The organism is Cedecea sp. B1(4) (assembly GCF_059414925.1).
Genome location: NZ_JCAHMZ010000012.1, coordinates 57,672 through 113,584 on the forward strand (window position 1 = coordinate 57,672; position 55,913 = coordinate 113,584).

General features: G+C 56.6%; 56 protein-coding genes (1 of these 56 only partly in view). 22 read left to right on the plus strand and 34 right to left on the minus strand.

Annotation, left to right across the window (positions count from 1 at the left end):
• Window positions 1–284 precede the first annotated feature (284 nt).
• Window positions 285–1,145, minus strand: coding sequence for a LysR substrate-binding domain-containing protein (locus tag ACR6JA_RS20475; RefSeq protein WP_213714895.1), 861 nt, complete (start codon window positions 1,143–1,145; stop codon window positions 285–287).
• Window positions 1,146–1,248: 103 nt separating this feature from the next.
• On the opposite strand from ACR6JA_RS20475, the gene ACR6JA_RS20480 reads away from it, so the two are divergent.
• The 4 genes from ACR6JA_RS20480 to modA all read left to right on the plus strand — a co-directional run bounded on the left by ACR6JA_RS20480 (window position 1,249) and on the right by modA (window position 3,805).
• A complete protein-coding gene (locus tag ACR6JA_RS20480; RefSeq protein ID WP_494494265.1) occupies window positions 1,249–1,581 on the plus strand; it encodes a carboxymuconolactone decarboxylase family protein in 333 nt (110 codons plus the stop codon).
• Entirely contained in the window at window positions 1,582–1,968 is a 387-nt protein-coding gene (locus ACR6JA_RS20485) for a tautomerase family protein (RefSeq protein ID WP_213714891.1), read from the plus strand. It abuts the gene before it with no gap.
• 80 nt (window positions 1,969–2,048) lie between these two features.
• On the plus strand, window positions 2,049–3,101 hold the full coding sequence (locus ACR6JA_RS20490) for an ABC transporter substrate-binding protein (protein ID WP_494494264.1): 1,053 nt from the start codon (window positions 2,049–2,051) through the stop codon (window positions 3,099–3,101).
• Window positions 3,101–3,805 (plus strand): molybdate ABC transporter substrate-binding protein, encoded by a 705-nt coding sequence (gene modA, locus ACR6JA_RS20495; protein WP_494494263.1) that lies wholly within the window; start codon window positions 3,101–3,103, stop codon window positions 3,803–3,805. The genes ACR6JA_RS20490 and modA overlap by 1 nt, the downstream gene beginning before the upstream one ends.
• Window positions 3,806–3,854: 49 nt before the next feature.
• Here the strand turns inward: modA and ACR6JA_RS20500 are convergent, their stop codons facing one another.
• Entirely contained in the window at window positions 3,855–4,136 is a 282-nt protein-coding gene (locus ACR6JA_RS20500) for a YjcB family protein (RefSeq protein ID WP_008455794.1), read from the minus strand.
• Window positions 4,137–4,578: 442 nt separating this feature from the next.
• Here ACR6JA_RS20500 and ACR6JA_RS20505 point away from each other — a divergent pair, with 442 nt between their 5' ends.
• The gene (locus ACR6JA_RS20505) at window positions 4,579–6,186 is read left to right on the plus strand and encodes a cyclic di-3',5'-guanosine monophosphate phosphodiesterase PdeC (RefSeq protein ID WP_213714963.1); all 1,608 of its coding nucleotides are present in this window, start codon (window positions 4,579–4,581) and stop codon (window positions 6,184–6,186) included.
• Here the strand turns inward: ACR6JA_RS20505 and ACR6JA_RS20510 are convergent.
• Both ACR6JA_RS20510 and soxS read right to left on the minus strand, forming a co-directional pair.
• Window positions 6,160–6,825, minus strand: coding sequence for an alpha/beta hydrolase family protein (locus ACR6JA_RS20510; RefSeq protein ID WP_008455789.1), 666 nt, complete (start codon window positions 6,823–6,825; stop codon window positions 6,160–6,162). The genes ACR6JA_RS20505 and ACR6JA_RS20510 overlap by 27 nt on opposite strands.
• A 20-nt stretch (window positions 6,826–6,845) precedes the next feature.
• Complete coding sequence (soxS, locus tag ACR6JA_RS20515) at window positions 6,846–7,169, minus strand: superoxide response transcriptional regulator SoxS (protein ID WP_008455787.1); 324 nt, start codon at window positions 7,167–7,169, stop codon at window positions 6,846–6,848.
• A gap of 80 nt (window positions 7,170–7,249) precedes the next feature.
• Here soxS and soxR point away from each other — a divergent pair, with 80 nt between their 5' ends.
• The 4 genes from soxR (at window position 7,250) to ACR6JA_RS20535 (ending at window position 12,343) form a co-directional block, all read left to right on the plus strand.
• Entirely contained in the window at window positions 7,250–7,705 is a 456-nt protein-coding gene (soxR, locus tag ACR6JA_RS20520) for a redox-sensitive transcriptional activator SoxR (RefSeq protein WP_039289371.1), read from the plus strand.
• Between the two features lie 478 nt (window positions 7,706–8,183).
• Complete coding sequence (locus ACR6JA_RS20525; protein WP_494494262.1) at window positions 8,184–8,852, plus strand: glutathione S-transferase family protein; 669 nt, start codon at window positions 8,184–8,186, stop codon at window positions 8,850–8,852.
• A gap of 345 nt (window positions 8,853–9,197) precedes the next feature.
• A complete protein-coding gene (ghxP, locus tag ACR6JA_RS20530; protein ID WP_039289375.1) occupies window positions 9,198–10,547 on the plus strand; it encodes a guanine/hypoxanthine transporter GhxP in 1,350 nt (449 codons plus the stop codon).
• 149 nt (window positions 10,548–10,696) lie between these two features.
• Window positions 10,697–12,343 (plus strand): Na+/H+ antiporter, encoded by a 1,647-nt coding sequence (locus ACR6JA_RS20535; protein WP_008455781.1) that lies wholly within the window; start codon window positions 10,697–10,699, stop codon window positions 12,341–12,343.
• A 5-nt stretch (window positions 12,344–12,348) separates the two neighbouring features.
• On the opposite strand, the gene ACR6JA_RS20540 is transcribed toward ACR6JA_RS20535, so the two are convergent.
• A complete protein-coding gene (locus tag ACR6JA_RS20540; protein WP_213714880.1) occupies window positions 12,349–13,248 on the minus strand; it encodes a LysR family transcriptional regulator in 900 nt (299 codons plus the stop codon).
• A 101-nt stretch (window positions 13,249–13,349) separates the two neighbouring features.
• On the opposite strand from ACR6JA_RS20540, the gene ACR6JA_RS20545 reads away from it, so the two are divergent.
• Both ACR6JA_RS20545 and ACR6JA_RS20550 read left to right on the plus strand, forming a co-directional pair.
• Window positions 13,350–13,775 (plus strand): CidA/LrgA family protein, encoded by a 426-nt coding sequence (locus tag ACR6JA_RS20545; RefSeq protein WP_213714879.1) that lies wholly within the window; start codon window positions 13,350–13,352, stop codon window positions 13,773–13,775.
• Window positions 13,768–14,457 carry an LrgB family protein gene (locus tag ACR6JA_RS20550; protein ID WP_008455777.1) on the plus strand — a complete coding sequence of 230 codons (690 nt, stop codon included), beginning with the start codon at window positions 13,768–13,770 and terminating at the stop codon, window positions 14,455–14,457. Before ACR6JA_RS20545 ends, ACR6JA_RS20550 begins: the two co-directional genes overlap by 8 nt.
• 39 nt (window positions 14,458–14,496) lie before the next feature.
• Here ACR6JA_RS20550 and actP read toward each other — a convergent pair whose 3' ends face one another.
• The 3 genes from actP to acs form a co-directional block, all read right to left on the minus strand.
• A complete protein-coding gene (actP, locus tag ACR6JA_RS20555) occupies window positions 14,497–16,146 on the minus strand; it encodes a cation/acetate symporter ActP (protein WP_213714877.1) in 1,650 nt (549 codons plus the stop codon).
• On the minus strand, window positions 16,143–16,457 hold the full coding sequence (locus ACR6JA_RS20560) for a DUF485 domain-containing protein (protein WP_213714875.1): 315 nt from the start codon (window positions 16,455–16,457) through the stop codon (window positions 16,143–16,145). Before ACR6JA_RS20560 ends, actP begins: the two co-directional genes overlap by 4 nt.
• Window positions 16,458–16,593: 136 nt before the next feature.
• A complete protein-coding gene (acs, locus tag ACR6JA_RS20565) occupies window positions 16,594–18,552 on the minus strand; it encodes an acetate--CoA ligase (protein ID WP_213714873.1) in 1,959 nt (652 codons plus the stop codon).
• Between the two features lie 425 nt (window positions 18,553–18,977).
• Here acs and gltP point away from each other — a divergent pair, with 425 nt between their 5' ends.
• Window positions 18,978–20,291 carry a glutamate/aspartate:proton symporter GltP gene (gene gltP, locus ACR6JA_RS20570; RefSeq protein ID WP_008455769.1) on the plus strand — a complete coding sequence of 438 codons (1,314 nt, stop codon included), beginning with the start codon at window positions 18,978–18,980 and terminating at the stop codon, window positions 20,289–20,291.
• Between the two features lie 37 nt (window positions 20,292–20,328).
• On the opposite strand, the gene fdhF is transcribed toward gltP, so the two are convergent.
• Window positions 20,329–22,476, minus strand: coding sequence for a formate dehydrogenase subunit alpha (gene fdhF / locus ACR6JA_RS20575; protein ID WP_494494279.1), 2,148 nt, complete (start codon window positions 22,474–22,476; stop codon window positions 20,329–20,331).
• A gap of 294 nt (window positions 22,477–22,770) precedes the next feature.
• On the opposite strand from fdhF, the gene ACR6JA_RS20580 reads away from it, so the two are divergent.
• Window positions 22,771–23,505, plus strand: a complete 735-nt coding sequence (locus ACR6JA_RS20580; protein ID WP_494494261.1) for a response regulator — start codon at window positions 22,771–22,773, stop codon at window positions 23,503–23,505.
• 3 nt (window positions 23,506–23,508) lie between these two features.
• Here the strand turns inward: ACR6JA_RS20580 and ACR6JA_RS20585 are convergent, their stop codons facing one another.
• Window positions 23,509–24,321, minus strand: a complete 813-nt coding sequence (locus ACR6JA_RS20585; protein WP_008455760.1) for an AraC family transcriptional regulator — start codon at window positions 24,319–24,321, stop codon at window positions 23,509–23,511.
• 99 nt (window positions 24,322–24,420) lie between these two features.
• On the opposite strand from ACR6JA_RS20585, the gene ACR6JA_RS20590 reads away from it, so the two are divergent.
• Complete coding sequence (locus ACR6JA_RS20590; protein ID WP_494494260.1) at window positions 24,421–25,530, plus strand: FAD-dependent oxidoreductase; 1,110 nt, start codon at window positions 24,421–24,423, stop codon at window positions 25,528–25,530.
• Here ACR6JA_RS20590 and ACR6JA_RS20595 read toward each other — a convergent pair.
• The 4 genes from ACR6JA_RS20595 to ACR6JA_RS20610 all read right to left on the minus strand — a co-directional run bounded on the left by ACR6JA_RS20595 (window position 25,527) and on the right by ACR6JA_RS20610 (window position 29,816).
• Window positions 25,527–26,210: a D-lyxose/D-mannose isomerase gene (locus ACR6JA_RS20595; protein WP_213714867.1), complete on the minus strand. Its 684-nt coding sequence runs from the start codon at window positions 26,208–26,210 to the stop codon at window positions 25,527–25,529. The genes ACR6JA_RS20590 and ACR6JA_RS20595 overlap by 4 nt on opposite strands.
• Window positions 26,211–26,327: 117 nt before the next feature.
• On the minus strand, window positions 26,328–27,272 hold the full coding sequence (locus tag ACR6JA_RS20600; RefSeq protein ID WP_008455755.1) for an ABC transporter substrate-binding protein: 945 nt from the start codon (window positions 27,270–27,272) through the stop codon (window positions 26,328–26,330).
• 35 nt (window positions 27,273–27,307) lie between these two features.
• A complete protein-coding gene (locus tag ACR6JA_RS20605) occupies window positions 27,308–28,300 on the minus strand; it encodes an ABC transporter permease subunit (RefSeq protein ID WP_008455753.1) in 993 nt (330 codons plus the stop codon).
• Entirely contained in the window at window positions 28,293–29,816 is a 1,524-nt protein-coding gene (locus ACR6JA_RS20610; protein WP_166877515.1) for a sugar ABC transporter ATP-binding protein, read from the minus strand. The genes ACR6JA_RS20605 and ACR6JA_RS20610 overlap by 8 nt, the downstream gene beginning before the upstream one ends.
• 328 nt (window positions 29,817–30,144) lie before the next feature.
• Between ACR6JA_RS20610 and ACR6JA_RS20615 the strand changes: the two genes are divergently transcribed.
• Window positions 30,145–32,727, plus strand: coding sequence for an ATP-binding protein (locus tag ACR6JA_RS20615; RefSeq protein WP_494494259.1), 2,583 nt, complete (start codon window positions 30,145–30,147; stop codon window positions 32,725–32,727).
• Here the strand turns inward: ACR6JA_RS20615 and alsK are convergent.
• The 6 genes from alsK to ACR6JA_RS20645 all read right to left on the minus strand — a co-directional run bounded on the left by alsK (window position 32,660) and on the right by ACR6JA_RS20645 (window position 38,968).
• Window positions 32,660–33,604: an allose kinase gene (gene alsK, locus ACR6JA_RS20620; RefSeq protein ID WP_494494258.1), complete on the minus strand. Its 945-nt coding sequence runs from the start codon at window positions 33,602–33,604 to the stop codon at window positions 32,660–32,662. The genes ACR6JA_RS20615 and alsK overlap by 68 nt on opposite strands.
• Window positions 33,588–34,283, minus strand: coding sequence for a D-allulose 6-phosphate 3-epimerase (gene alsE, locus ACR6JA_RS20625; protein ID WP_213714857.1), 696 nt, complete (start codon window positions 34,281–34,283; stop codon window positions 33,588–33,590). The genes alsK and alsE overlap by 17 nt, the downstream gene beginning before the upstream one ends.
• A gap of 61 nt (window positions 34,284–34,344) precedes the next feature.
• On the minus strand, window positions 34,345–35,325 hold the full coding sequence (alsC, locus tag ACR6JA_RS20630; RefSeq protein WP_038476559.1) for a D-allose ABC transporter permease: 981 nt from the start codon (window positions 35,323–35,325) through the stop codon (window positions 34,345–34,347).
• Entirely contained in the window at window positions 35,304–36,836 is a 1,533-nt protein-coding gene (gene alsA / locus ACR6JA_RS20635) for a D-allose ABC transporter ATP-binding protein AlsA (RefSeq protein WP_008455742.1), read from the minus strand. The genes alsC and alsA overlap by 22 nt, the downstream gene beginning before the upstream one ends.
• Window positions 36,837–37,086: 250 nt before the next feature.
• Entirely contained in the window at window positions 37,087–38,022 is a 936-nt protein-coding gene (alsB, locus tag ACR6JA_RS20640) for a D-allose transporter substrate-binding protein (RefSeq protein ID WP_494494257.1), read from the minus strand.
• 55 nt (window positions 38,023–38,077) lie between these two features.
• Complete coding sequence (locus ACR6JA_RS20645) at window positions 38,078–38,968, minus strand: MurR/RpiR family transcriptional regulator (protein ID WP_008455739.1); 891 nt, start codon at window positions 38,966–38,968, stop codon at window positions 38,078–38,080.
• Window positions 38,969–39,322: 354 nt separating this feature from the next.
• On the opposite strand from ACR6JA_RS20645, the gene rpiB reads away from it, so the two are divergent.
• Both rpiB and yjdP read left to right on the plus strand, forming a co-directional pair.
• Complete coding sequence (gene rpiB / locus ACR6JA_RS20650; protein ID WP_494494256.1) at window positions 39,323–39,772, plus strand: bifunctional allose-6-phosphate isomerase/ribose-5-phosphate isomerase RpiB; 450 nt, start codon at window positions 39,323–39,325, stop codon at window positions 39,770–39,772.
• Between the two features lie 68 nt (window positions 39,773–39,840).
• Window positions 39,841–40,161 (plus strand): DDRRRQL repeat protein YjdP, encoded by a 321-nt coding sequence (gene yjdP / locus ACR6JA_RS20655; RefSeq protein ID WP_008455735.1) that lies wholly within the window; start codon window positions 39,841–39,843, stop codon window positions 40,159–40,161.
• On the opposite strand, the gene phnP is transcribed toward yjdP, so the two are convergent.
• The 13 genes from phnP to ACR6JA_RS20720 form a co-directional block, all read right to left on the minus strand.
• Window positions 40,158–40,916, minus strand: a complete 759-nt coding sequence (phnP, locus tag ACR6JA_RS20660) for a phosphonate metabolism protein PhnP (RefSeq protein ID WP_494494255.1) — start codon at window positions 40,914–40,916, stop codon at window positions 40,158–40,160. The genes yjdP and phnP overlap by 4 nt on opposite strands.
• Window positions 40,894–41,361, minus strand: a complete 468-nt coding sequence (gene phnO / locus ACR6JA_RS20665; protein ID WP_494494254.1) for an aminoalkylphosphonate N-acetyltransferase — start codon at window positions 41,359–41,361, stop codon at window positions 40,894–40,896. The genes phnP and phnO overlap by 23 nt, the downstream gene beginning before the upstream one ends.
• A complete protein-coding gene (gene phnN, locus ACR6JA_RS20670; protein WP_237717570.1) occupies window positions 41,354–41,941 on the minus strand; it encodes a ribose 1,5-bisphosphokinase in 588 nt (195 codons plus the stop codon). The genes phnO and phnN overlap by 8 nt, the downstream gene beginning before the upstream one ends.
• Window positions 41,938–43,074 carry an alpha-D-ribose 1-methylphosphonate 5-triphosphate diphosphatase gene (gene phnM, locus ACR6JA_RS20675; protein WP_008455728.1) on the minus strand — a complete coding sequence of 379 codons (1,137 nt, stop codon included), beginning with the start codon at window positions 43,072–43,074 and terminating at the stop codon, window positions 41,938–41,940. The genes phnN and phnM overlap by 4 nt, the downstream gene beginning before the upstream one ends.
• On the minus strand, window positions 43,061–43,765 hold the full coding sequence (gene phnL, locus ACR6JA_RS20680) for a phosphonate C-P lyase system protein PhnL (RefSeq protein ID WP_494494253.1): 705 nt from the start codon (window positions 43,763–43,765) through the stop codon (window positions 43,061–43,063). Before phnL ends, phnM begins: the two co-directional genes overlap by 14 nt.
• Window positions 43,766–43,774: 9 nt before the next feature.
• Window positions 43,775–44,533 (minus strand): phosphonate C-P lyase system protein PhnK, encoded by a 759-nt coding sequence (gene phnK / locus ACR6JA_RS20685; RefSeq protein WP_008455724.1) that lies wholly within the window; start codon window positions 44,531–44,533, stop codon window positions 43,775–43,777.
• On the minus strand, window positions 44,530–45,375 hold the full coding sequence (locus ACR6JA_RS20690) for an alpha-D-ribose 1-methylphosphonate 5-phosphate C-P-lyase PhnJ (RefSeq protein WP_008455722.1): 846 nt from the start codon (window positions 45,373–45,375) through the stop codon (window positions 44,530–44,532). The genes phnK and ACR6JA_RS20690 overlap by 4 nt, the downstream gene beginning before the upstream one ends.
• Window positions 45,368–46,432, minus strand: a complete 1,065-nt coding sequence (locus ACR6JA_RS20695) for a carbon-phosphorus lyase complex subunit (RefSeq protein ID WP_213714841.1) — start codon at window positions 46,430–46,432, stop codon at window positions 45,368–45,370. Before ACR6JA_RS20695 ends, ACR6JA_RS20690 begins: the two co-directional genes overlap by 8 nt.
• Complete coding sequence (gene phnH / locus ACR6JA_RS20700; RefSeq protein WP_008455719.1) at window positions 46,432–47,016, minus strand: phosphonate C-P lyase system protein PhnH; 585 nt, start codon at window positions 47,014–47,016, stop codon at window positions 46,432–46,434. The genes ACR6JA_RS20695 and phnH overlap by 1 nt, the downstream gene beginning before the upstream one ends.
• Window positions 47,013–47,474, minus strand: a complete 462-nt coding sequence (gene phnG, locus ACR6JA_RS20705) for a phosphonate C-P lyase system protein PhnG (protein ID WP_494494252.1) — start codon at window positions 47,472–47,474, stop codon at window positions 47,013–47,015. Before phnG ends, phnH begins: the two co-directional genes overlap by 4 nt.
• Window positions 47,475–48,200: a phosphonate metabolism transcriptional regulator PhnF gene (phnF, locus tag ACR6JA_RS20710; protein ID WP_008455715.1), complete on the minus strand. Its 726-nt coding sequence runs from the start codon at window positions 48,198–48,200 to the stop codon at window positions 47,475–47,477.
• A 616-nt stretch (window positions 48,201–48,816) separates the two neighbouring features.
• Complete coding sequence (yjdN, locus tag ACR6JA_RS20715; RefSeq protein ID WP_008455712.1) at window positions 48,817–49,245, minus strand: VOC family metalloprotein YjdN; 429 nt, start codon at window positions 49,243–49,245, stop codon at window positions 48,817–48,819.
• Window positions 49,246–49,342: 97 nt separating this feature from the next.
• Entirely contained in the window at window positions 49,343–49,678 is a 336-nt protein-coding gene (locus ACR6JA_RS20720; RefSeq protein ID WP_008455710.1) for a zinc ribbon domain-containing protein YjdM, read from the minus strand.
• 409 nt (window positions 49,679–50,087) lie between these two features.
• Between ACR6JA_RS20720 and ACR6JA_RS20725 the strand changes: the two genes are divergently transcribed.
• The 3 genes from ACR6JA_RS20725 to ACR6JA_RS20735 all read left to right on the plus strand — a co-directional run bounded on the left by ACR6JA_RS20725 (window position 50,088) and on the right by ACR6JA_RS20735 (window position 54,099).
• A complete protein-coding gene (locus tag ACR6JA_RS20725; protein WP_008455708.1) occupies window positions 50,088–50,756 on the plus strand; it encodes a WYL domain-containing protein in 669 nt (222 codons plus the stop codon).
• 104 nt (window positions 50,757–50,860) lie between these two features.
• The gene (crfC, locus tag ACR6JA_RS20730) at window positions 50,861–53,224 is read left to right on the plus strand and encodes a clamp-binding protein CrfC (protein WP_494494251.1); all 2,364 of its coding nucleotides are present in this window, start codon (window positions 50,861–50,863) and stop codon (window positions 53,222–53,224) included.
• On the plus strand, window positions 53,224–54,099 hold the full coding sequence (locus ACR6JA_RS20735; RefSeq protein ID WP_494494250.1) for a diguanylate cyclase regulator RdcB family protein: 876 nt from the start codon (window positions 53,224–53,226) through the stop codon (window positions 54,097–54,099). Before crfC ends, ACR6JA_RS20735 begins: the two co-directional genes overlap by 1 nt.
• 14 nt (window positions 54,100–54,113) lie before the next feature.
• On the opposite strand, the gene ACR6JA_RS20740 is transcribed toward ACR6JA_RS20735, so the two are convergent.
• A complete protein-coding gene (locus ACR6JA_RS20740; protein WP_494494249.1) occupies window positions 54,114–54,473 on the minus strand; it encodes a winged helix-turn-helix transcriptional regulator in 360 nt (119 codons plus the stop codon).
• A 122-nt stretch (window positions 54,474–54,595) separates the two neighbouring features.
• Between ACR6JA_RS20740 and ACR6JA_RS20745 the strand changes: the two genes are divergently transcribed.
• Both ACR6JA_RS20745 and ACR6JA_RS20750 read left to right on the plus strand, forming a co-directional pair.
• Window positions 54,596–55,339: an SDR family oxidoreductase gene (locus tag ACR6JA_RS20745; RefSeq protein ID WP_494494248.1), complete on the plus strand. Its 744-nt coding sequence runs from the start codon at window positions 54,596–54,598 to the stop codon at window positions 55,337–55,339.
• 320 nt (window positions 55,340–55,659) lie between these two features.
• On the plus strand, window positions 55,660–55,913 hold the 5' portion of the coding sequence (locus ACR6JA_RS20750) for a PTS sugar transporter subunit IIB (protein ID WP_008455701.1). 61 nt of this gene lie beyond the right edge of the window; the window shows 254 of its 315 coding nt (coding positions 1–254); its start codon is at window positions 55,660–55,662; its stop codon lies beyond the right edge, outside the window.

The following is a 55,913-nucleotide window of genomic DNA, read 5'->3' on the forward strand; positions in this document are numbered from 1 at the left end:
ATGGCTTTTTACCCCCCCACTCAATCATTTATTTTTTTCAATTTTTTTAATTTAAAATCAATGAATTGAAGACTCTTTTGACGGGTATCCAGACATCCGATCTGTCAACTATTGGCAATGGCAGGAAAAAAAGCCCCCTGAAAGGCCTAATTTTGCGTATTAAAACGGTCTGGACAGACCAGGTTTTGCTGGATAGAAATAATTAACAACAAAAAATTACCCCGGGACATTGATTGGCAACTGGGGTTGCACTTTTTACCCGTAAACCTGGCGCTGGTTCAGCTTTAACGGCAAAAAACGCTCACCTGTTTTTCAATAATGTCTGCCAGGCAATCCCGAATCGGGTTAGGTTCAGATGAGGCTCTTGGTAGACAAATGCCTAATGAAGGGAGAGCGGGAAGCGTCTGGATCATCGGGAGATCGGCAGGTTTTCCTACCTGCGTTCTTGGCGTCACGCCTAATCCGGCTCGCGCCGCTGCCCAAAGGCCGTTCAGACTGCTGCTGGTAAAGGCTATCCGCCAGGGGATCCCTGCACAATCCAGTGCCTCAATGGCGTGAAGGCGTAAAATACAGGGAGCATCAAAAACCACTAAAGGTAGCGGCTGCCCATTGGCGAGGCATGCCTCTACCTGCTCGGGGATGCCCATCCAGTGCAGAGGAATTTTACCGATCTCATTCTCTGCGCAGGCCGATGGCGTTTGCCAGAGTAAAGCCAAATCCAGCTGCGAATGGTTGAGGGCGGACTCCAGCTCTGCGTTTCGTGCGATGCGTGCCTCAAGAATGACGGCAGGGTGGGCGCGACTAAATGACCCAAGAACGTCGGTTAACAAGCCCTCGCCAAAATCCTCCTGAAACCCTACCCGTAAGAGCCCACTCAGCTGTGTGTCTCCCACCGCAGCCATTGCGGCATCATTCAGCTCCAGCAGGCGTTTCGCATAACTCAACACAATTTCGCCCGTTGGCGTCAGCGTCAGGCCCCGGCCTGATTTTTTGACGACCGGCGTTCCGACCTGATCTTCCAGTTTCTTCAACTGGGCGCTGACCGCTGAGGTTGATCGCCCCAGCCGGTCCGCTGCCCGGGCAAAGCTGCCGAGCGCCATGCCGGTCACAAAGGTGCGGAGAACGTCGAGATCTAAATTCGTCATAATTATTGTCCTGAAAATCAGGATTATTGGTCAAAAAATATCTGATTTTTAGAATGATACTCAATGAGTATGCTCAGGTTGTCAACAACAGCCGGGAGGCTTCATGGGCGAAACATCACACGACATTCAACGGGTTTTGAGCCGGTCGCCAAAACTTGCCAGTATGAGCAACGACTTGTTATTTATGGATATCTGGGAAAGACTGGAACTGAATAAACGCGATCGCAGCCTGATCACCGTGGCGGCGCTGCTGGCATTGTACCGGCTTGAACAGTTGCCTATTCATCTCGAGTTAGCTCGCAAAAATGGCGTCAGCGATGAGGAGTTAAGCGAGCTGATTACCCATCTGGCTTTTTATGCGGGCTGGCCTGCCGCCCACAGCGCGCTAAAAGTACTGGATAAGCTGATCGTCGGATGCCGTCGGGAGGAGCAATAAATGCCGGTACTTCATGTCACCTTATTGAAAGGAAAAACGGAGGCCAGGCTGGCGGCGGTTTCATCCAGCATACAGCGGGCGCTGGTGGAGGCATTTGATGTGCCGGAGGCGGATCTGTTTCAGGTTTTTCACGAGCAAGATAAATCAGCGTTGCGGTTTGATCGCCACTATATGGCGGGGCCGCGCAGCGATGACTGGCTTCTGATTGAGATAACGGCCGGTAAGCCACGAAGTACTGAGATGAAGCAGTGTTTTTACCGGGCCATCACCGAGCAACTTGCCGAGTCACCGGGTATTCAGCCCAACGACGTTATGGTCGTCATTCGCCATAACAATGCTGAGGACTGGTCGTTTGGTGGGGGCAAGGCGAGTTTGCTCCCGGAGTAAGATCTACCCCTTAAAATCGCTGGGCGCGGGGGAGCCATCGCTGTATATTTTTATACACAACGATCATAAGGACTCCCGCCGTGAACCGATTTACCCGCCGCCTGACGCTGGGCGCACTATTAGTACTTTCCCCGCTCGCCGCGCTGGCGAACCGCACGCTCACCGACCAGCTTGGCCGCCAGGTCACTATCCCCGACGAGGTTAACCGCGTGGTGGTGCTTCAGCACCAAACGCTCAATCTGTTGGTGCAAATGAACGCCACCGACAAAGTGGTTGGCATTCTGGCGAACTGGAAGCAGCAGCTTGGCAGCGGCTATGCGCGCCTGGCGCCGGAGCTTGAGCACAAAGCTCAACTGGGCGATTTAACCAGCGTGGACACCGAAAAGCTGGTGGCGCTGCACCCTCAGGTGGTGTTCGTCACCAACTATGCACCGCAGGAGATGATCGACAGCATTAGCAAACTCGGCATCCCGGTGGTCGCGATTTCGCTGCGTCACGACGCACCAGGCGAGCAGGGTAAGCTGAACCCGTCAATGCAGGATGAAGAGCCAGCCTATAATCTCGGGCTGAAAGAAGGCATCGAGCTGATTGGCGAAGTGGTTAATAAAGAGAAACAGGCCAAAGCGCTGGTCGACGCCACTTTTGCCGAGCGCAAGCTGGTCAGCGACCGCCTGAAAGACATCCCGGCAGACCAGCGGGTGCGGGCTTATATGGCCAATCCTGACCTGACCACCTACGGCTCCGGGAAATATACCGGCCTGATGATGGCCCACGCGGGCGCATTGAACGTGGCGGCGTCCACCGTGAAAGGCTTCAGGCAGGTGTCGATGGAGCAGGTGATCGCCTGGGATCCGCAGGTGATCTTCGTGCAGGATCGTTACCCTAAAGTGGTGGATGAGATCGTCAGCAAGCCCGAGTGGCAGCCGATCGACGCGGTGAAAAGCCATCAGGTCTGGCTGATGCCGGAATACGTCAAAGCCTGGGGCTACCCGATGCCGGAAGCGATGGCGATCGGCGAGCTGTGGATGGCGAAAAAACTGTATCCCGCCAGATTCAAAGACATCGACATGAAGAAAGTGGCCGACAGCTGGTATCAGCGTTTTTACCGCACCCACTATGAAGGCGTTGAGTAATGACGCTGCAAATTCTGGCGGCGGGAAGCCTGCGGCGGGTCTGGCAGCCGCTTATGGCCCAGTTTGAGCAGGAAACTAGCTTGCCGACAGAGACGCAATTTGGGCCAGCGGGCCTGCTAAGAGCCCGTATAGAAGCCGGTGAAAACTGTTCGCTGTTTGCGTCGGCAAACATGGCGCACCCGCACACGCTGCTGGAGCGGGGCAAAGCTCGGGTGGTTCAGCGGTTTGCCGGGAACGCCCTTTGCCTGACGGCGGCGGCGCACTGCGTTGAGGAGCAAAGTACTTGGCTAACGCTATTGAGCAATCCGGCCTTACGTATTGGCACCTCCACGCCGGGCAGCGATCCGTCCGGGGATTATACCTGGCAGTTCTTTGCCAGATTTGAAGCTGAATTTGGCATCGCCCTGCAGCCGCGAGCCTTAGCTCTGGTTGGCGGACCGGACACGCAGGCCGTGCCCGATGGCAGGCTTGCGGCGCAGTGGCTTATTGCCAGCGGCCAGGCCGATCTGATGATTGGTTACCGAAGCTATGCCGCAGCGCTGCAGGCCCATCGTGAACTGCGGGTGTTCGAGATCCCGGCGTCCTACAATATTCAGGCCGATTATGGGCTGGCGGTGTGCGATGAACGGGCGGAGCCGCTACGGGCGTTCCTGGTCTCGGACGCTGCGCGGCAAATACTGCGGGATTACGGCTTTGTCGTCTGAAAGTAAAAAACCGCCGATGAGGCGGTTTCTTTTCATGCTTCTCAGCCTGTTAAGGCATCATCGTCGGCCATTCGGGCGGCATTCGGGCGATGATCTCGACCAGCCCCGTTTTAAACGACGCCCAGATAATCGGGAAGTCGCCGAGCGTCAGGCCCAATAAACCCATGGCAAACCAGCAGGATGCGGCAATCCCCAGCCCGCTGCTGATTATGGCTAAAGCCCGGTAATCCGAGCGGCGAAACTGAATATTCAGGCTGCTTGCCAAAAACATCAAAACCGCACTAAGCAGCGGCCAGCGTATGAGCATCACGCCGGTGGTGATTGTTGCCATGGACCTTGTTCCTCAAAAAGCTGCAATTTATTTTTCTGTTGCACTGATAATGTGAAGTTTATCACTTTTGTGTGTTTAATCACCAGCGTTGTGATGGTTTTTTGCGCGGTTTTGAGGCCGGGTCGGCGGGGTTTTTTAGGAAAACCTGGACGTGGAGGGCGTGAACATTTTGTTTATCTGACGTTTACCACAATTTCGTTTAAATAATCATTCCCTGCTGCTTTAACCCCAGAAAAACTCATATTAACGCGATGGGTTAAATCTTAAGCTAAACAGCATCCCGGTTCCTCTTATCTCTTTGTTGCGCAAATTAATGTCCGCAGAGTTAACGGCTGAAGGCTATTGCTAAAGCAGGCTTTATGATGCAACGTAATCGGCGGTCATCAGGTTGTTCTAATAAAGTATAAAAACAGGCGCATAAAAGCAGAGACGTGTGAGCATCATGGTGAAACGGATTTATCTTAAGGCGTTGCGTACCTCAGGTTTTGTCCTGATCGTTTGCCTGCCGATAATGCTGGCAATTTATTTTGCCCATGTTCGCGCCACCAGTGACACCCAGCAGCACCTGCACTCTTTTGGTAAACTGGTGATGGAAAAAACGGAAATCGTCATCAGCCATGTTAATGAGGCGCGCAGCGAGGCGGAACGTTTCTCCGGGGAAATATGCAGTCCCCGGCATATGGCAAATATGCTGGATATTGTGCGCGGTAAACTTTTTGTCGCCGATTTAATTTACGTCAGCGGCGATAAGCTGCTGTGCTCGACCAGCTATAAGCCGTTAAAAGCGCTGCCAGCGCCGCTCCCTTCTTATACCCGTAAACCGGACGTCGCGATTTATTATTATCTGGATACGCCGTTTTATGCCGGGCATAAAATGACCTACATGCAGCGCGGGCATTATATGGCGGTGATTAACCCGCTCACCTGGTCAGAAGTTTTGTCCGAAGATGACTCGCTGATTTATGGCGTCTATGACACCGTCACCCGCAGTTTTTTCTCTTTAAGTCCGGGGGCCGACAGCGACCTGCTGCACAGTTTTATTCTGCGTAAAGAGAAAGCGTTTACCGAAGATAACCGTTTTTACGCCGTCGACCAGTCGTCTAAAAGACCGATTGCAGTGATTGTTTCCACGTCAGAAACCTTGTTTAACCGCCAGTGGTATCACCAGCTGACGCTGACGCTTCCGTTAGGTGTTATTTGCAGCCTGCTGATATTAATTATGTGGTCCCGAACCCGTCAGCAATTAAATTCCCCACGGCGGATGCTTTTAAGAGCGCTGGCCAGAAAACAGCTCAAACTTCACTACCAGCCCATTATTGATATTCAAAATGGCTATTGCGTGGGGGCAGAAGCGCTGCTGCGGTGGGTGAATTTTAACGGACAAACCATCAGCCCCGGGACGTTTATTCCGCTGGCAGAATCTGAAGGCCTGATTCACAAAATATCGGACTATGTGGTTGATGCGGTATTTAAAGATTTTGGTGAATTTCTTGCCGACCATCCTGGCCTCTATATTTCGATTAATCTTTCAGCATCTGACTTTCATTCTTCACGCTTAATCACCGTACTTTCAGAACGGATTAAAACCTACAACATTCGTCCGGGGCAGATAAAAATCGAAGTGACCGAGCGAGGGTTTATTGACGTTGAAAAAACCAGGCCGTTTATCCAGGAGTTTCGCAACGCGGGCTTTAAAGTTGCCATTGATGACTTTGGCACTGGGTATTCGAATCTGCACAATCTGCAGTACCTGAACGTCGATATTTTAAAAATCGACAAAAGCTTTATTGATTCCCTCGCCAGCGAGCGGGCCAGCCACTTGCTGGTGGAACACATCATTGAAATTGCCCACAGCCTGAAGTTAACGACGATTGCCGAAGGGGTTGAAACCGAAGCGCAGGTGGCGTGGCTGGTGGATCACGGCGTGGAGTATTGCCAGGGCTGGTATTTTGCGAAGGCACTGCCTCCGCAAGAGTTTATCGCCTGGCTCTATACCCCAGGCGGGATCCCCGTACGCAAGGCCTCAGTGGCTCGCGAGCCACTGCTTTAAAGGAACAACCCATTCTGGGTTAGGGCGGAAAAATGCCCCGTGCTGCTGGCCGGTAGAGATTTTTATCTCTTTATAATGAGTAATCCCCGGACTGTGGTTCACAATCGTCTGGCAGGAACCCACTTCATCCGAGGCTTCATAAATGGAGAGCACGTTCCCGTACAGGCGATTGCGGGCGTCATCCTGAATGGAATGCGTACATCCCGCCAGAATGGCAACGTTGAGCGCCTTATTCTGCAGTTTGCTTGCCGCCAGAATGGTAATTTCGCCGCCGCGTGAGAAGCCGACAAGCGTAATATTCTTAGCCGGAACGCCTTTTGCAATCAGCGTGTTCACATCCTGCTTTAGCTTCTCGGCATACTGATCTGGCTGAGTATCTTTGGCTCTGTGATAAGCAATCAGGTTGTAGCCATCATCGCTGAGCTTCTCTTTCACCGCCGGGAAATCGTAAACGCCCCACTGCGGTTTATTTGGATTACTCGGCCGGTCAATATTTCCCTCTAACACTTTCCCGTGTGTGTAAAAAACGTATTTCTGTTTCGGATTAACGCTGTCAGGGAACGCGGTATAAATGGTTGCCGCCTGAGCGGCCATTGAGGCAAGCCCGATGGCCAAAATGGCAAAACTTAACTTTTTCACTCCAACTCCTGTTGGTTTTCTTAGGCCTGATGGCGGTAATCCGTTGGGGTGCGGTCAAACTCACGGCGGAACACGCGGGAGAAGGTTTGCTGCGAGACATACCCGTAGTCCATCGCGATATCAAAAATAGGGCGCTGGGTAGTGCGCAGCGCGGTGGCAGCCATCAACAGGCGGCGCTGGCGGATGTACTCACCCAGCGTCTGGTGCATGACGGTGCGGAACATTCGCTGCAAGTACCACTTTGAATAACCTGATTTTTTCGCCACCACGTCGATGTTCAGCGGCTGGTCAATATGTTCATCAATCCATTCAGTCAACGTATAAATGATGTCCTGGTGAGCCATGAGTCGTCCTCATTTCCGGGTTAGCTAGTTTCATTGCCAGGGAGTATAATTCCTCAAGTTAACTTGAGGTAAAGAGCATTATGGAAAAGAAATTGCCCCGAATAAAAACGCTGTTAACGCCCGGTGAAGTGGCGAAGCGCAGCGGCGTGGCCGTCTCCGCGCTTCACTTTTACGAAAGCAAAGGTTTGATTAAAAGTACGAGAAATGCAGGCAATCAGCGGCGTTATCAGCGTGATGTGTTGCGAACGGTGGCGATAATAAAAATTGCGCAGCGGATTGGCATTCCGTTGAGCACCGTCGGGGATGCGTTCGGCGTGCTGCCCGACGGCCATTCGATCAACAAAAACGACTGGAAGAAGCTGTCATCGCAATGGCGCGAGGAGCTGAACCACCGCATTGCCACGCTGACCGCGCTGCGTGACGAACTGAATGGCTGCATTGGCTGCGGCTGTTTATCCGGGGCTGAATGCCCGCTGCGTAACCCAGGCGATAAGCTGGGCGAGCAGGGCACCGGCGCCAGGCTGTTGGAAGATTGAAAATTATCTTTCAAACATAAAACTAAAGCGCCACAAGGGCGCTCAAGACGGCTAACAAAGAGGGAAAAAGCGTGGTTTTTCCCTCTTTGTTGTTATTAGCCGAAAATCAATGAATTGATTGTCCCGGTTTATTAATGGCGTCTTCAGTAGCGGCATTGCTTACTAGGGATCAACCGTTGCCACATAAAACTAAAGCGCCACAAGGGCGCTTTAGTTGTTTTCCGGTCTTTGTCTTTCGCTCTATCCCGTTCTGACAGGAGGGTTTCCCCCGACGTCGGCACCCCTCGATAACGCTTACACATAGCTACGTACACACTTCACTAACTTTGGAGGTTCCGGTCTGCACCGACAATTTAAGTGTAGGTCTGTCCCTTCACTTTGCAAGGTCAATTGTTCTTTTTTTGTTCATTTTTTTGACATGTGATTCGTGTAGGGCTTTCCTATAGTTATTCCATTTTGCTAAACAGAGGGTTACCTCATGCTCACGGTGCATCATCTCAATAACTCCCGTTCCCAGCGCGTGCTCTGGATGCTGGAAGAACTGGCGCAGCCCTATCAGATCGTGCGTTACCAGCGGGAACCCACCATGCTTGCCCCGGAAGCGCTAAAAAAAATCCATCCGCTGGGGAAATCCCCGGTGGTGGAAGATAACGGCCATATCCTGGCGGAATCAGGCGCTATTCTTGAGTACCTGCAGGAAACTTACGACAGCGAAAACCGCCTGAAGCCGCAGAACATTAACGACAAAATCCAGTATCGCTTTTGGCTGCATTACGCCGAAGGGTCGCTGATGCCGCTGCTGTTAATGAAGCTGGTGTTTGGTAGCCTCGGCAAAGCCCAGGTGCCCTGGCCGCTGCGCCCGCTGGGTAAAGCGCTGGGGCAGGGCGTGCAGAAAGCCTGGCTGAATAAGCAACTCACCACCCATGCCCGTTTTATCGAGGATCACCTGAGCCAGAACTTGTGGTTCGCCGGGGAGCAGTTTAGCGCGGCAGATATTCAGATGAGTTTCCCGGTGGCCGCGCTGCTGGCGAGAGGCGACGTCAACGACATGCCGCACACCCAGGCGTGGATGAAAAATGTGCAAATGCGCCCCGCCTGGCAGCGGGCGTTACATCAAGGCGGCCCTTTTGAAATCCCCGGGGCGTGATCGCCGCAAAAGTAAAGCGAGAGAAAACCAGCCTAACTTTTTTGCGTTTTTGTTGCGAAATTGCGCATTGACGATAACGTTTGCGCACCCTAAGGCGAATAATTCATCAGCTGAGCATATTTTCCGCGAAAATCGCAAAAGTTAAGTTGAAAATCCCGTCAGGAAGGCAGGATAATCGTTTGCCTTAATTCTGTAACACCGATTTGTCCGTGTGGAGTTAAACGATTGCTTTTTTGTGACACCCCTTTGTCACAATCGTAGCGCAGGGAGACAACGTTTAACTGGCAGCGGGTTGTCCACCACCCGGGCAAACGTCATTCTAAAAATCTCAGGGGATTTTTCACTATGTCTACACCTTCTCCGCGCGCCGGCGGTTCGCTCGACGCCTGGTTCAAAATTTCTGCACGCGGCAGCACCGTGCGTCAGGAAGTTGTCGCCGGTCTGACAACTTTCCTTGCTATGGTTTACTCGGTGATCGTTGTGCCGGGAATGCTCGGCAAAGCCGGGTTCCCACCGGCGGCGGTCTTTGTGGCTACCTGCCTGGTGGCGGGCGTGGGCTCCATCGTGATGGGCCTGTGGGCGAACCTGCCGCTGGCCATCGGCTGCGCTATCTCGCTGACCGCCTTCACCGCCTTTAGCCTGGTGCTCGGCCAGCACATCAGCGTGCCGGTCGCCCTTGGCGCGGTATTCCTGATGGGTGTTCTGTTCACCATTATCTCTGCCACCGGCATTCGTAGCTGGATTTTGCGCAATTTGCCGATGGGCGTGGCGCACGGCACCGGGATCGGTATCGGCCTGTTCCTGCTGCTGATTGCCGCGAACGGCGTCGGCCTGGTGATTAAAAACCCGCTGGACGGGCTGCCGGTTGCGCTGGGGCATTTCGCCAGCTTCCCGGTGATCATGTCGCTGATTGGCCTGGCGGTGATCATTGGTCTGGAAAAACTGAAGGTGCCGGGCGGCATTCTGCTGACCATTATCGGCGTGTCCATCGTCGGCCTGATCTTCGACCCGAACGTGCATTTCTCCGGCGTTTTCGCCATGCCGTCGCTGAGCGATGACAAAGGCAACTCGCTGATTGGCAGCCTGGATATCATGGGCGCGCTGAATCCGATCATTCTGCCGAGCGTGCTGGCGCTGGTGATGACAGCCGTGTTTGACGCCACCGGCACTATCCGCGCGGTAGCCGGTCAGGCAAACCTGCTGGACAAAGACGGCCAAATCATTGACGGCGGCAAAGCGCTGACTACCGACTCCCTGAGCAGCGTGTTCTCCGGCCTGGTGGGCGCAGCCCCGGCAGCGGTTTACATCGAATCTGCAGCGGGTACCGCGGCAGGCGGCAAAACCGGCCTGACAGCCATCACCGTTGGCGTACTGTTCCTGTTGATCCTGTTCCTGTCGCCGCTCTCTTACCTCGTACCGGCATATGCCACGGCGCCTGCGCTGATGTATGTTGGCCTGCTGATGCTGAGCAACGTCGCCAAAATTGACTTTGCGGACTTCGTGGATGCGATGGCCGGGCTGATTACCGCGGTATTCATCGTGCTGACCTGCAACATCGTGACCGGGATCATGATCGGCTTTGCTTCTCTGGTGATTGGCCGCGTAGTATCCGGTGAATGGCGCAAGCTGAACATCGGTACCGTCGTTATTGCCGTTGCGCTGGTGGCGTTCTACGCTGGCGGCTGGGCTATCTGATTTTCAATTCGTGCGGGTTGCGCTCTGTAACCCGCCGCTTTCACCCACTTCGGGCATTTCCGGTTCCAATGTGATGCAAAAAGTTGTTTTATTATAAAAACAACCGCTAAGAGTGACGCTTCAAATCACACATCACGTTCAGGGAAAACATGGAAATTTTCTTCACAATCTTGATTATGACCCTCGTGGTCTCCCTCTCTGGGGTGGTAACACGTATGTTGCCGTTTCAGATCCCACTGCCGTTAATGCAAATCGCCATCGGGGCGCTGCTTGCCTGGCCGCACTTTGGCTTACACGTTGAATTCGACCCTGAGCTGTTCCTGGTCCTGTTCATTCCGCCGCTGCTGTTTGCCGACGGCTGGAAAACGCCCACTCATGAATTTCTCCATCATGGCCGCGAAATTATTGGTCTGGCGCTGGTGCTGGTGCTGGTCACCGTGGTTGGCATCGGCTTCCTGATTTACTTCCTGGTGCCAGGCATTCCGCTGGTGCCTGCTTTTGCGCTGGCCGCCGTGCTGTCACCGACGGACGCCGTGGCGCTGTCCGGGATTGTCGGTGAAGGGCGGATTCCGAAGAAGATCATGGGGATATTGCAGGGCGAAGCGTTGATGAACGACGCCTCTGGCCTGGTCTCCCTGAAACTTGCGGTGGCGGTCGCCGTTGGGGCAATGGCCTTTAGCGTCGGTGGGGCTTCACTGGAGTTCTTCAAGGTTGCCATTGGCGGCTTACTGGCGGGGATTGCGGTCAGCTGGCTGTACGGCAAATCGCTGCGCCTGATGAGCCGCTGGAGCGGGGACGAACCCGCAACCCAAATCCTGCTGCTGCTTCTGCTGCCGTTCGCCTCTTACCTGATTGCGGAACATATCGGCGTTTCCGGCATTCTGGCGGCGGTGGCCGCAGGGATGACCATTACCCGTTCCGGCGTGCTGCGTAGCGCCCCGCTGACCATGCGCCTGCGCGCGAACAGCGTCTGGGCGATGCTGGAGTTTGTGTTCAACGGCATGGTCTTCCTGCTGCTGGGCCTGCAGCTGCCGGGTATTCTCGAAACATCAGTTGCGGCGGCTAATGCCGATCCGAATGTTGAGCTGTGGATGCTGTTCCTCGACGTGGCGATGATCTATTTCGCCCTGATTGCGGTGCGTTTCCTGTGGCTGTGGTCGATGAAGCGCCTCAGCCTGCGCTTTTTGAAAAAGCGCCCGCTGGAGTTTGGCTCTTTCACCACCCGCGAGCTGGGTATTGCCTCTTTTGCCGGCGTGCGCGGGGCCATCACCCTGGCCGGTGTGCTGTCTATTCCGCTGTTGCTGAACGACGGCACGCCTTTTCCGGCGCGCTATGAGCTGATTTTCCTCTCCGCAGGCGTGATCCTGTTCTCGCTGTTTGCAGGGGTCATCATGCTGCCGATTCTGCTGCGAAACGTTGAGGTTGGGGATAAATCTCTGTCGCGCAAAGAGGAGCGGCTGGCCCGGTCCGCCACGGCCGAAGTGGCGATTGTCGCTATCCAGAAAATGGAGGAGCGCCTGGCCGCGGACAGCGAAGAGAACATCGACGACCAGCTACTGAAAGAGGTGAGTTCGCGGGTTATCGGGAATTTACGCCGCCGCGCAGACGGGCGTAATGACGTAGAAAGCAGCGAGCTTGAAGAGAACCTTGAGCGCCGCTTCCGCCTGACGGCGCTGCGTTCAGAGCGCGCTGAGCTTTACCATCTGCGCGCCACCCAGCAAATCAGCAATGAGACCCTGCAAAAACTCCTGCACGATCTCGACCTGCTGGAAGCGCTGCTGATCGAAAAAGAGTAATCCCGCTAGTTCTGGCCGGTTTCCACTGCCGGCCAGAACTCTCTGCAGCAATCAATCCACGCCTGCGCGCTCTGCGAAATATACACCCCTTCACGCCAAATCATCCCTAACTGCCAGCTCAGGTTGCTGTTCAGCGGCAGCCACATCAGCGTGGTGTGGTCGAGCTTGCGGCAAATCGGCTCCGGCAGCACGGCAATCCCCACGCCGCCCTGTACCATCGCCGCCAGGAAATCCCACTGCCCGCTGCGCACCGCAATGCGCGGGGTAAAACCGTGGTCGGCAAACAGCTGCATCAGCTGGCGGCTAAGGGAGAAGTCTTCGTTGTAGATAAGCAGCGGGTGCTCGGCGAGCTCAGCCGGATCAACGCTGGTGCGGCCAATCCACGTGCCGGAGCGGGGCACCAGCACGCAGAGCGGATGGCGGAACAGCGGCATTACCGTCAGCGCGTCTTCATCTTCTACGGGGATGGCCGTTACCGCCAAATCCAGATCGCCGTTAAGCACCGCCTGCTGCACCGTCAGGCCGCCGAATTCGGAAATCTTGAACTCCACGCCGGGGTAGCGGTGCTGATACACGCCTATCGGGCCGGTCATCAGCGTACCAACCATCGGTGGGATGCCGAGGCGCAGCACGCCGTTGGTGAGCTGCTTGATGTCGCTCAGCTCGGCTTCGAGCTGGCGAAACTCGGCGAGGATGGCCAGCCCGCGCTGGAATACCACCTGGCCGGTGTCGGTCAGCAGCAGGCGGCGGCCATCGCGGATCAGCAGCGTGCAGTTCAGCTCATCCTCGAGGTTGCGCAGCATTTTGCTGATGGTGGGCTGCGTGACGAACATCTTCTCCGCCGCCCGGGTGAAGCTCTGCTGACGGACGACTTCAACGAAATAACGCAGCGTTCTGATGTCCATAACTATTCCTGTTAACTATACCTGCAATGATTTTAATTCATTTCAGTAGCGATGAACCGCTCTCTATAATCGGGGCTGGTATTTTTTCTGGAGCACCGATCATGGCATTGGCGTTAGGCCGTTTTACGCCTGCTGTAATGCATAGCCTGCGTGTCCCCGTGCAGGTTGCCCTGTACGCCGGACTTTTTGTTTTTGCCGAACAGTTGGTGACGTGGGGGCATCTGCCGTTGCCCGCGAACCTGGTGGGGATGTTGCTCCTGCTGACGCTGATTGTGTGCCGCATTGTGCCGCTGAAATGGGTCAGGGAAGGGTCGAAATGGCTGCTGGCCGAGATGCTGCTGTTTTTTGTCCCGGCGGTTGTGGCCGTGGTGAACTACTCGCAGCTGCTGATGGTGGAAGGCTGGCGTATTTTTGCCGTGATAGCGGTCAGCACCGTGCTGGTGCTCGGCAGCACGGCCTTTGTGGTGGAAAAAGTCTACCGCTTTGAACTGGCGCGCGAAGCTCGCAGGCAGTCCCGTAATGACTAACTTCCAGCTAAGCGTGCTGTGCCTTGTGGTCACGCTGGTTTTCTACTTCGCCAATAAACGCCTGTATCGCCGTTTTCGCAAACTGCCGCTGATGCCGCTGGTCTTTACGCCGGTGCTGCTGGTGGGGATGCTCGTCTTCGGCCATATCTCCTACAGCAACTACATGGGAGAGGCGCACTGGCTGCTGTGGCTGCTTGGGCCTGCCACCATCGCTTTTGCGGTGCCGGTGTATGACAACCTTCGGGTGATAAAACGCCACTGGATGTCGCTTTCTGCGGGCGTGCTGACGGCGATGGTGGTGGCGGTAACCAGCTCGATTTGGCTGGCCCGCTTATTTACCCTGCCGGACGGCATTCAGCGCAGCCTGGCCGTGCGCTCAATTACCACGCCTTTTGCCCTGGCGGCCGCTAAGCCCATCGGCGGTGAGCCTGAACTGGTGGCGCTGTTTGTGGTGATCACCGGCGTGTTCGGCATGGCGGTGGGGGACGTGCTGTTTCTGCGCCTGTCGATCAGGGAAGGGATAGCCAAAGGCGCGGGGTTCGGCGCGGCTTCTCACGGCGCGGGTACCGCTCGCTCTTATGAGCTGGGGCCGCAGGAAGGGGTGATTGCCAGCCTGGTGATGATGCTGTCCGGCGTGGTGACGGTTTTGGTCGCACCGCTGGTCAGTTGGCTGATGTTTTAACCTACCGGGGCAGAGATAGCCCCGGTAAGTACTTACTAACTAGTGAGCCCGCCCCTGATCGATGCCGATACCGGTTTGAGAGCGAATAAACTGCGCGCGGAACTTCTCCCGCTCCAGCTTACCTTCCGGCGTATTATCGGTAATCGAGAACAGCCAGATGCCGACAAACGCAATCAGAATAGAGAACAGCGCCGGGTACTCATACGGGAAGACCGCTTTTTCATGACCGAGGATCTGCACCCAAATAGTCGGGCCCAGAATCATCAGCACCACCGCCGTCAGCAGGCCGAGCCAGCCGCCAATCATTGCGCCGCGCGTGGTCAGCTTCGACCAGTACATCGACAGCAGGATAATCGGGAAGTTACAGCTCGCGGCAATGGAGAATGCCAGCCCCACCATGAAAGCAATGTTCTGTTTTTCAAACAGAATACCCAGCAGGATAGCCACTACGCCCAGCACCAGAACGGTGATTTTCGACACTTTCAGCTCATCGCGTTCGGACGCGCCTTTGCGGAAAACGTTGGCGTAAAGGTCGTGAGATACCGCCGAAGCGCCCGCCAGCGTTAATCCGGCCACAACCGCGAGGATGGTGGCGAAGGCAACCGCAGAGATAAAGCCGAGGAACAGGTTCCCGCCCACCGCGTCGGCAAGGTGAACCGCCGCCATATTGTTGCCGCCAATCAGCGCGCCCGCCGCGTCTTTAAACGCTGGGTTAGCACCTACTAACATAATGGCGCCAAAACCAATGATAAAGGTCAGAATGTAGAAGTAACCCATGAAGCCGGTGGCGTAAAACACGCTTTTACGCGCTTCGCGGGCGTCGCTCACGGTGAAGAAGCGCATCAGGATATGCGGCAGGCCAGCGGTGCCAAACATCAGGCCGAGGCCCAGAGACAGCGCAGAAATAGGGTCTTTCACCAACCCGCCAGGGCTCATGATCGCCGAACCTTTAGGGTGAACCGCCATCGCCTCATTGAACAGGTTGTTGAAGCTGAAGCCGACATGCTTCATGACCATAAACGCCATGAAACTTGCGCCGAACAGCAGCAGCACGGCCTTGATGATTTGCACCCAGGTCGTCGCCAGCATGCCGCCAAACAGCACGTACATCACCATCAGCACGCCCACCAGCACCACGGCGACGTGGTAGTTCAGGCCGAACAGCAGCTCGATGAGCTTCCCGGCGCCAACCATCTGGGCAATCAGATAAAGGGCGACCACCACCAGCGACCCGCAGGCCGACAGCGTGCGGATTGGCCCCTGCTTGAGGCGATACGACGCCACATCGGCAAAGGTATAGCGGCCCAGGTTACGCAGGCGCTCGGCAATCAGGAACAGGATAATCGGCCAGCCGACCAGGAAACCCAGGGAGTAAATCAGGCCGTCGTAGCCGGAGGTGTACACCAGCGCGGAAATCCCGAGGAACGAGGCCGCCGACATAAAGTCACCGGCAATCGCAAGGCCATTCTGGAAACCGGTAATGTTGCCACCCGCGGTGTAATAGTCGCTGCGGGAGCGAACGCGCTTGGACGCCCAGTAAGTAATATACAGCGTCAGAGCGACGAAAATCAGGAACATGATGATCGCCTGCCAGTTGGTTGGCTGGCGCTGCACGTCGCCGGTTATGGCATCGGCGGCAAAGGCACCGGCCGGCAGCAGAGCGGCAAAGACCGTAAGAAAACGCTTCATTTAACCCCCACTTCACGCAGCACTTCTTTATTCAGGCGGTCAAATTCGCCGTTAGCACGCCAGACATAAATCCCGGTGAGCAGGAAGGAAATAACGATCACGCCGATGCCGATAGGGATGCCCCGCGTGACGCTGGTGCCGTCATGCAGCGGGGTGCCAAGCCACGTGGGTGCGAAGGCAATCAGCAAAATAAAACCAACGTAAATCACTAACATAATCAGTGACAGAAGGGCGGCAAACCGTTGCCTTTTGGAAACCAACTCCCTGAAATGCGCACTGCTTTCTATCCGCTGATAAATGGTGTCATTCATCACAGAATCTCCAGAGGTTTTTGTAGGTTTTTTTATTCCCTCTCCCCTGTGGGGAGAGGGTTAGGGTGAGGGGAAAGGTACGGTCAAATGTCCTCACCCCGGCCCTCTCCCTGAACGGGAGAGGGGTAGAACAAGGTTACGAAGGTATGGATAAAGCCTGTTTTTCTTCCAGCAGTTTTTCTACTACGCCCGGGTCGGCGAGGGTGGAGGTATCGCCCAGGTTGCTGGTGTCGCCGGAGGCAATCTTGCGCAAAATACGGCGCATGATCTTGCCGGAGCGGGTTTTCGGCAGCGAATCGGTCCAGTGCAGCACGTCCGGCGTGGCAAGCGGGCCAATCTCTTTCCGCACCCAATTGCGCACCTCGGCGTACAGCTCCGGCGTCGGCTCTTCGCCGTGGTTCAGCGTCACGTAGGCATAAATCGCCTGGCCTTTAATGTTGTGTGGAATCCCCACCACCGCGGCTTCGGCAATCTTCGGATGCGACACCAGCGCCGATTCAATCTCGGCGGTACCCAGGCGATGGCCGGACACGTTCAGCACGTCATCCACGCGGCCGGTGATCCAGTAATAACCGTCTTCGTCACGGCGCGCGCCGTCGCCGCTGAAGTACATGTTTTTGAAAGTGGAGAAGTAGGTCTGCTCGAAGCGCTCGTGGTCCCCGAACAGCGTGCGTGCCTGGCCTGGCCAGGAATCGGTAATGGTCAGGTTGCCTTCGGTAGCACCCAACTGTGGATTGCCTTCGTTATCGACCAGCGCGGGCTGAACGCCAAAGAACGGCTGGGTCGCGGAGCCCGCTTTCAGCTCGGTCGCGCCCGGCAGCGGGGTGATCATAAAGCCACCGGTTTCCGTCTGCCACCAGGTGTCCATCACCGGGCATTTCTCATTGCCGATATGCTTCCAGTACCACTCCCAGGCTTCCGGGTTGATGGGCTCGCCCACGGAACCCAGAATACGCAGCGAAGAGCGGTCGGTGCCTTCGGTGGCTTTATCCCCTTCGGCCATCAGCGCGCGAATGGCGGTTGGCGCGGTGTAGAGAATATTCACCTTATGTTTGTCGACCACCTGCGCCATGCGGTTTGGCTTCGGCCAGTTAGGCACGCCCTCAAACATCAGCGTGATCGCGCCGCAGGCCAACGGGCCGTAAAGCAGGTAGCTGTGCCCGGTCACCCAGCCCACGTCGGCGGTACACCAGTAGACATCGCCCGGATGGTAGTCGAAGACATATTTAAAGGTGGTCGCGGCATACACCAGATAGCCGCCGGTAGTGTGCAGCACGCCTTTTGGCTTGCCGGTGGAGCCGGAGGTATAGAGGATGAACAGCGGATCTTCAGCGTGCATTTCCACCGGCTGGTGCTGGTCGCTGGCTTTCTCTGTCAGCTCGTGCCACCACAGGTCGCGGTTCTGGTGCCAGTCGATTTTGCCGCCGGTGCGCTTCAGGACGATAACGTGCTCAACGGTTTTCACATTTGGGTTTTTAAGCGCGTCATCTACGTTCTTTTTCAGTGGAATTGAGCGCCCGGCGCGCACGCCTTCATCGGCGGTGATCACCAGGCGAGAGCTGGAGTCGATGATGCGTCCGGCTACGGCTTCCGGCGAGAAACCGCCAAAGATCACGGAATGCACGGCGCCAATGCGCGCGCAGGCCAGCATGGCAACGGCGGCTTCCGGCACCATTGGCATATAAATCGCGACAACATCGCCTTTCTTAATGCCCAGTTCAACCAAAGTGTTGGCAAAACGGCAGACATCGCGATGCAGCTCGCGATAAGTGATGTTTTTGCTCTGGGTCGCGTCATCCCCTTCCCAGATAATGGCGGTTTGATCGCCCCGTTCTTTTAGGTGCCGGTCGAGGCAGTTTGCGGCTAAATTAAGCGTCCCGTCCTCATACCACTTGATAGAGATGTTTCCTGGCGCAAAAGAGGTGTTTTTCACCTTTTGGTACGGTTTGATCCAGTCGAGAATTTTCCCTTGTTCGCCCCAAAACGCATCCGGGTCCTGTATCGACTGTTGATACATGGCCTGGTACTGCTCCGGGTTTATCAGGCAACGGTCCGCAATGTTTGCGGGAATAGCGTGTTTGTGTACTTGGCTCATGGCTTTTTTTCTCCTTTAGGATGTTAATAATATGTCACACAAACGTTAATAGTAGGGGTATTGGCAGCTTTGTTTACTTTTTGGGCGGCAGATCACGCATTAAAATAATCGCGCAAAAATTGTTCAAACAGATGAATCATAAGAAATAATTACCTTTGGTACTTATTTCCAAAAACAAATAATGAAATTTTTCCATAACAATAAGTTATATTCATATTCCCCCGCAAAATCCTGTTTATCTATGCAATGTAAGTGCATAACCCTAAAAATGAAGGGTTGCGCAGCAGGCTATCGGGATGGTACTGATACGGTGCTTTAAAAAACCCCGCTTAACACCTGATGTTTGTCATACCCCCTTTCAGTTTGTGACCTTCTCCTGAGTCAACAGCATGGGAATGGCGTTTTTTTGAGGAACTGTCGTCGTTATGAAAAACTTTAAAATGAGCCTGGCCTGGCAAATCTTGCTGGCGCTGGTGCTGGGCATTATCCTGGGAAGTTTTCTGCATTATCAAAGTGATAGCCGTGAATGGCTGGTTGCTAACCTGTTGTCACCGGCGGGCGATATCTTTATCCACCTGATAAAAATGATCGTCGTGCCGATTGTGATCTCCACCCTGGTGGTTGGGATTGCGGGGGTCGGCGACGCCAAACAGCTTGGCCGCATCGGCGCTAAAACCATCATTTATTTCGAAGTGATCACGACGGTTGCCATCATTCTGGGCATTACGCTCGCGAATGTTTTCCAGCCGGGCCACGGCATAGATATGTCACAGCTTGCTACCGTGGATATTTCGAAATACCAGCACACGGCGCAGGACGTACAAAGCCATGCTCACGGCCTGATGGGTACTATTCTGTCGCTCGTGCCTACCAACATTGTGGCATCAATGGCGAAGGGCGAGATGCTGCCGATCATCTTCTTCTCGGTGCTGTTTGGCCTGGGGCTGTCGTCGCTGCCCGCGACTCACCGCGAGCCGCTGGTGACCGTCTTCCGCTCCATCTCTGAAACCATGTTCAAAGTGACGCACATGGTGATGCGCTATGCGCCGGTGGGCGTTTTCGCGCTGATCTCTGTGACCGTGGCTAACTTCGGTTTTGCATCGCTCTGGCCGCTGCTGAAGCTGGTGGTACTGGTGTACGTGGCGATTGCCTTCTTTGCGCTGGTGGTGCTGGGTGCGGTGGCACGCCTGTGCGGGCTGAAAATCACCATCCTGATGCGCATCCTGAAAGACGAACTGATTCTGGCGTTCTCTACCGCCAGCTCCGAGAGCGTGCTGCCGCGCATCATCGAGAAGATGGAAGCCTATGGTGCTCCGGCGTCGATCACCAGCTTCGTGGTGCCGACCGGCTACTCGTTTAACCTGGACGGTTCCACGCTTTATCAGAGCATTGCGGCGATCTTTATCGCTCAGCTGTACGGCATTGAGCTGTCACTGTGGCAGGAAATCATTCTGGTGCTGACGCTGATGGTGACCTCAAAGGGGATTGCCGGCGTGCCGGGCGTCTCTTTCGTGGTACTACTGGCCACGCTTGGCAGCGTCGGTATTCCGCTGGAAGGGCTGGCGTTTATTGCCGGGGTTGACCGTATTCTGGATATGGCGCGTACCGCGCTGAACGTGGTCGGCAACGCGCTGGCGGTGCTGGTTATCGCCAAGTGGGAGCATAAATTCGACCATAAAAAAGCCCAGGCCTATGAGCGTGAGCTTTTTGGGAAGTTTGACAGTAAGGCGAGCAGTTAATGAAAGCCCCTCACCCCTTTGGGGTGAGGGGGATGTCTCACCCCATCGCGCTTTCGCGCAGCCGGGCCTTCAGCTTGTTGTACTCATCAATCACATATTGCTCGGCAGCCTGCTGATCGGCGATCGGCTCGACGCGCACGGCGCAGTACTTGTACTCCGGCGTTTTGGTTATCGGGCTCAGGTTCTCCGTCACCAGTTCATTACAGGCACCAATCCACCACTGATAGGTCATGTACACTGCGCCTTTATTCGGACGCTCGCTGACCGCTGCCCGGGTAATAACCCGGCCTTTGCGCGAATTCACCCAAATCAGCGCTTCATCTTCAATGCCCAGCCGGGCGGCATCTTCGACGTGGATTTGAGCATAACCCGGTTCATCGGCCAGCGCGGCCAGTGCCGCACAGTTCCCGGTCATTGAACGGCAGGAGTAGTGGCCCACTTCACGCACCGTGGAAAGCACCATCGGGTACTCGTCGGTGACGCGATCGATAGGCGGTGCCCAGTCGCAGGTGAAGAACTGCCCCAGCCCGTTAGGGCGCTCGAACTTGCTCTCATACAGGTAAGAGGTGCCCTGATCCGCGTCAGATGTGTCTCGGCAAGGCCACTGGATATAGCCCAGCTCGCCCATCTTCTCGTAGGTTGCCCCGTGGAAGTCCGGACACAGGTGGCGCAGTTCGTCCCAGATTTCCTGGGTGTTGCTGTAGTGCATCGGGTAGCCCATGCGGGTGGCGATTTCGCTGATAATCTGCCAGTCCGTTTTGAGATCCCACTTGGGCTCAACCGCTTTAAAGAAGCGCTGGAAACCGCGGTCTGCGGCGGTGAAGACGCCTTCATGCTCGCCCCATGAGGTGGACGGTAAAATAACGTCGGCCTCGGCGGCGGTTTTAGTCATGAAGATGTCCTGCACAATCACCAGCTCAAGCCCGGCAAACGCTTTGCGCACGGCGGAAAGCTCGGCGTCGGTCTGGAGCGGATCTTCCCCCATAATATAGGCCGCGCGAACTTCCCCGTGCTCAACCCGGTGAGGCAGTTCGCTGATGCGGTAGCCGTTAGCTTCCGGCAGCGCATCAACGCCCCAGGCTGCAGCAAATTTGCTGCGGGTTTCCGCGTCACGAACATACTGGTTGCCGGGGAACATGTCCGGTAGCGCGCCCATATCGCAGGCACCCTGCACGTTGTTCTGGCCGCGAACTGGGTTCACGCCCACGTTAGGCTTGCCGAGGTTGCCGGTCATCAGCGCCAGGCTGGTGAGCGAGCGCACGGTTTCCACACCCTGGTAGAACTGGGTCACGCCCATGCCCCACAGGATGGTGGCTGTTTTGGCTTTGGCGTACATGCGCGCCGCCGCACGGATTTCCCCGGCGCTGACGCCAGTGATTTCCTCTACGGACTCCGGCGTGTAGCCTTCAACAATTTTGCGATACTCCTCGAAGCCCTCGGTGCGAGAAGCGACGAAAGCGTGATCGTAAAGATTCTCTTCAATAATGACGTGGCCAATCGCATTCAGCAGCGCGATGTTTGAGCCGTTGCGTAACCTTAAATGCATATCGGCAATGCGCGCGGTTTCAATTTTGCGCGGATCGACAACGATAATCTGAGCCCCTTTCTGCTTCGCCTTAATCACGCGATTAGCCACGATAGGGTGTGAATCCGCCGGATTGTACCCGAACACAAAGACTAAATCAGTATCCTCAATCTCGACGATAGAGTTACTCATCGCGCCATTACCGACCGACTGGTGCAGACCTGCAACCGATGGGCCGTGTCAGACACGTGCGCAGCAATCGACGTTATTGGTTCCAATAACGGCGCGCGCAAATTTTTGCATTACATAGTTGGTTTCGTTGCCTGTTCCGCGTGAAGAGCCGGTGGTTTGAATGGCGTTCGGGCCGTACTTGGCTTTGATCACGCTCAGGCGTGAGCTGACGTAATCCAGCGCTTCGTCCCAGGATACGGCTTCCAGCTTGCCGCCGCGCTCGCGGCGAATCATAGGGGTTTTCAAGCGCGGGGTAAGGATTTTGGTGTCGGTGATAAAATCCCAACCGTAATACCCCTTCAGGCACAGGTCGCCCTGGTTGGTTTTACCCTGTGCGCCTTCCGCCTTGACGATTTTGCCGTTATCCACCACCAGGTTTATCTTGCAACCCGAGGCGCAATAGGGGCAAACCGTGACGACTTTTTTCATCATGTTGCTCCAGTCAATGCTGTCATTTAAGTGCGGCGATAAAAGCAAACCGCCTTGCTCAGCCACTCAATGCATTATCTATGCCACATAGAATACGTGGGTAATGGCGCGGGGTTCTGGGGGATCTGACGGGAGCGCTGACGAGAGAAGCAGGATTTCGTCATAAATGATGTGTCGAACTGACGGCCATTTGTGACAGTGATAGAAAATTCTACATGGATCTGTGTTCTTTCTGCGGCGTGCAATCAACAATCGCTCACACTAAAAAGAACCTCTTCCCCTCCGGAGAAAATAATGAAACCTGCAATCCTGGTGGTGGATGACGACAAGGCCATTTGCGACGTGCTGCGCGACGTACTCAGTGAACACGTTTTTGACGTACTCGTATGCCATAGCGGTAATGAAGCGCTGCAGATTGTGGCGGCAGAGCCTTCTGTTGCGCTGATTTTGCTGGATATGATGCTGCCGGATACTAACGGCCTGCTGGTGCTCCAGCAGGTGCAGAAACTGCGTCCCGCTTTGCCGGTGGTGATGCTGACCGGCATGGGCAGCGAGTCCGACGTCGTTGTGGGCCTGGAAATGGGCGCCGATGACTACATCGCCAAACCGTTCAATGGGCGCGTGGTGGTGGCGCGGGTGAAAGCGGTGCTGAGGCGCAGCGGGGCGCTGGCCGTAGAAAGCAGCCCGGCCAAAACCAGCGGGCTGCAGTTTAACGGCTGGCGGCTGGACACCGACCGCTGCCAGTTGATGAATGCTCAGCAACAGCAGGTTGATCTCACTCAGGGCGAATATGGCCTGCTGCTTTCCCTGGTGCAGAACGCCAGGAAAGTGCTGTCGCGGGAAAAGCTGCTCGAGCTAACCCACAGCGAAAGTCTCGAAGTGTTTGACCGCACTATCGACGTATTAATCATGCGGCTACGTCGCAAAATTGAGGTCAACCCGCACCAGCCCACGCTGATTCGCACCATCCGTGGTGTGGGCTACGTTTTTGCCGCCGATATCACTCACGGCGAGAATAATGCGGTTTAGCGTCTAGTTCCCGGTCGAAAAGTAGCGGGCCGGTGAAGTGCCAAAGGCATTTTTGAACATATGGATAAAATTGCCCGGAGAGGCGTAGCCCAGTAATTCTGAAACCTCCGATACCGACATGCCTTGTGCCAGCTTATCCAGCCCGTGGGTCAGCCGGACCTGCCTCCGCCATTGGGCAAAATTTAGGCCGGTTTCTGCCACAAAAAGGCGACGCAGAGTGCGGGGCGAAAGCGCGCCGAATGCCGCCCAGGCTTCAAAAGTCCGCTCATCGCCGGGGTTAGCGAGCAGTGCAGAAGCCACTTTTTTCAGCCGATGATCTGTCGGCATTGGCAAATGCAGCGCCTCGTGCGGTGCGCGGCAAATCTCATCGTAAATAACGGCGGCCATACGCTGATGTTCCGGCTCGGGTTTTGCCTGCTTATCCCATTCGCAGGCGCGACGGGCGAGCGCGTGAAGCACCTCCGAAACGGCAATCACGCAGGGCTTTTCCGGCAACCCCGAGCAGCTTTCAGGCGTAATCAGCAGCGTCCAGCCTTTTACGGCTCCGCTGATGCTGACCTTGTGGATTACGCCCGGCGGCAGCCAGCTGGCGCGATGGGGAGGCAAAAACCAGGCTCCGTCAGCGGTGTGAACGTGCAGTAAACCAGACTCCACGCAAAAAACCTGGCCGCGCAGGTGCTGGTGCCAGGCCACTTCCCGCGTGCCGAGCAGATATTCACTTTCAGGGGCGACGCTGCCTTCAAGGGCAATCAGCGCCGGGCCGCTAAGCCATTCGCTGTAATCGGGGGCTGGTGGCTGAGGAGGATGTTTTATCATGGCCGGTTTTCACTATTTATCGTCCGTATAACGTTATCCTTGCGCGGTCGAGCCGTGCAACTCTTTTGTGGAACCAGAACAAACCACAGAGGAAACCTCATGAGTACTTCAGGCGTTGCAATTATTGGTGCGGGACTGGGCGGGCTGGCGCTGGCTCAGGGCCTGAAAAGCCATGGAATCAGCGCCACCGTTTACGAGGCAGGTCCGGTGCCCGGCAGCCGTCCCCAGGGCTACCGGATTAGAATCGACGCCCAAGGGCAGCAGGCACTTGCCAGGGTGTTGCCTCCTGCGCTTTATCAACTCTTTCGACAAACGGCCTCGGTAGCCAGTACGGAAGGACGTTTTTTGGATAGAACCGGACAACAGGCTAATGGCCGTCAGCCTGAAGACTGGCATCGGGCTGAACAAAACCCCGATCTTGCCCCAGATTTAAGCATTCATCGCCAGACCCTGCGGGAAATCCTGATGTGTGGCCTCGAGGGGGCTCTGCGCTACGGCCACGCCTTAGAGGGTTACCATCAGGAAAGTGAAGGTCTGGTAGGGCTAAGGTTTGCTCATACGGCTGACGCAAGCTGCCAGCTGCTGGTCGGCGCGGACGGCGTCAATTCACGGGTCAGGGCACAGCTTGCCCCTGATGCCGTGCCGGCGGATTCGGGCTATCTCTGCCTGTATGGCAAAAGCGCTTTAACGGCGGAGAAGGCGTTGTACGAAGGCACTAACGTGCTGTTTTGCGAAGGATTCAGCGCCATTATTGATGAAATGCGCTTTCGGCAGGATTTTACAGCGCTCGCGGCAAAGGCGGGTTTTAACGGCAGTCTCACGCAGACCGAAGATTATCTTTACTGGGCGCTGATCGGCCCCGGTTCACGGTTAGCTGTTCCCTTCGACAGCTTGTCTCTTCCCCCGATGCTGCAAAAGCTTATACAACGGACTTTGCCAGAACATATTGCGACGCTGCCGGTCCGCTACGGCAATTCGAATATTGTCTGGCAGCCCGGAAACGTCACCCTGCTGGGCGATGCCGTCCACGCCATGAGTCCGGCCGGTGGCATAGGGGCTAATACTGCGTTGAGAGATGCCGCCGATCTTGCCACCGCGCTTCACGGCAAGGGCCTGTCCGGTTTAGCTGAATATGAACGCCTGATGCTTGCCAGAGGCAAAGCGGCCGTGGCAGATTCCGCCGTGGCGGCCGCAAAGCTTTCCGGCTAGATAAACTGCCGGTACTCATGGCATAAAAGCAGATCCGGGGAGGTATCTTGGGTAAGGGTACTGAAGCGCTCAAGCGGTTTTAAAAAGCGATTGTCGTGGTCGTCATCGTTGACCATCGACACTTCGCCGACCAGCACGTCGCCGTAGCCCGGCTCACCCCAAAAGCTGTGGTACATCTCCGGCACCAGACTGATGCTTTCTCCCGGCGATAAACGCAGCTGGCTGCCCGCCGCGTGCGTCTGGCGGCAGCCGTCAATCACCACCGTGATGTCTGTTTCGTCAGGCTGTTCGAAGGGATCTGACTGCCACAGTTCGACAATCAAGTTCCCGCCGCCGCGGTTGATGATGTCTTCCTGTTTGCTCCAGTGAAAATGCATTGGCGTCATCTGGTTATCACGCACGTGCATGACTTTCTCTGCGTAGGATTTGGCGTAGGGTGCGCCTTCCGGCGAGCCATTGCGCAGGGTAAACAGCGTCAGGCCCATGGTCAGGAAGTCGCCGCCGCCGAAGTCGGTGATGTCCCACCCGAGTTTCAGATCGAATACCTCCTGCCAGCTGCGGGGGTTAACCTGCAGCCATTTTTGCGGCGAGAAGCTGGCGAACGGGGGCAGTTGCACCCCGTGGCGGGCAAAAAACTGCCGGGTTTCATTCAGGTACTGATTGACCTCGGAGCGTTTCATTTGGCCTTCCTTTGATGTGGACCCTTACCCTAACCCTCTCCCTGGAAGGGAGAGAGGACTAACGATTTTCGCCCTCTCCCCTTTGGGGAGAGGGCCGGGGTCGGGGTGAGGGGCAAATTACTTCACCGTCCACCCTTTGTAGCTGCCGATATTGCTCTTATCGATCATCGTCACCGGGATCAGCACCGGGCCTTTTGGCGCGGGTTTACCCTGCAAAATGTCATAGCCAATCTCAACCGCTTTCGCCGCCATCACCTGCGGATCCTGGGCCGGGGTTGCCACAAACAGCGAGCTGCCACCGCGCTTCAGGGCTTCTTCACCGTCCGGGCTGCCGTCCACGCCGACAATAAAGAACTCGTTACGTTGAGCCTGTTTTGCCGCCAGATCGGCCCCGATCGCCGTCGGATCGTTGATCGCAAACACGCCATCGATCTTCGGATTTGCCGCCAGCAGCGAGGTCATCACTTCCAGGCCACCTTCGCGGCTGCCCTTAGCATTCTGGTTAGACGAAAGGATCTTAATGTCCGGGTGTTTTTTGAATTCGGTTTCGCAGCCCTCAACTCGGTTCTGCACGGCGGAAACCGGCGGCCCGTTAATGATCACCACATTGCCTTTGTCTTTCAGGCGATCCGAAATGTATTTACAGGCCATTTGCCCGGCCTGAGTGTTATCGGAAGTGATCGTGGCATCGGCGCCGTCTGCCGCAACGTCCACCGCCACAACGACGATCCCGGCGTCTTTCGCGCGTTTTACCGCCGGGCCGATCCCTTTGGAATCCGCGGCGTTAAGAATGATCATGTCCACCTTCGCGGCAATGAAGTTATCGATCTGCGCCACCTGCTGGCCGAGATCGTAGCCGCTGGAGACCAGCGTCACTTTCACGTTATCACCGGCGAGCTTGCGGGCTTCCAGCTCGGCACCTTTGGTGATCTGCACGAAGAACGGGTTGGCGAGGTCGCCCACCGTCACGCCGATCGACTTTAACTCTTTCGCCTGGGCAAACGGCGCACCTGCGATCATTGCACCAGCCAGTAACGCAGTAACTATAGGTTTCAAACGCATGCTGTTTTCCTCACTCGTAGGGTAGGGTTTTGTTGTTATGCACTTTGATTATGACGGGTACGGTATTTGTCGATCAGCACCGCTATGATGATCACCGCCCCTTTGATCACCAATTGCCAGAAATAGGAGACGCCCATCAGCGTCATGCCGTTGTTGAGCGTGGCGATAATCAGCGCCCCCACCAGCGTGCCGGTGATGGTACCAATCCCACCCACGAAGCTGGTCCCGCCGAGGATAACGGCGGCAATCGCGTCCAGCTCGTAGCCCACGCCGAGGTTACCGTTGGCGCTGTAAAGCCGTGACGCACTCATGATGCCACCCAGGCCGGAAAGCAGCCCGCTCATGCCGTACACGAACAGCAGCACCATCCACACTTTGATGCCGGTCAGGCGTGCCGCCTGCATGTTGCCACCCACCGCGTAGATATGAACGCCCAGCGTGGTGCGGCGCAGAATGAACCAGCACACCGCAATCACCAGCAGGGCGATAACCACCAGCCACGGCACCGGGCCAAGATAGGCGTTGCCAATCCACTCGAAATTGATGTTGGAGTTAATCACCGTCGTGCCGTCGGCCAGCAGATACGCCGCGCCGCGCAGCGCGGTATAGGTGCCGAGCGTGACGATAAACGGCGGTAGCCCAGCCCAGGCAACCAACATGCCGTTAAACAGCCCCAGCCCGGTGCCCATCAACAGCGCCGCCGGAATCGACAGGCCTTCCCAGCCAGGCATCAGCGACACCACCATCGCCGTGACGGCGGTGGTGCCGAGGATAGATCCGACAGACAGGTCGATGCCGCCGGTCAGAATGATGAAGGTCATCCCTGCAGCCAGCACGATGTTGATGGACGACTGGCGAGCGATATTGAGCAGGTTAGATTCGGTGAAGAAGTTAGGGGCGACAAAGCCAAAGACGGCAATGATGAGCACCAGAATCGGCAAAATACCGACGGTTTGCATCAAATCGCCGAACAGGGCTTTTTTGAGCGAGGCGGATTTTGCCACCGGTTGCGTGCCTGAGTTAGTCATGGTGCACCTCTTTCTTATGGGCCTCGGTCACGCCGGTAGCCAGGGTCATAATATTTTCTTGTGTAATGTCGTGGCGCAGCAGCTCGCCGGCAATGCTGCCTTCGCGCATGACGTACACCCGGTCGCTCATGCCCACCACTTCGGGCAGCTCGCTGGAAATCATTAAAATGGCCACGCCTTGGCGGGCCAGCTGGTTCATGATGCGGTAAATTTCGCTTTTAGCCCCCACATCCACACCGCGCGTTGGCTCGTCGAGGATCAGGATGCGTGGACCAATGGCAACCCAGCGGGAAATCAGCAGTTTTTGCTGGTTGCCTCCGGAAAGACCCCCGGCACGAACCTGTGCGTGAGGGACGCGAATATTCAGCAGGCTGATGGCGTCGTCTGAAATGGTCTGGGCTTTTTTGCGGTCGAGCATGCCGAAGTGGGCGTCACGCTCAAGCGTGGCCATGGTGATGTTGTCCTGCGCGGCCAGCTCAAGGAACAGCCCCTGCTCTTTGCGGTTTTCGGTCAGGAAGCCAATGCCGTGCTGAATCGCCTCGCGGGGGGAATGCAGCGTCACAGGCTGGCCGTCGATCTCAATCGATCCGCCCGCGGGTTTGCGCACGCCGAAGATCAACTGCGCCAGCTCTGAACGTCCCGCGCCAACCAGCCCGGCCAGGCCGACTATTTCCCCGGAGCGAACGTGCAGGCTGACGGGCTGCACTTTGCCGTTGTCCGTCAGGTGATGAACATTCAGACGAGGGCTGCCCAGCGGGATATCACGCTCTTTGTTAAACAGGTCGCTAAGGGGCCGACCCACCATCATTTTCACCAGCTCGCTGGCGTTCAGGTTTTCGCGCGTCAGGCTGCCGACATACTGGCCGTCGCGCAGCACGCTGACCCGGTCAGACAGCTCATAAATCTCCGCCATGCGGTGGCTGATGTAGATAATCGCCATGCCTTCATCGCGCAGGCGGAAAATCAGCTCAAACAGGCGATGCGTTTCGCGAGAGGAGAGGGCGGCGGTGGGTTCATCCATCACCAGAATACGGCTGTTGCGCTGGAGCGCGCGGGCAATCTCAACCTGCTGCTGCTCGGCAATGGTGAGTTTCATCACGAGGTCGGTGGCTTTGAACTGCGCCCCGAGGCGGTCAATCACCGCCTGCGCCTGCTGTACCATCTCTTTGCGCTGCACGAGGCCGCCGCGCGCCAGTTCGCTGCCGAGGAAAATGTTTTCCGCCACGGTGAGATTTGGCGCGAGCTGCATCTCTTGGTAGATCAGCGTGATGCCCGCGTTGAGGGCATCTTTGGGGCCTTTGATGGCGTAGGGCTCACCGTCAATCAGCACTTCGCCGCTAGTGGCGATGTAAGCCCCGGCGAGGATCTTCATCAGGGTACTTTTGCCCGCGCCGTTCTCGCCCATTAGTGCATGGATTTCACCGGGAAAGACCGTTAAATCGACGCCTTTAAGCGCATAAAATTTGCCAAACGACTTGGCAATATTGCGCATTTCCAGAATGGGGACTCTGCTCATGGTGCGGCGCCTGTGGTGGTTATTTATGAGGCCAGTCAACCACGCGCCGGTAAATGCAAAATGTCAGCCGCCGTTCATATTTGTCATAGAGTTGAATAGTTAACCTGGATCACATTCCCGGTGTGGAAATATTTATCAAAATTCGTGCAATGCTTAACTGGAGTGAATGTGTGGCCCTCACCCCGGCCCTCTCCCTGAAAGGGAGAGGGGGAAAGGCGGGGCGCAATGCTTTGGCCTCAGTCCGTATTTGGGAATATGTTACCCCTTTTTCCCTTTCCCCTCTGGGGAGAGGGTCAGGGTGAGGGGAAAAAACAACCACGGAGCCCCTATGACCCAGCCTCGACCGTCCTTCTTCGCCAGCGCCCGTGGTCGCCTGCTGTTTTTCAACCTGCTGGTAGTGGCGGTCACGCTGATGGTCTGCGGCGTGGCGGTGCTCGGCTTTCAACACGCCAGCCGCCTCCAGGAACAGGTGCAGGGGCAAACGCTGCTCGACATGTCCGGCAGCATGGAGCTGGCGCGCGACACCTCCAACGTGGCGACGGCGGCGGTCAGGCTTTCTCAGGTCGTCGGCGCGCTGGAATATCAGAGCGAAGCGGAAAGCCTGAAACAGACCCAGCTTTCGCTGCAAAACTCGCTTTCTCATCTGGCTACCGCGCCGCTGGCCCGGCGTGAACCGCAGCTGGTCGGCCGGATTATCGCCCGCAGCAACGAGTTGGAAAGCAGCGTCACCAACATGCTGGTGATGGGGCACCGCCGCCACTTGCAGCGCAACCTGCTGCTAAGCGCCCTGTACCAGAACCAGAGCTATCTTGAGCACTTGCAGGAGGTTAACGCGCGCGAAGGGCTGAGCGTGCCGGATGCCGCGCTGCTGAAAGAGATGGATCGCCTGATGCTGGTGGCGATTCAGTCTTCCTCGCCGAGGCCGGCGGTACGACAGCTTAGCGAAGTGATGCAGCTTCTGCCCGAACGAGCGCCGTCGCCGCTGGCGGACAGTATTTTGCAGCAGTTCAGAAGCGGCCTACAGCAGCTGCCACCGCTTTCCGCCCAGCTTGAGGAGAGTGATCTGGGCATCGCCTGGCACATGTATCACATCAAAGCGCTGGTGGCTTTTCTGAATCAGGACATCAACCTGTACGTGCAAAAAGTCGGGGAAGAATCCCGGCAGCGCAGCCAGCAAAGTCACCGGGATTTGCAGTCCATTATCGCCTTTATCGGCCTGTTCGCCCTGCTGGCGCTGGTGATCACCGGCTTCGCCGGGCTGTATATCTACCGCAACCTGGGCTCTAACTTAACGGCCATTTCCCAGGCGATGACGCGGCTGGCGAAGGGCGAAAAAGAGGTCAGCGTGCCCGCGCAGCAGCGGCGCGATGAGCTGGGCGAGTTGGCCAGGGCGTTTAACGTCTTTGCCCGCAATACGGCGTCCCTGGAACACACTTCGCGCCTGCTGAAAGAGAAAAGTACCCTGCTGGAAACCACCTTCCACGCCATGCGCGATGGTTTTGCGCTGTTCGACAGCGACGGTTTCCTGGTTGTGTGGAACCAGCAGTACCCGCTGCTGCTGGGGCTGGATCCGCAGCGCCTGCAGCGCGGCCAGCATTACCTCGGGCTGCTCAAACAGGTCACGCCGCTTCAGGAACACATGCTCGGCAATCTCTCCCGAGCTTTACCAAAGCCGCAGGAACTGAGGCTGGCAGACGGGCGCACCATCGAGCTGCGCTTTAGCCCGGTGCCGGGGCGGGGCATGGTGAACGTGGTGCTGGAGCGCAGCGAGCGCAAGGCGCTTGAAGAGGCGCTGGTGCACAGTCAAAAAATGAAGGCGGTGGGGCAGCTCACCGGCGGCCTGGCGCACGACTTCAACAACCTGCTGGCGGTGATCATCGGCAGCCTGGAGCTGACCGCGACAGACTCACCGGATGCCGTGCGCATTCAGCGCGCGCTGAAGGCCGCCGAACGTGGCGCGCAGCTTACCCAGCGGCTGCTTGCCTTTTCCCGTAAGCAATCGCTGCACCCGCGTGCGGTGGCGATGAAAAGCCTGCTGGAAAACCTCGACCCGCTGATGCGCCACTCTTTGCCCGCCCACCTCACGCTTGCTGTTGAAGCCCAGCAGCCCGCCTGGCCCGCGTGGATTGACGTTAACCAACTGGAGAACGCGGTCATTAATCTGGTGATGAACGCCAGGGATGCGATGGAAGGCCGCAGCGGGGAAATTAAGATCCGCACCTGGAACCAGCGCGTGGTGCGTGGCGAAGGGCGCAAACAGGATATGGTGGTGATTGAAGTGGCCGACGCTGGCCATGGCATGACGGACGAAGTGAAAGCGCAGGTGTTTGAGCCGTTCTTTACCACCAAACAGACCGGGAGCGGCAGCGGGCTGGGGCTGTCGATGGTTTATGGCTTTGTGCGCCAGTCCGGCGGACGAGTGCAGATTGAAAGCGAGCCCGGCAAAGGGACTCGGGTCATACTGCAACTGCCTCGTGCGTCTGCGGAGGTGCAGCCGGAAGCCTTGCCGCTGGCCGGTGAACAGGCTGATATTGCCGACCAGCTTGTTCTGGTGCTCGAAGACGAGCCGGACGTGCGCCAGACGCTGTGCGAACAGCTGCACGAGCTGGGTTACCTGACGCTGGAAGCCAGCGACAGCCAGCAGGCGCTGGCGTTAATGGCTGAGGTACCGGACATCGGCCTCGTGATCAGCGACCTGATGCTGCCCGGCGAGCTAAGCGGCGCGGATGTGCTGCAGCAGGCTCGGCGCCACCATCCTCACCTGGATTTACTGCTGATCAGCGGGCAGGACCTTCGCCGCAGCGAACAGCACCTGCCCGACGTGGAGCTGCTGCGTAAGCCGTTTACCCGAGCGCAGCTTGCTGAGGCGCTACGTAAAGCGCGGGCAGGAAACAGGCGCGGGCAAGCGTAGCCGCACCCTGCGCGCCATTGAAGGCCGAGGAAGACGCGTCGATAAAGCGCACGGCATCATGCGGCAAAGGACGGCGCAGATAGCGCTTCGTCTGTGCCACCAGCGCCTCGCGCGGAAAATCGACCATGTCCATCACGCCGCCGCCGAGGATCACCGCATCCGGGTCGAACAGGTTGATGCTGGTGGCGATGGCGCGCGCCGCGTGGTCGAGCAGGGCAGCGACAAACGGTTCCTGGGCGGCAAAGGTAAACAGCTCGCCAATTTCATACGTTTTCGGGCATGCGTCGTACCAGCGTTTCAGGGCTATCCCCGAGCACACCGTCTCCAGACAGCCAGCATTGCCGCAGCCGCAGGTCAGGTGCATATCGCCCTGCGGAATATGGCCCAGTTCCCCGGCAACGCCGTGGGCGCCGGTCCAGGGGGCGCCGTTCAGCCAGACGGCAAAGCCCATGCCGGTGCCGAGATAAGCCCCCAGCACCTGCTGATGCTGCAGGCCGTTTTGCGCGACATCGAAAGAGAGCTGCAGGTTTACATCCCGAGAAAACTCGACCGGGCAGCCGAGAGCATCCTCCAGCTTACCTGCCAGCTCGTTCAGTTCCAGCGCGGAAAGCGGCAAATTTGGGGTGGAGATGATCGTCCGCTTGTCTTTGCCCACCAGCGCCGGGAACCCCATCACCATGCCGCGGCAGCGGGCGTGAAGACTGCCAAGCCGCTCGTTCAGCAGATGGGCGATCCCGCAGACCACGCCCCCTGCGATAATGTCTGCCGTGCGCTGTTTTTCACAATGCAGCACCGTGCCGGACTCGTCCTGCAAACACAGGCGGATATGGGTGGCGCCCATATCCACTCCGGCTACCACGTTAAGCGGTTTTGGCATGGGGCATAACCTCGTCTTTGGCCGCCAGGATCTGCTCGCTCATCACCTGCCAGGCCTCGTCGATGTCCCGGGCGTGGTTAAACAGCCCGGAAGTGCCGACGATAAACACATCTGCCCCGGCGGCCATGAGTCGTTCATAGGTTGCCGCGTTGCAGGAACCGTCAATTTCAATCTCGTAGCTCAGCCCTTCGCGCTCGCGCCAGGCTTTCAGCTCGGCCACTTTGTCCAGCATTTCCGGGATAAACGGCTGGCCGGCAAACCCTGGGTCAACGGTCATCACCGTCACCTTGTCTGCCTTATGAATGTAGTACTTCATCGCCTCAACCGGCGTTTCCGGGTTCAAAATCAGGCCAACTTTCATGCCGTGGCGGCGGATCTCTTCGATGAGGCGGAAGGCCTGGCCGTTAATGGTTTCCGGGTGCAGGGTGATAATGTCCGCCCCAGCCTCCGCCAGTGGGACGATGTAATCCTGCGGGCGGGTGACCATTAAGTGGCAGTCCAGCGGCTTACTGGCAAGCTTCCTGACCTGGCCGACGAAGAACGGGGACAGCGTCAGGTTCGGCACAAAGTGACCGTCCATAATGTCGATATGGAAGTAGTCCGCGTGCAGGTCGATAAACTCAATCTGTTCCTGGAATTTTGCCAGATCCATGCACATCAACGAGGGGGAAATTTTCATTACAAGCTCCTGTAAATCTATGGATTTCTGACAGCGGGTGCGGCCAACGCATCTGCCGTTCTTATTTACTGATTAACCGATCCAGGGCCACCGCGGCGATGATCAGCCCGCCCATCACCACCAGTTGGTAATAGGTTTGTACCTGGAGAATATTGAGCCCGTTGTTGATGGTGCCGATGATCAGGCCGCCAATCACCACCGAGAAAATCCGGCCCTTGCCGCCGAAGAAGCTGGTGCCGCCGATGATGGCACTGGCGATGGCGTAGGTTTCAAACCCCATGCCTGCCAGCGGCTCTGCCGCACCAAGACGCGCGGTTGAAACCACGCCCGCCAGCCCGGCGCAGATGCCGGAGATGATGAACACCACCAGCATGTGGAACTTCACGTCGATGCCGGAGTAGAACGCCGAGTTCTTATTGCCGCCGAGGGCGTAAATATTGCGGCCCAGCCGTGTGCGGGTGGTCAGGAACCACAGTATCCCGGCGACAATCAGCGAGAAGATCACCGGCACCGGAATGCCGAGCGGCGTGGCGGCGAAGAAATTCACGAAGTCGAACGAGAAGCCGTACACCGAGTTGGCATCAGAGATAACCAGCGTGATGCCGCGGAAGATGGCGTTGGTGCCGAGGGTGATGATGAACGGATGCAGCCCTGTCCAGTTGACCAGGCAGCCGTTAATCGCCCCCAGCAGCCCGCCGACAATCACGCCGCCAATCAGCGCCGCCAGGAACGGATCGACGCCCGCCAGCATCAGTTTGGCGGTGACCATGCCGGAAAGTGCCAGAATCGCACCCACCGACAGGTCGATCCCCGCTACCAGAATGGCGAAGAACTCCCCCATCCCGATAAGCACCGTCACCGAGCTTTGCACAAAGATGGCGCTGATGTTGCTGGCCGTCAGGAAGTACTCAGCGGAGAGCGTGCCGAAGATGGCGACGATAATCGCGAGAATGAAGAAGGTGCCGTATTTGTCCCAAAACTGGGCGAAATTGAACGGTTTTTTCTCGCTTTCTTCGCGTTTCATTCTTGTGGTAATGCCCATGCCATAATCTCCTCTTCGCTGATATCGTCGCGATTGGTCAGGATTTGCGTCAGTCGCCCTTCGCAGAACACGGCAATGCGGTCGCAGACGGCGATAATTTCGGGAAGCTCAGACGACACCATCAGGATGACTTTTCCGTCATCCGCCAGCTGGCGCATCACTTTGTAGATTTCGGCCTTCGCGCCGACGTCGATGCCGCGCGTAGGCTCATCGAAAATGATCACTTCCGGGTTGCAGCACAGCCACTTAGAAATCAGCACCTTCTGCTGGTTGCCGCCGGAAAGCTCGGTAATGTTCTGGTCGACGCTGTGACACTTCAGCGCCAGCAGTTGGCGCTGGGCTTCGGCGGTCTGGCGCTCTTCGGCTTCGTTAAACAGGCCCATCGCGCCTTTGTAACCGCCGCGCTTGAGGCTCTGACTGACGGCCATGTTCTGCGCGATGGAGAAGTTGGCGAAAAAGCCGTTATCGCGGCGGCTTTCGGTGATGTAGCCCATGCCTTTTTTCAGCGCGTCCATCGGTGAGCTCGGCGAGATGTTTTTTCCGTTAAGCAGAATCTCCCCGGATGAGCGCTTGTCCACGCCGAACAGGCAGTCCATTAGCTCGGTACGCCCGGAGCCGACGAGGCCGGAGAAGCCCAGGATCTCGCCCCGGTTGACGCTGAACGAAATATCTTTCACTTTTTTGCGATCGCGGCTGCTGACGTTTTTCACTTCAAACACCACGTCAGGCTCCACGTTCCCGGCGCTCTCTTTCATCGCGCTAAAGCGGTTTTGCAGCTCGCGGCCAACCATCAGGCGCACAATGTCATCGTTGGAGACGTCGCTGACCAGGCCGCTGCAGACGCTGCTGCCGTCTTTCATTACCGTGTAGCGGTCGCAGATGCGGCGGATTTCGGCGAGCTTATGGGAGATGTACACCATCGCCGTGCCTTCTTTCCGCAGCTGGTTCATGATGAGAAAAAGATAATCCACCTCTTTATTGGTTAAAGATGAGGTGGGCTCATCCATAATAATGACTTTGGCGTCCAGCATTAATGTTTTGGCAATTTCTAACATTTGCTTGTGGCTGATGGATAAATTACCCACCTTTTCATCGAGATCCACTTTTAAGCCGACACGTAAAAGCATCATCGCGGCGCGAATACGCATCTCTTTCCAGTCAACAATATTAATCCCGAAGACTTTTTTAGTGGTATGACGGCCAATATAAAGATTTTCTAAAACTGTTAATTCATCAATAACGCTGAGTTCTTGATAAATAATCCCAATGCCGAGCTGTGCCGCTAATTTATGATCAAGTTTTTCATAATTAACGTCATTAATCGTAATGGTGCCTTTGGTCGGTTCGTGAATACCCGACAGGACTTTCATCAGGGTTGATTTACCTGCACCGTTTTCCCCGAGCAGCGCGTGAATTTCGCCGGGAAATATTGTTAAATCAACCGATTTTAATGCGTGAACCGGACCAAAGGATTTGCCGATCCCCGCCATTGCAATGTATGGCGTGACCATGACGAGCCTCAATCATTTTTAGCGAAGGTTTCCCCTCACCCTAACCCTCTCCCCACAGGGGAGAGGGGACGGTACCGAGCTGATGTTGGTTTTCTCTCTCATCCCGAAAGGGAGAGGGAATAACTGCTGCCACTGCTTTTCTTTTAGTACTCTTTTCGCGTCTTTGCCCGCGGGAGATGGCTCCCCATTTTCTCCTTCTCCCCTTTGGTGAGAGGGGCGGGGTGAGGGGATAAAGCCACTCAAACCTTAACTATTTCGTCACCAGCACCGAATCCACCAGGCTAAACTGCGGGGCCTTATCCAGCGCAATCACCTTGCCGGTTTTCGCCGCATCTACCAGTAGTTTCAGGCCTGTCGCGCCGATATCCGCCGGGTTCTGCGCCACGGTGGCGGTCATCTGCCCGTCAGCCACCATCTTGCGGGCTTCCGGGATACCGTCGGTGCCAACCACCAGAATTTTCCCGGTCTTCCCAGCGTTGGCCACCGCCTGAGCGGCACCCATCGCCATGGTGTCGTTCGCGCAGTAGAAGGCTTTCAGATTCGGGTTACGCTGCAGCACGTTGGTGGCCACATCGAGTGCCTTGATGCGGTCCCAGTCGGCAGGTTGGCTGGCAACCAGTTTGATCTGGCTGGCTTTCTTAAAGGCATCGCTGGCGCCTACGCGGCGGGCTTCGCCGGAGGCGTTACCTGCTTTACCTTCGATGATGGCCACGTCGCCGCCTGCGGTGCCGAGCTTATCAATGATGAAGCCTGCGCCCTTCGCACCGACCGCCACGTTATCGGTAGTGACAAAGGCTTCGACGTTGCCGCCGGCTTTTTTCAGGTTATCCATATCGATTTTTTCATCGAGGTTGACCAGGTAAATGCCTTTTTTCCAGGCATTCGCGACCGGCACCACGAGGTTGACCGAGGAGAGCGGCGCAAAAGCGATGCCTTTGTATTTCTTATTGGTTAAATCTTCAAAAAGCTGTAATTGCGACTGGAAATCCCCTTCTGAAGGCGAAGCAAAAATATCTACGCTAACGCCCAGCGTTTTAGCTTCATCTTCAATACCTTTTTTCATATCCACCCAATAAGGGTTGGATAATGTTTTTAATACCACCGCATAATCGGCAGCCGCAAAAGCGCTGGTGGATAACATCAGGCCCATAGCAGCGCCGCTGAATATTTTCAGATATTTATTCATAATAATATTCTCAGTGTAGGGTACAGTCAGATCCCGCTGAGGCGGGATCTCTTTTTTACTTCAGCGCCCCTGGGGAAAAGAAATCCACAATTGCGCCGGTTTTTTGCATATTTAATGTTGCCTGTTCAATATTTTGCTGTGCGACTGAAACAAAAAATGCATCGAGTAACGTTAATTGTAATATACGCGCCGAGGCGTTACGGCCCAATAAAGGTGTCTCCGGCGCGGGCGAACAAATAATAAAGTCAGCCAGTCGGGCAATCGGCGAATGATAGCTATGAGTAATACAAATTATTTTTGCGCCGTTCTTTTTCGCCAGCTCCACCGCCGCTTTTAAATCACCGGTTCGCCCCGAATGGGACACCACCAGCACCACATCACCTTCTTTTAGCAGCGAGGCCGACATCATCATGATGTGGGCATCCTGGTAAGCCTGGCAGCGCACGCCGATGCGCAAAAACTTATGCTGAATGTCGTTACAAATGGCGTTTGAACCACCCACGCCGTACAAATCCCGCTGTTTTGCCTTCGCGAAGTAGCGCGCCGCGCGGTGGATCTCGTCCACGTTGACGATCGACTGCCCTTCCATAATGGTGCGCAGGGTGATGTTAAACACCTTGTTGACCACATCCTGCGGCGCTTCGTCGAAGGCAAGCTCGGTGGGCAGCACCTGCTCTGACTCGGAAAAGTAGGTGACCAGCGCGCTGCGCAGGTTACGGAAGCCGCTGAACCCCAGCAGCTTCGAGACTTTAACGATCATCGCTTCCGACACTGCAAGGGCTTCGGCAACGTCTTTAATGGCCGGGGCATCGCTCAGATTGCCGGGCTTCAACAACCAGTCGACGATGCGGCTTTCATTGTCCGTCATCCCCTCCTGCTTCATGCGCAGCCAGGGGGCAAGGCCGATGCCGAACGGCGGCTGTGAATCAATATCTGACTGACTCATCCTGTTCTCTCGTGTCCGTAGAGTGAAGACGTCACTATAACACCACAGCATGTGCAGAAAATATGCCGCATACTTCACAAAAATAATTAATTCATAAAGTTTTACTTTTTGTGAAGTAAGTTGAACGCGTTAATTAATTTATTTATATGAAATATAATGAATTAATTTAATTTTCCTCGTTAGTGGGAGTCGTTTTATAACGCCGGAGTGACAAGTTGATGCATTGTGTTGTGAAGAGAATCGGTGTAGAAATGGCCACGAACCCGGCAGTTTTGCCGATTAATTGGGCAGTGAACCGGTCTTAAATCACGAAAGCTGTCGGGTTCGTAAAGTAACGGCAACGGTGAGGATAAAATGAAAAAAATTGCATTTGGCTGTGACCACGTAGGCTTCCTGCTGAAGGCGGAGATTGTGACGCATCTTCAGGAGAAAGGGATTGAGGTGCTGGATAAGGGGACCTGGTCCGGTGAGCGCACCGATTATCCGCTCTACGCCAGCGCGGTGGCAGAAGCCGTGGTGAATGGCGAAGTCGAGGGCGGCATTTTAATTTGCGGCACCGGCGTGGGGATCTCGATCACCGCCAATAAATTTCCCGGTATCCGGGCGGTGGTCTGCAGCGAACCTTATTCCGCACTGCTTTCCCGCCAGCACAACAATACCAACGTGCTGGCTTTCGGCTCCCGCGTGGTGGGGCTGGATTTAGCTAAAATGATCGTCGATGCATGGCTAAGCGGGGAGTTTGAAGGCGGGCGGCATCAGGCGCGAGTCGAGGCCATTGGCGCGCTGGAATCGCCGAGAATTTGAGATTCCTCCGCTACTGCATATGAGGCCGCCTGATTACGCTGAGGCCAGTCCATCCTGGAGACTGACCGATGAAATCTTATGCCGCCGCGCTGCTGCTCGGCACGCTTTACCTGGCCTCGCCGTTCGCGCAGGCCGACGTGATTGATGACGCGATTGGCAATATCCAGCAGGCGTTTAGCGATGCCTACAAGCCGGGCAGCGACCGCGTTTATCATGATGACAGTGATGATTCGGCAGATCAGCGTCGGCTCAGCCGCCAGGACGAAGCCCGCTATCGCCAGCTGGAGGACAGACGCCGCAGCCTTGATGAACGGCAGAATCAGCTCGACCGCGAGCGCCAGCAGTTGGATGACGAAGAGGGCCGCCTGCAGGACGACGACGATCGCTAGTCCAGCACGATCTCCATGCCGTCAAAACCGGCTTCAAACCCTTCAGGCAATACGTTGTCCATCAGCCATGCATCAAACTGGTGGCTGATGTGGGTCAGCACGACTCGCGGGCTGCCAATCTGCTCGTTCAGCGCGATCACCGTGGTTAGGTCACAATGATTTTTGGGAGTGTCAGGCCGGGGTTCGCGGCTGCAATCTATCACCACTACTTCCGGGCGATTGGCGGCCAGAAACTTCAGGGTTTTGTCCGGCAGCCCCGCCGTATCGCTCAGCCAGGCCAGTCGGCTGTAGGCCGTTTCAAACAGATAGCCAAACGTCAGCTTTGAGTGCAGCAGCGGCAGCGGCGTGACGCGCAGCGCCTGCAGAGTGAAGGCGACAAACGGCTCGACGGTATGGCTAAAGTCCAGCAGGCCGGGGTGCTTGAACAGATCGTCGCAGCCTTGCTCATCCGGCGGACCGTAAACCGGGATTTTCTCGCCCATGCCCCAGCGCAACGGAAACAGCCCCTGGACATGATCCATATGGTAATGGGTGAGCAAAAACTGCTGAAAATCCCCCGGCTGCCAGCTGTCCATCAGGTCGGGTAGCCCCGCGTCTATCAGCGTAATCGCATCGTTATACTTGAGTACCGCGCTGCACGGGCGGCGGCGGTGGGCCGGATTGGTTCTGGCTCGTGAACAGGCGGCGCAGCGGCAGCCCCAGGCCGGGACAAGCTGCGCCCCGCCGGTGCCGCTAAGCGTTAGCGTGAGCGTCATCAGGTGTCTCCACCGGTTTGGTAAAGCGGATATGGGTGGCGCGGTAGCCTTCACGCTCGTAAAAACGATGGGCGTCTTTGCGGCTGGTGCTGGTCGAAAGCTCCGTCAGCTCCGCATCGGCTTTGCGTGCTTTTGCTTCTGCCCAGGCAAGCAGCTGTTTGCCTACGCCGTGACCGCGGGCTTCTTCCAGCACCACCAGCTCCTGGATTTCGCCGATGCGGCGGGCGTGATGCAGATGGTATTGCAGGTGCAGGCTGATCATCCCCACGGCTTTATTCCCCAGCCACGCCAGATGATAAAAGATATTCGGATCGCGCAGGTTCTCCGTGAAGCAGGCGTTAAAGCCGGGGCGGTCGGCCTGAGCCTGTTTCAGCTCGCAAATCATGCGGTAAACGGTGTCGCTGTCTTCGATAGCGGCGGCTTTCAATTTAACAACATCAGACATGGCGGGGCTCCTTGCGGTGAAGAGGGATAACGTTCGAGCGGTGCTGGGCTAACAGCCGCATAAACAATGCGGCAGACTGTAGCAGACTCCCGTCGTTGTTGAGTATCAGGCAATCGCCTCCCTCTGGCGAATAAAGCGCGGCCCGCTGCAGCCGCTGCTCGATTTGCTCTGCGTTTTCCCGCCCGCGCTGTTCCAGCCGCTGGCGCAGCACGTCCGACGAAACCTGCAGGCAGATGGGCACCAGCCCATCGCCATAGCGTTCCCGCGCCTGTTTCAGGTGCTGGCGCGAGCCGTTCACCACCACGTCAAATCCGGCTTCGAGCCATATATCCATTTCCACGCCGACGCCGTAGGAGTGCTCATGCGCCTGCCAGCTCAGGGCAAACAGCCCCAGCTGCTGGCGCTGCTCAAACTCGTTTGCGCTTAGCGCAATGTGGTTCTCGCAGCCTGCGTCGGCGGCGCGGGTAATGTACCGGTGCGCCACCAGCAGCCTGGCGTGCTCCTGCTGGCGCAGGGCGCTCAGCAGGCTGTCTTTGCCGGAGCCGGACGGGCCCATCAGCCAGATTAGTTTACTCATCAGAACACCCGAATTCCCTGGCGCCAGACGTGATCAACATGGATATGGTCGCCGTGCATGTGCGCCAGCACCAAATCCGCGCGTTTCCCTTCCGCCAGCGTTCCCCGGTCTGCCAGATTCAGCGCCCGTGCCGGGTTGCGAGTCACCAGGTGAATCGCCTGCGCCAGCGTGAAGCTGTTGCTGTCGTCGTGCGCCACGCGGAAGGCCGCATCCAGCAGGCTTGCCGGGTAGTAATCCGAGGAAAGGATATCCAGCAGCCCGGCCTGAGCAAGATGGCTGGCCGCCACGTTGCCGGAGTGAGAGCCGCCGCGCACGATGTTTGGCGCGCCCATCAGCACGCTCATACCGTGGCGACGAGAGGCTTCGGCGGCTTCTTCCGTGGTCGGGAATTCGGCGATCACGCTGCCGATTTCGTGGGACTCCACCACGTGGGCGGTCGTCGCATCGTCATGGCTGGCGAGGGCGATATTGCGGTCGCGGCAGCGGGCGGCAATGGCCTGGCGGTTTGGCTGTGACCAGCGGGCCGCCAGCGTCAGCTGTTCTTCTTCAAAGCGATCCATCTGCTCGTTGGTGAGATGGTATTTGCCCTGATAGTAGTCGCGGTATTTGGACAGCTCCGCGTACTGGCGCTGGCCCGGCGAATGGTCCATCAGTGAAACGAGGGAGACCAGTTCGCGATCAACCAGCTTGTCGAACAGCGGCAGCGTGGTGTGGTGCGGCAGTTCGCAGCGCAGATGCAGGCGATGTTCGGCGCGGTTGAGGCCACGCTTTTGCGTATCCTCCACGGCGTTGATCATTTTTTCGAGGTTTTCCAGGCGGTCGCCACCGTCGCGCACGTCGCCGATGGCAACGGCGTCCAGCACGGTGGTGATACCGCTCGCCACCATCAGCGCGTCGTGGCTGCTCATGGCGGAGTGCGCCGGCCAGTCAACCTTTGGCCGTGGGGTAAAGAATTTATCCAGGTTGTCGGTGTGCAGTTCAATCAGCCCCGGCAGCAGCCAGCCGCCGCCGCCGTCGTGTGCGCCCGGCAGCTGGCTTTGGGTCTCGGCAAAGTTGCGAATCACACCGTCGGCCACTTCCAGTGAGCCACTGACCACTTCTTCTTCCAGCACCAGGCGAACATTATTGATAATCATGTTGGGGCTCCATCGCGGACATCGTATGCAGGCGGTCGGCCACCTGCTCACGTACAGCTTCATCGTGGAAGATGCCGACAATGGCCGCTCCACGCGCTTTTGCTTCCTGAATCAAAGCCACCACGGCGGCGCTGTTTTTGGCGTCCAGCGAGGCGGTAGGCTCATCAAGCAGTAAAATGGGGTAATCAACAATAAAGCCGCGGGCGATGTTCACGCGCTGCTGCTCGCCGCCGGAGAAGGTCGACGGGGCCAGGTGCCACAGGCGCTCCGGTACATTGAGCCGGGTCAGCAGGCTGGCGGCTTTTGCCTCGCACTCTTCGCGCGACACGCCCAAATCCAGCAGCGGCTGCATGACGACTTCGAGCGCCGAAATACGCGGGATAACGCGCAGGAACTGGCTCACCCAGCCGATGGTCTGGCGGCGTACCGCCAGCACTTCGCGCGCCGGGGCCTGCACGATGTCGATCCATTCGTCGTTGTGCTTAACCCAGATGTGTCCTTCATCCGGCAAATAGTTGGCGTAGAGCGAGCGCAGCAGGGTGGATTTCCCGCTGCCGGAGTGGCCGTGCAGCACCACGCATTCACCGCCTTTGACTTCCAGCGAGGCGTTGGCCAGTACCGGCAGGCGAATGCCGTGCTGATGGTGCAGGACAAAGGTTTTGCTCAGGTTTTCAACCCGTATTCTGGTCATAGCGAGTACCTAATTCTGAAGGACGGAGGACACCAAAAGCTGGGTATACGGGTGATGCGGGTCGTCCAGCACGCGGTCGGTCAGCCCACTTTCCACCACTTTGCCCTGTTTCATCACCAGCAGGCGGTCGGCCAGCAGGCGAGCCACGCCCAGATCGTGGGTGACTATCACCACGGCCAGGTTCAGCTCCACTACCAAACCACGCAGCAGGTCGAGCAGGCGCGCCTGCACGGACACATCCAGCCCGCCGGTCGGTTCATCCATAAAGACCAGCTTCGGATGGGTGACCAGGTTGCGGGCGATCTGCAGGCGCTGCTGCATCCCGCCGGAAAACGTGGTCGGCAGGTCGTCGATACGGGCCGACGGAATCTCAACTTCTTCCAGCCAACGCTGGGCGGTGGCGCGAATGTCACCGTAGTGGCGCGCCCCGGTGGCCATCAGCCGTTCGCCGATGTTGCCCCCGGCGGAAACGTGGCGGCGCAGGCCGTCCATCGGATGCTGGTGAACCACGCCCCATTCAGTGCGCAGCAGGCGGCGGCGTTCGCCTTCCGACATGTCATACAGCGAACGGTCGAGGTAAATCACTTCCCCTTCCTGCGGCGCAAGGCGGGCGGAAATGGCTTTCAGCAGCGTCGTTTTGCCGGAGCCGGACTCGCCCACAATACCCAGCACTTCTCCGGGCCAGAGGTCAAACGACACGTCCATAAAGCCTTTGCCGGGCGCATAGAGGTGGGTGAGGTTATTCACCGAAAGTAACGGGCTGGTCATGACTGAGAGGCCTCACTGTTCTGGCGGCAGTAGTCGGTATCGGAGCAGACGAACATGCGGTTGCCCGCGTCGTCGAGCACCACTTCATCAAGGTAGCTGTGGCGTGACCCACAAATCGCGCACGGCTCTTCCCATTCCTGCACCTGGAAGGGATGGTCGTCGAAGTCGAGGCTCTCTACGCGGGTAAACGGCGGCACGGCGTAAATGCGTTTTTCGCGTCCGGCACCGAACAGCTGCAGCGCAGGGGACATGTGCATTTTCGGGTTATCGAATTTCGGGATCGGCGACGGGTCCATCACGTAGCGATCGTTCACCTTCACCGGGTAGGCGTAGGTGGTAGAGATATGGCCGAAGCGGGCGATATCTTCGTACAGTTTCACCTGCATCACGCCGTACTCTTCCAACGCGTGCATGGTGCGGGTTTCCGTTTCGCGTGGTTCGATAAAGCGCAGCGGTTCAGGGATCGGCACCTGATAAATCAGGATCTGATCTTCCACCAGCGGCGTTTCCGGGATGCGGTGGCGGGTCTGCACCAGCGTCGCGTCTTCGGTACGTTCGGTGGTGTTTACGCCGGTCACCCGCTTGAAGAAGTTGCGGATTGAGACGGCGTTGGTGGTGTCGTCCGCGCCCTGGTCAATCACTTTCAGCACGTCAGACTCGCCAATCAGGCTGGCGGTCAACTGAATGCCGCCGGTGCCCCAGCCGTAAGGCATTGGCATTTCGCGGCCGCCAAACGGCACCTGGTAACCTGGAATCGCCACCGCTTTTAGCATTGCGCGACGGATCATGCGTTTGGTTTGCTCGTCCAGATAGGCAAAGTTATAGCCGCTCAGGTTAGCCATTGGCTCGCTCCTTTATCAGGCGGTTAAGCAGCTCCAGTTCGGCCTGGAAATCCACGTAATGAGGCAGTTTGAGGTGGGACACAAAGCCTGCCGCTTCCACGTTATCCGCGTGGGATAACACGAACTCTTCGTCCTGCGCGGGGCCAGCGACGTTTTCGTCGTAGTCCGGGGCCTGTAGCGCACGGTCAACCAGCGCCATCGCCATGGTTTTGCGCTCGCTCATGCCAAACGCCAGGCCATAGCCGCGGGTGAAGTGCGGCGGTTCGTCTGCCGGGGCAACAAAGCCGTTCACCATTTCGCATTCGGTCATCAGCAGTTCGCCGATGTTCACCGCAAAACCTAGCTCTTCCGGTACAATTTCGATGTCTACGTAGCCGCTGCGGATCTCGGCGGCAAACGGGTGGTTGCGCCCGTAGCCGCGCTGGGTGGAATAGGCGAGCGCCAGCAGGTAGCCTTCGTCGCCGCGCACCAGTTGTTGCAGACGCGAAGAGCGTGAGCACGGGTAAACCGGCGGGTTGCGGGTGATATCGTCCGGCTGCGCGCCATCGTCTTCTTCGACTTTGGCCAGACCCTGTTTCGCCAGCATGCTGAACACATGCGGGGCTGGATCGCTTTGCTCGTCGGCCTGTTCGGCGTCAGGAATTTCGCCGTTAGCCAGCAGCGTGAAGTCCAGCAGGCGGTGCGTATAGTCGTAGGTTGGGCCCAGCAGTTGGCCGCCAGGGACGTCTTTATAAACGGCGGAGATACGGCGCTCGAGGCGCATTTCGGCGGTGTTCAGCGGCTCGCTCACGGCAAGACGAGGCAGCGTGGTGCGGTAAGCACGCAGCAGGAAAATCGCCTCGATCATGTCGCCGCTGGCTTGCTTGATGGCCAGCGCGGCGAGTTCCCGGTCGGCGATGCCGCCTTCCGTCATCACGCGGTCCACGGCCAGGCCAAGCTGCTGCTCAATCTGCGCGACGCTAAGCTCTTTTAGCGTTTCATCGCCGCGTCGGTTGCGCTCCTGCAGGGCGTGGGCGGCGGAGATTGCCTTCTCGCCCCCTTTGACGGCAACGTACATCAGCACACCTCCACGTGGGTGGTCCGTGGGATAGCCAGCAGGCGATCGCCACAGGTCAAAATCAGGTCAATGCCCAGTGGGAACGGGTGCGGGCGTTCGGTCAGTTCGTGCAGGACGCATTCCGGCAGCTGTGGGGCAATCATGCGCTCTTCGTTGATGCCCGCGCCGGTCAGGCGAAGCATGCGTCCGCCGCTCAGGCTGGACACCTGCAGAATCAGCGTCGCGCTGGTATCGGGGGCGATGTCGCAGCCCTGAGCCAGCAGGTTCAACTGTTCGGAAGAGATCGCGTCGCTGGCCACGGCGAACTGCGCGTGGTCAGGCTGTTCGCACAGCGGCGCATTGGTATGAAAACGAATGTTCTGCGCGGCAATATCGTTGCCCAATGTGGCGTCTATCCACACCGGCGTGTCGTTATCGGCCAGCGTAAGCAGCACGCTGGTGGTCGCCACATTCAGCGGCAGCCAGCCCTGCTGCAGCGAAGTCAGCGCGACAATCACGCCCGGCTCGCTCATCGCTTTGAGCAGGCGACGGAAACTCTGCTGGGCATCCTGCACCGGAAGGGTAAAAGCGGTCATTAAAGTCATGTGTTGTCTCCGCGTACCAGCGTGAAGAAGTCCACGCGGCTGCTGTTAACTTCTGCGCGGCGAGCGGCAAGGCGTTGTTCACGGTTGGCCGCCAGCGGTGCAATTAAGGTTTCTTGTAGCGAGTGAAAATGCGCGGTTTCCTGCATCAGAGCGTCGATCACCGCGCAACATTCGGCGTGCTGTTTGTCGCGGCCAAGCAGGTAGCTGTAGCCGTAGGTGCCGCTCGCCAACTTGACCACCGAGCGGGTCAGCGTGGCGTCGCCGGTGAAAAAGCGTTGGCCGGTGCCGCCCATGCGGGCCTGCACCTGAACCAGGCCGATTTCCGGTGCGCGAATAAGCGTGTAGTCCGCCTGAATGTTCAGGCTACGCCAGCGCTCAAGAAGCTCCTGCGGCTGGCTGTGTGACAGCACCGCCATCCACTCGCGGCGCTGTTCATTGTTAAAATGGCTGGTGTCCATTTAGTGCTCCATGGTGAATTCAATCATGTCGGCGCGGGTAAGGCTGACGGAGTATTCCGTCGCTTTGGCCTCGCCTTCACGGTGGTTAAGGGTGCGAACACAGAGCAGCGGTGCCATGTTGGGGATTTCCAGCAGGCGGCTCTCTTTGGCCTGGGAACGACGGGCGCTGATGCGGGTTTGGGCGCGGGTCAGGGCAATACCTAACTCGGCTTGAAGGAAATCGTGCAGCGATCCGTGGCTGAAGGTTTGCAGCGCGGGCCACCAGGCCTGCTCGGCGAAATAGTGGTCGATGATGCACACCGCGATACCGTTCACCCGGCGCAGGGTGCGCAGATGAATAACGTTGTCCCCTTCGGCCAGCCCCAGCGCATCCGCCACGTCCTGAGAGGCCGGGCGAATCACCGCCAGCAGGCGTTCGCTGGTGGGATGGCTGCCCTGATCCAGCAGGTTCTGGCTAAAGCGAGCCTGGGCGTTGAGCGGGTAGTCAAACGGGCGCATCAGCACCAGGACGCCGACGCCCTGGCGGCGCTGAACCCAGCCTTTATTGACCAGCTCGTCAATGGCGCGGCGCAGCGTGTGGCGGTTGACTTCGTAGTAGGCGGCCAGCTGAGTTTCGGCAGGAAGATAGTCGCCACAGCGGTAGTTGTTGCGCAGCTCCTGCTCGAGCCGGGCGGCTATCTCCTGATAGCGGGTTGGGTAACTGGTCGGATGTCTGGACAAGTGCATAACAGTCAAAGCCTCTCAAATCAGATAAAGCGAATGCGCACGCACGGCTGCTGGGCTGTGCATGGGTTTTGCTTGATGAGGTGAAGAGTCGTTTGCATCACGGGCCTCCTTCAAAAGTTGCCTCATGGTGCCGGGGGAAAGTGACGGTTTTGTTAATGATTGGTTTCTGTACGATGAAGAGTTGAAGTTTGCGGTCAGCAGGCAGCCCTGTTTTTCGAGGAATCAGAGAGTTGCTTTGTTTTCGCTAAAAAACGGGGAGAGGATGGGGAGTAAAAGGGTAAGTGCAGGACAATCATACGTAGGCAATTTTTACCCGTGGCGTTTGCAATTGATTGATGAATATATTCTATATCCAGGTGTTGCTTATCTTTAAATATATTTTCTTATTACTGAAATAATAGGGCTAGATTCGGAGTAATTAATTTATCGCCTATGCCGAGTGCATCCTGGTATGTTGACCCTTTTTGTCTGGAATAAATTCTTTGAAAAGGAATAGTGAAATAGTATCAAAAAAATGAATATATAAGCTGCATTGATTTACTTGAGTTTTTAATCGGTCATAAAAATAAAGGGCCCGGAATAGCGGGCCCAAAAAAGAATCATTGAATATAGCGCTTTATCTTTCGACGTTGACCATCCACGGAATGCCGAACTTATCCGTCAGCGAGCCATAGCCTTTTGCCCAAAAAGTTTCGCTCCAGGGCATGGTGACGGTGCCGCCAGCGGAGAGGGCGTCAAACCAGCGTTTACCCTCTGCCGGGTCCTGGCTGGCAAGGCAGAGTGAAAAGCCGCTGTGCTGTGGTTTTTCCCCGCTCATGCTGGCGTCGGTCATCATCAAATCGTTACCGGCTACCCGCAAATTTGCGTGCATAACGCTGTCGTCAGAATAGACGCCCGCGCCGCTACAGCCCTCGGCATTGGTTGCTTCTTTGGGCATTTCACCGAAGGTAATTTTGAACGTCAGTTCGGCGCCCAAAGCCTGCTGGTAAAAGGCGATGGCCTCCGCGCAGCGACCGTTTAATGAGATGTAGGGTCCTAAAGGCATAACCGAATCCTCTGTAAGGAGAGTGCAGAAGAAGTGTAGGTTGTGCGGGACAGGTAAGCCAGGCGGGGCAGGCAGAAGAGCCGCCTGCCGGGGGAGATTAGTTCTTTTTCACAAACTCGGATTTCAGCTTCATCGGGCCAAAACCGTCGATTTTACAGTCGATATTGTGGTCGCCCTCTACCAGGCGAATATTCTTCACTTTGGTGCCGATCTTTAACATCGAAGAGCTGCCTTTGACCTTCAGATCTTTCACGACGGTAACGCTGTCGCCGTCGGCCAGCAGGTTGCCATTGGCATCTTTTACGACCAGCGCGGCGTCTTCTTCGCTCGCCGCGGCCGGGTTCCATTCATGAGCGCACTCCGGGCAAATCAGCATGCCGTTGTCTTCGTAGGTGTATTCGGAATTGCACTTCGGGCAATGAGGGAGTTGCATTATCTGATCCTCAAGGTGAGATAAAGTAATGAAAAATAGCGATTTGGCCGTAAAAATATGCTGAATCGCGAAAAAGTGCTGAGATTATACATCAAATCCCTACATTTGCAGGGATTATTGCCGTAAACCTATGCCCGGCAGGCTTTCTGGCCGCCATAAAGTGCAAAAAACCTTTCATTCAAAGAAATAAGCACCAAATTTAACTTAAAGTTCAGGCTTTAATTGCCGTTAAATAAGGCTAATTTAACTTAGTTTCACTTCGCTTCGAGCAAGTCTGCCAGCAGGTGCTGCTGCGCTATACCTGTTTGAAAAAATAAAAAAAAGCGTATTGCGCTGACACCTCCTGTCACTTGACAGGGGTATGGTTGGGCCTATGGATGTACCGATACAGAGGCAGGAACCGATGAGAATGAAAGGCGCGAAAGTAAAAGTTGCAGATCGACTGGCCGAAATCGTCTTAAGTCTTTATCAGGGGGAAACCCTTTCCGCTGATATTATCCGCCAGCGTTTTGATGTAGATATGCGAACTGCGTATCGTGATTTGAACCGGCTTGGTGCTATTCTGGAGGACGTCGGCGAGGGGAAAAAGCGTCTCTCTTCGCATTTAAAAGGACAGTTTAACGTAAACGACCTGTTACGCATTACTAAACGCGTAGGGCTTGCTGCGTTTTATCCGTGGTACGACATAAAGAGCCATAATCAATATATTACGCTGCGCGCTATTCCAGATTTATTGGTTGTAGGGTATGAATATGAAAATAGCCCACAGCGTAAAGCTATTTTTTATCCATTATTTGACGATCGGGATGATCCTGGTGGGGAAAGGGTAAAAACGGAAGTGCTGTTACAGGTTTCGGCGCAGGCGGCTGAACATTTTAAACAGCGCAAGCTATTACCTTTTCAAAAAACCGTCAGAGAGCTTGATAACGGAGAGTTACTTCTGGCGAGTCATATTGCTTCGCCAGAACAATTGTTTCCGCTGGTGCAGTATTGGATACCGCATCTCACCATTATTTCTCCGCAGGTCTGGCAGAGCGACTTAAAAGCCAGGATCGCGGCATGGTGTAATGTTAATTAATAAATTATTTCCCTCACGTAATTATAAAAACCGGTATTGCCATGATTACAACTAAACGATGGCGGTGATAAAGCCGGGTAATTTGAGTTAAGGAAAGATTTTTTATGCACACACAAACTATTTTTGAATTGAGTCAGGAAGCCGAGCGGCTTTTGCAATTAGCGTTGCAAAACCTTAGCGCTTTAAAAGTCGCTCCGCTGGCTTTGCAAAATGAACAAAATAGCGCTTTAACGAACCCTGTGGCGACGGTACATCCATTGAAATTTAGCCCACGTGGAATCGAACTGCAGAAAGATATGCTGCAAAACGAAAGGCGTAAAATAACCCAACATGAAATGGTTCTGGCGATTGTCGGCACCATGAAGGCGGGGAAGTCGACCACCATTAATGCCATCGTGGGCACGGAGGTTCTGCCTAACCGCAACCGGCCCATGACGGCGCTGCCGACGCTGATCCGCCACACGCCGGGCCAGCGCGAGCCGGTGCTGCATTTTCCCTATGTACAGCCGATAGAGAGCTTGATGGGGGAGTTGCAGGAGAAACTGCTGATCACCAGCCGGGAAGCGCTGGCGCGCAAGCTGGAAGTGGACCGGGATATGGAGGCGCTTATCGCCCGGATCGCCAACGGAAAAGGTTTTGAGCGCCATTATCTCGGCGCACAGCCTATTTTCCACTGCCTGAAGAGCCTGAACGATCTGGTGCGCCTGTGCCGGGTGCTGGATGTGGCTTTCCCCTTCAAAGCCTACGCCGCTATTGAGCATGTGCCGGTGATTGAGGTGGAGTTTGTGCATCTGGCCGGCCTCAAAAACGGCCACGGCCAGCTGACGCTGCTGGACACGCCCGGGCCGAACGAAGCGGGGCAGCCGCACCTGCAAAAAATGCTTAGCGAGCAGCTGGCGCAGGCTTCCGCCGTGCTGGCGGTGATGGACTATACGCAGCTTAAGTCCATCTCCGACGAAGAAGTCCGCGAGGCGGTGCTCGGCGTCAGCAAATCGGTGCCGCTGTATGCGCTGGTGAACAAGTTCGATCAGAAGGACCGCAACGGCGACGATGCCGCTCAGGTGAAGGCGATGATCGCCGGGACGCTGATGAAGGACAGCATTGCGCCGGAAAACGTGTTCCCGGTATCGAGCATGTGGGGCTACCTTGCCAACCGCGCCCGCTATGAGCTGGCCACGCATGGCCGTTTACCCGACCCCGAAGAGCAGCGCTGGGTGCAGGACTTTGCAGAAGCGGCATTAGGCCGGCGCTGGCGCAGCGCGGATTTGGCGGATATTGAGCATCTGCGCCATGCGGCGGACTTGCTGTGGGAAGACTCGATGTTTGAGTCACCCATTGGGACTATCCTGCATACCGCGCACGCCAACGCTTCTCTCTACACGCTGCGCGCGGCGTGCCACAAGCTGCTGGACTATGCCGAGGGCGCTGAACGCTACCTGAGTTTCCGCTGCCAGGGATTGCAGGTGGCTAACGACAGCCTGCAGGAGAATATTCGGCAACTGGAGCAGGATATTCAACTGCTGCTGCAGACTCAGCAGTCGGTGAGTGCGGTGATTCAGCGGCAGGTCAGCGATGCCCTCGCCGGCATAGGCGATTTTGTGCAGCGCTTTGAAACGCAGATTCATAGCGACCTGAAAACTTATTTCCGGGAAGGGCGGCTGGGCGCTGAGAAGCTGCATCCGTTATACCCGCATACCTTAACGCGAAACGTGGATTTTTCGCCGGGCAGCGACAAGCTGATGGGCGAAGATGAAGCGACGGCCCGCACCCTGCTGCACAAGGTTCGCGCGTCCAGTGAAAGCATTTTATTTGCCGCCCAGCAGACGCTAAGCGGAGAGCTTGGAGCGCTGCTCAGCAACCTTGAGGCGAGCCTGGGCTATACGCTGCAGTCGGCGTTGAAACCGATTGAACAGCGGGTAAGCGACGGCCTGAAAGTAGCCGGATTCCGCGCCCAAATCAGCCTGCCTGCGTTCCAGGCCAGCCAGCTTAATTTTAATACCCACTCGGCGTTCACCAACGTTATCGAAAACCAGGAAGTGGCGATGTCGGAAATGCAGCCGCAAAACGGGATGCGGGGCGTGCTGGCGCGCTGGCTGAACGGCGTGGACTGGGGCTGGGAAGATTACGCAGCCACCCATAGTCGCTACGTGATTGATCTGGATAAGTTACAGCAAAAGCTGCATGACCATGTGTCGACTTTCCTGGGCCAGATAAACCAGGCCATTACCGCGCAGGTGGATATTTCCGTCACGGCCGGGATGGCGACGTTTTTCGCCGATTTTGCCAGCGCACTGGACGCTATTCACAGCAATTTACGCCAGAGTCTTTCCGCGAAGCAGCAGAACGACAGCGTGCTGTTTTCTCTCCAGAGCAAGCTGGAACAGAGTGTCAGAACGGCACGTTACATTCACGAGGATACCCGCCTGTTGCGCGATGATATCCAGACGCTTTTCTCAGCGGAGCAATGATGAGCAGTGTATTAATGGAAGGGCCAATAAGAACCCTCAGCTGTCTTAGCGAAAAATTTGTCGTCGATTTTGCCATGGGGATTGATGTTGCCCGCCAGCCGTGGAGCAGCCCACAAAGTCAGGCGTTTTATGAGCAGCTTCTGGCGCTGTTCGTCGTCGTGGCCAGGCGACAGGCCGGGATGGCTGGAACACCGCCGCAGGACGAGCTTGACGCGTCGCTGATAAGCCTTGGCCAGCTGTCGGCAGATCTGGCAAAAAGCTACTTAGCCAACAGCCAGATAAGCGAGAGAATTGCTCAGCTGGAGCCGGTTTCCACCCGCACGGCACACCATTCGGCAGCGGCTCGCGAGCGGCTTCAGGCCCTGCGCGAGCACTTTTCTCAGCGGCTTACCCGGCTGGAAGAAGAGTTTCAGCACAGCGATCTTGTTCGTCAGGGCATGGTCCACAGCGAGCAGATTTTTTCCCGCTGGCGCAGCGGGCACTACTTTTCATTTTCTCCGGCGGCGCGCTGCTACGTCGCGCTGGAAGAGCTACGTTGGGGCACTTTTGGTGATGCCATCCGGCTGGGGACTCCCGAGCAGGCGGAGTCATTGATTGAGCATGTGCGCAGCCTCGCCATCAGCCGTCTGGCGGAAGAGGTGAATGCTTCCCCCCGCACCCGCCACTATTTCCATGACTGGCTGGCGACGCCAACGTCTCCGGGGTTGCTGGAGCATAAAGACGCTTTAACCTGGCTCGGCGACGGCTGCGACATTGAACGCCAGCCGATCTGTTACTCGGTGACCCAGAGCTGGCAGGGCGTGGCGCTGGGGATGCCGCGTATTTGTTCGGCCATGCGCCTCGGCAGCGCGCTGGTCGACGAAGTTTTTGGCTAACTGATTTAGCGTTCTCAGGGAAGAGACCGTTCCATCTCACCGGCATTCTCCCTCATCCATTCGGCGAGTGAATCCAGCGTTGGGCGCAGAGACTTACCGAGCGCGGTGATCTGATATTCCACTCGCGGCGGGACTTCCGCAAAAACTTCCCTCACCACCAGGCCGCGAGCTTCAAATTGACGAAGCTGGCGGGTGAGCTCTTTCTGCGTAATGGGGCTGATCGCCCGCTGCAGGTCGCTAAACCGCACCGGATCGTTGAGCAGGATCAGGCGGTACAGAATCGGAATGGCCCATTTGCCTGAAATGAGGTTCACAAAATTCACCATCGGGCAGTCGCTGCCCGCCGGTGGCAGGGCTGAAAAATTTTTTGTCATGCTGGCTCCCGGCACACGCTAATGCGCCCCTTGTGGTTCCTTAGTATCCATTTGGTTCCTACTATCCAAAGGATACTATAGCGGAAATAATGCCCTGACCAACCCTTTATAAGGACACGACGATGGGCAGACTTAATGGCAAATACGCCTTAATTACCGGTGGTACCAGCGGAATTGGGTTTGAAACGGCGCGGCAGTTTATTGCCGAGGGCGCAACGGTGGCGATCACCGGGCGGAGCGAACAGGGGCTACAGGCAGCCAAAGAGGTTTTGGGCAATGTGCACCTGATTAAAAGCGATGCGGGCGATATCGCCGGGCAGCGTACGGTGGCGGCAGAGTTGAAGCAGCTCTGGCCGCGGCTGGATGTGCTCTATATTAATGCGGGGGATGTGACGCACCATTCGCTGGAAGACTGGGACGAACAGGCGTATGACCGGCTGATGAACATCAATCTCAAAGGCCCATTCTTCCTGATCCAGGCGCTGTTGCCGCTGCTGGCTAACCCGTCTTCGGTGATTGTGTGCGGTTCGGTCAGCGCGCGTATCGGCCTGCCGCAGACCAACGCCTACGCGGCGAGTAAAGCAGGGATCCTTTCTCTGGCTCGTACGCTTTCCGGGGAGCTGCATCCGCGTGGCATTCGGGTGAACGGCCTGAGCCCTGGCCCGACGGAAACCCCGGCGCTGGGCAAACTGGGCAATGGCGTAGCCGCCGACACGCTGCGGAAAGCTATCCGCGATCTTGTGCCGATTGGGCGTCTGGGCACCGCGCTGGAGCTGGCGAAAGCCGCTGTGTTCCTGGCGTCTGACGAATCAGCCTTCGTGGTCGGCACCGATCTGTTGGTCGACGGTGGCGTGGGGAGTTTGTAGATTTTTACCCTAACCCTCTCCCTTTGGGAGAGGGTTAGGGTGAGGGAATAGCACAATATTAAGATGAACGTCTGCCTGTGACCGCTGCACCATTCTCGTCAATAAAACGGCATGTAAAGGAGAGAGCCACCAGAAAAGTAACATTATTATCTATCTGTTTATTATGAGTTTTAATCAAGGTTCTGGCCGCCACCTGCCAAAAGTACCAGTCGTTAAAAGCAAATCTGTGCCGCCCCTCACTTGTGGCTTTTTTCACCGCTACTCAGAATATATTTGGCCGCATACCGCGGACGCTGCATTGATTCTCTGAGGGAAAAGTGATGAAAAAAATCTTCTTATGCTGTGCTGCGGGGATGTCCACCAGCATGTTAGTGGAAAGAATGAAGCAGTCCGCGCAAAGCCGTGATGTGGCGGTGGAAATCACCGCCGTGCCGGTGTCCGATTTCGACCAAATTATCGAGGAGGCTGATGTCATCCTCCTCGGGCCGCAGGTGAAATTCCAACTGCAAAACCTGAGCGCGGCGGCGGCGCCCCACGGCGTTCCGGTAGCGGCCATCGATATGATGCATTACGG

Coding starts and splice junctions, on each gene's coding strand:
- ACR6JA_RS20475 (WP_213714895.1), bottom strand. CDS start 1,145: ATGACGAATTTAGATCTCGACGTTCTCCGCACCTTTGTGACCGGCATG.
- ACR6JA_RS20480 (WP_494494265.1), top strand. CDS start 1,249: ATGGGCGAAACATCACACGACATTCAACGGGTTTTGAGCCGGTCGCCA.
- ACR6JA_RS20485 (WP_213714891.1), top strand. CDS start 1,582: ATGCCGGTACTTCATGTCACCTTATTGAAAGGAAAAACGGAGGCCAGG.
- modA (WP_494494263.1), top strand. CDS start 3,101: ATGACGCTGCAAATTCTGGCGGCGGGAAGCCTGCGGCGGGTCTGGCAG.
- ACR6JA_RS20500 (WP_008455794.1), bottom strand. CDS start 4,136: ATGGCAACAATCACCACCGGCGTGATGCTCATACGCTGGCCGCTGCTT.
- ACR6JA_RS20505 (WP_213714963.1), top strand. CDS start 4,579: ATGGTGAAACGGATTTATCTTAAGGCGTTGCGTACCTCAGGTTTTGTC.
- soxS (WP_008455787.1), bottom strand. CDS start 7,169: ATGGCTCACCAGGACATCATTTATACGTTGACTGAATGGATTGATGAA.
- soxR (WP_039289371.1), top strand. CDS start 7,250: ATGGAAAAGAAATTGCCCCGAATAAAAACGCTGTTAACGCCCGGTGAA.
- ACR6JA_RS20525 (WP_494494262.1), top strand. CDS start 8,184: ATGCTCACGGTGCATCATCTCAATAACTCCCGTTCCCAGCGCGTGCTC.
- ghxP (WP_039289375.1), top strand. CDS start 9,198: ATGTCTACACCTTCTCCGCGCGCCGGCGGTTCGCTCGACGCCTGGTTC.
- ACR6JA_RS20535 (WP_008455781.1), top strand. CDS start 10,697: ATGGAAATTTTCTTCACAATCTTGATTATGACCCTCGTGGTCTCCCTC.
- ACR6JA_RS20540 (WP_213714880.1), bottom strand. CDS start 13,248: ATGGACATCAGAACGCTGCGTTATTTCGTTGAAGTCGTCCGTCAGCAG.
- ACR6JA_RS20545 (WP_213714879.1), top strand. CDS start 13,350: ATGGCATTGGCGTTAGGCCGTTTTACGCCTGCTGTAATGCATAGCCTG.
- ACR6JA_RS20550 (WP_008455777.1), top strand. CDS start 13,768: ATGACTAACTTCCAGCTAAGCGTGCTGTGCCTTGTGGTCACGCTGGTT.
- actP (WP_213714877.1), bottom strand. CDS start 16,146: ATGAAGCGTTTTCTTACGGTCTTTGCCGCTCTGCTGCCGGCCGGTGCC.
- ACR6JA_RS20560 (WP_213714875.1), bottom strand. CDS start 16,457: ATGAATGACACCATTTATCAGCGGATAGAAAGCAGTGCGCATTTCAGG.
- acs (WP_213714873.1), bottom strand. CDS start 18,552: ATGAGCCAAGTACACAAACACGCTATTCCCGCAAACATTGCGGACCGT.
- gltP (WP_008455769.1), top strand. CDS start 18,978: ATGAAAAACTTTAAAATGAGCCTGGCCTGGCAAATCTTGCTGGCGCTG.
- ACR6JA_RS20580 (WP_494494261.1), top strand. CDS start 22,771: ATGAAACCTGCAATCCTGGTGGTGGATGACGACAAGGCCATTTGCGAC.
- ACR6JA_RS20585 (WP_008455760.1), bottom strand. CDS start 24,321: ATGATAAAACATCCTCCTCAGCCACCAGCCCCCGATTACAGCGAATGG.
- ACR6JA_RS20590 (WP_494494260.1), top strand. CDS start 24,421: ATGAGTACTTCAGGCGTTGCAATTATTGGTGCGGGACTGGGCGGGCTG.
- ACR6JA_RS20595 (WP_213714867.1), bottom strand. CDS start 26,210: ATGAAACGCTCCGAGGTCAATCAGTACCTGAATGAAACCCGGCAGTTT.
- ACR6JA_RS20600 (WP_008455755.1), bottom strand. CDS start 27,272: ATGCGTTTGAAACCTATAGTTACTGCGTTACTGGCTGGTGCAATGATC.
- ACR6JA_RS20605 (WP_008455753.1), bottom strand. CDS start 28,300: ATGACTAACTCAGGCACGCAACCGGTGGCAAAATCCGCCTCGCTCAAA.
- ACR6JA_RS20610 (WP_166877515.1), bottom strand. CDS start 29,816: ATGAGCAGAGTCCCCATTCTGGAAATGCGCAATATTGCCAAGTCGTTT.
- ACR6JA_RS20615 (WP_494494259.1), top strand. CDS start 30,145: ATGACCCAGCCTCGACCGTCCTTCTTCGCCAGCGCCCGTGGTCGCCTG.
- alsK (WP_494494258.1), bottom strand. CDS start 33,604: ATGCCAAAACCGCTTAACGTGGTAGCCGGAGTGGATATGGGCGCCACC.
- alsE (WP_213714857.1), bottom strand. CDS start 34,283: ATGAAAATTTCCCCCTCGTTGATGTGCATGGATCTGGCAAAATTCCAG.
- alsC (WP_038476559.1), bottom strand. CDS start 35,325: ATGGGCATTACCACAAGAATGAAACGCGAAGAAAGCGAGAAAAAACCG.
- alsA (WP_008455742.1), bottom strand. CDS start 36,836: ATGGTCACGCCATACATTGCAATGGCGGGGATCGGCAAATCCTTTGGT.
- alsB (WP_494494257.1), bottom strand. CDS start 38,022: ATGAATAAATATCTGAAAATATTCAGCGGCGCTGCTATGGGCCTGATG.
- ACR6JA_RS20645 (WP_008455739.1), bottom strand. CDS start 38,968: ATGAGTCAGTCAGATATTGATTCACAGCCGCCGTTCGGCATCGGCCTT.
- rpiB (WP_494494256.1), top strand. CDS start 39,323: ATGAAAAAAATTGCATTTGGCTGTGACCACGTAGGCTTCCTGCTGAAG.
- yjdP (WP_008455735.1), top strand. CDS start 39,841: ATGAAATCTTATGCCGCCGCGCTGCTGCTCGGCACGCTTTACCTGGCC.
- phnP (WP_494494255.1), bottom strand. CDS start 40,916: ATGACGCTCACGCTAACGCTTAGCGGCACCGGCGGGGCGCAGCTTGTC.
- phnO (WP_494494254.1), bottom strand. CDS start 41,361: ATGTCTGATGTTGTTAAATTGAAAGCCGCCGCTATCGAAGACAGCGAC.
- phnM (WP_008455728.1), bottom strand. CDS start 43,074: ATGATTATCAATAATGTTCGCCTGGTGCTGGAAGAAGAAGTGGTCAGT.
- phnL (WP_494494253.1), bottom strand. CDS start 43,765: ATGACCAGAATACGGGTTGAAAACCTGAGCAAAACCTTTGTCCTGCAC.
- phnK (WP_008455724.1), bottom strand. CDS start 44,533: ATGACCAGCCCGTTACTTTCGGTGAATAACCTCACCCACCTCTATGCG.
- ACR6JA_RS20690 (WP_008455722.1), bottom strand. CDS start 45,375: ATGGCTAACCTGAGCGGCTATAACTTTGCCTATCTGGACGAGCAAACC.
- ACR6JA_RS20695 (WP_213714841.1), bottom strand. CDS start 46,432: ATGTACGTTGCCGTCAAAGGGGGCGAGAAGGCAATCTCCGCCGCCCAC.
- phnH (WP_008455719.1), bottom strand. CDS start 47,016: ATGACTTTAATGACCGCTTTTACCCTTCCGGTGCAGGATGCCCAGCAG.
- phnG (WP_494494252.1), bottom strand. CDS start 47,474: ATGGACACCAGCCATTTTAACAATGAACAGCGCCGCGAGTGGATGGCG.
- phnF (WP_008455715.1), bottom strand. CDS start 48,200: ATGCACTTGTCCAGACATCCGACCAGTTACCCAACCCGCTATCAGGAG.
- yjdN (WP_008455712.1), bottom strand. CDS start 49,245: ATGCCTTTAGGACCCTACATCTCATTAAACGGTCGCTGCGCGGAGGCC.
- ACR6JA_RS20720 (WP_008455710.1), bottom strand. CDS start 49,678: ATGCAACTCCCTCATTGCCCGAAGTGCAATTCCGAATACACCTACGAA.
- ACR6JA_RS20725 (WP_008455708.1), top strand. CDS start 50,088: ATGAAAGGCGCGAAAGTAAAAGTTGCAGATCGACTGGCCGAAATCGTC.
- crfC (WP_494494251.1), top strand. CDS start 50,861: ATGCACACACAAACTATTTTTGAATTGAGTCAGGAAGCCGAGCGGCTT.
- ACR6JA_RS20735 (WP_494494250.1), top strand. CDS start 53,224: ATGAGCAGTGTATTAATGGAAGGGCCAATAAGAACCCTCAGCTGTCTT.
- ACR6JA_RS20740 (WP_494494249.1), bottom strand. CDS start 54,473: ATGACAAAAAATTTTTCAGCCCTGCCACCGGCGGGCAGCGACTGCCCG.
- ACR6JA_RS20745 (WP_494494248.1), top strand. CDS start 54,596: ATGGGCAGACTTAATGGCAAATACGCCTTAATTACCGGTGGTACCAGC.